We start from the raw sequence: 55,616 nt of genomic DNA, 5'->3' as shown, positions 1-55,616 counted from the left end.
CACCCGGCGATGCCGGTCGCCGACCACATGAGGAGGACCATGCCGACCACGAAGGCCAGGGCGCCCACGAGCAGGGCGTCCGGGACGCCGCGCTCGCGGCCGGGCTGTTCCTGGCGGCGGTCCCGGTTGCCGTCCCGTGCCATGTCACGCCACCGTCGACCGGGAGGATCCCGCGGGGCCCTCGCCCATCTGCTGTTCCATGTACGCCGCCCTTTCCTCCGCCTCCCGTTCGGCCGCCGCGAGGACGTCGTCGGTCGCGAGCAGGTCGCTCGCGGACTCCGTCATGGCGCGGTCGGTGAAGACCAGGGGGCGCTCCGTCTCCGTGATCAGGTGTTTGACCACCTGGACATTGCCGTTGACGTCCCAGACCGCGATGCCGGGCGTCAGGGTGGGGATGATCTCAACCGCCCACCGGGGCAGGCCGATGACGCGGCCCGTGGCGCGTGCCTCGTCCGCCTTCTGGGCGTAGACCGTGCGCGTGGACGCCATCTTCAGGATGGCGGCGGCCTCCTTCGCGGCCGCGCCGTCGACGACGTCCGAGAGGTGGTGGACGACCGCGACGAAGGACAGGCCGAGGCGGCGGCCGAACTTCAGCAGGCGCTGGAACAGCTGGGCCACGAAGGGCGAGTTGATGATGTGCCAGGCCTCCTCGACGAGGAAGATGCGCTTCTTCCGGTCGGGGCGGATCCAGGTGTGCTCCAGCCACACGCCGACGATCGCCATGAGGATGGGCATGGCGATGGAGTTGCGGTCGATGTGGGAGAGGTCGAAGACGATGAGCGGCGCGTCGAGGTCGATGCCGACGGTCGTGGGGCCGTCGAACATGCCGCGCAGGTCGCCGTCCACCAGGCGGTCGAGGACCAGGGCCACGTCCAGGCCCCAGGCCCGGACGTCGTCTATGGCCACGTTCATGGCCTCGGCGGACTCCGGTTCGGGGTGGCGCAGCTGCTCGACGATGTCGGTGAGGACGGGCTGGCGGTCGAGGATGGTCTCGTTGACGTAGGCGTGCGCGACCTTGAGCGCGAAGCCGGAGCGCTCGTCGAGGCCGTGGCCCATGGCCACCTCGATGATGGTCCGCAGCAGCGCGAGCTGGCCGGTCGTGGTGATCGCCGGGTCGAGCGGGTTGAGGCGGATGCCCATGTCGAGGGCGGCCGTCGGGTCGAGCCGGATGGGGGTTATCCCCAGCTCCTGAGCGATGAGGTTCCACTCGCCGACGCCGTCCTCGCCCTGGGCGTCAAGGACGACGACCTGGCGGTCCTTGAACCGCAGCTGGCGCAGGACGTACGTCTTCTCCAGGGCGGACTTGCCGTTGCCGGACTCGCCGAGGACCAGCCAGTGGGGGGCCGGGAGCTGCTGGCCGTACAGCTGGAACGGGTCGTAGATGTAGCCCTTGCCGGAGTACACCTCGCGCCCGATGATCACGCCGGAGTCGCCGAGGCCGGGTGCGGCCGTCGGCAGATAGACCGCCTGGGCCTGGCCCGTCGACGTGCGCACCGGGAGGCGGGTGGTCTCGACCTTCCCGAACAGGAACGACGTGAACGCGTCCGTGAGGACGGTCAGCGGATCCCGCATCGCACCTTCACACCCCTACCGTTGTGGTTCATCGCCGGATGCCGGTCGCGAACGGCAGCGTGTTCACGAAGGCCCGGTGGTGCTCGCGGTCGCACCACTCCAGTTTCAGATACGACTTTCCGGCCGACGCCCTTATCGTCCGCTTGTCGCGGGCGAGGGCTTCGGGGGAGCGCGAGGAGACGGTGATGTAGCCGACGAGGTTGACGCCCGCGGCGCCGCTCGCCAGGTCCTCGCCGCGCTGGTCGAGGCGGGAGTGCGAGGCGATGTCGCGGGGGTCGACGGTGCGGTTCATCTTGGCCTGGCGGCTGGCCTCCGCCTCGTCGTTGGTCTTCTCCGTGAGCATGCGCTCGATGGCGACCTCGGTGGGCTCCAGGTCCATGGTGACGGCGACGGTGCGGATCACGTCCGGGGTGTGGACGAGCAGCGGCGCGAGGAAGTTGACGCCGACGGGCGTCATCGGCCACTCCTTGACCCAGGCCGTGGAGTGGCACCAGGGGGCGCGGGTGGACGACTCGCGGGTCTTGGCCTGGAGGTAGGTGGGCTCCATCGCGTCCAGCTCGGCGGGCCAGGCATTACGTTTCGTCATCGCCTGGATGTGGTCGATGGGGTGGTCCGGGTCGTACATGGAGTGGACGAGCGAGGCGAGGCGGCCCTGGCCGAGCGGCTGGCGCACGCGGATGTCGGCCTCCTGGAGCCGCGAGCAGATGTCGGTGAGCTCGCGGGCCATGACGACGGCGAGACCTGCGTCCCGGTCGAGCTTCCTGCCGCCGTGCGGGCGGGCGGCGCGGGCCATGGCCTGTGCCTCGGCGGCCAGGTCGCGGGAGTAGTGCATGCAGGCGACGAGGTAGGCGCGGTGCTGCTCGCTGCTGGTGGACACCATCGACTGGAGCTCGTCGTAGCTGTGCTGGAGCCAGGGCAGCGCGCGGTCGTCGCCGCGCGCGGCGACGTCCTTGGCGTGCGCGTCGGGGTCGGCGGGCAGCGTGCGGGCCAGCATCTGAAGGCGCGTCACGAAGCCGTCGCCGTTGGCGACGTGCTTGAGCAGCGTGCCGAACCGGTCGACGAGGGCCTCCTGGTCCTCGCTGTCGCGCAGGCCGACGCCGGGGCCCTCGATCTCGATGGCGGCGGTGACGGTGCGCCGGTCGGCGTGCAGCAGGACGGCGATCTCGTCGGGCCCGAAGGGCGCGGCGAGCCAGCTGATGCGGCCGATGCCGGGCGGCGGGCCGATCTCCACCTCGCGCCCGTCGAGCCGGACGCCCGACTCGGCGGCCGAGGACCGGTAGGTGGTGCCGCGCCGCAGCGACCGCTTGAAGCTCCGGTTGATCTCGAACCACTTGTAGAACGTGCGTCCCTTGTACGGGAGGTACACCGCCGCGATGGCGATCAGCGGGAAGCCCATGAGCAGCACGATGCGCAGGGCCAGGAACGGGATGAGGATGCCGCACATCATGCCGAGGAACGCGCCGGCGATGATCAGCGCGATCTCGCCGGTCTCGCGGTTGCGGCCGATGATGGCGTTCGGCCGGGCCCGGCCGATCAGATAGGTGCGGCGGGGCGTGACCGGTGGGGACACATGGGACTGGGTCGTCAACGCCCTTCACCTCCAGTGCTGTTCGTACCGCGGTCGCCCGCGTGCGGGGTGCTCGACGGGCTCGTGCGGGGTGGGGGTGCGGCGGAGGGGACAGTTCCGCCGCCGTTCTGGGCGGGGCCCGCCTGGCGGTGGGCGTGCGAGGACAGGCCGCTGCCGACGGCGTTGGCCGCGGCGGCCTGGGGCGGGGTGTCGCCACCGCCGGCCTGGCCGCCGCCCGCCTTGCCGCCGGGGCGTGCGCTGTGGGTGCGGATGCCCTGGGCGACCCAGGCGGCGGGCGAGTTGAGGGCGGTGGCGGCGCGGTTCTCGGCGCCGCGCATCAGGCGGTTGTTGCGGGTGGCCATGATGTCGTCGCCGAAGCCGGGGATGAACCGGTAGATGGAGGCGCTGGCGAAGATGGCGAGGAGGATCACCGAGAGGCCGGAGACGACGGCGGACAGCGAGTCGGGGCCGTCCTCGCCCTGGAGCGCCCCGGCGACGCCGAGCACGATCACGATGATGGGCTTCACCAGGATGATCGCGACCATCAGACCGGCCCAGCGGCGGATGCGGCCCCAGGTGTTCTTGTCGACGAGGCCCGAGTACACGACGGTGCCGAGCAGCGCGCCGACGTAGAGCATCGCGGCGCGGATCACCAGCTCCAGACAGAGGATGCCGGCGGCCGCGATCGACACGGCGGACACGACGATCAGCATGATCGGGCCGCCGCCGATGTCGGTGCCCTTGTCGAGGGCCTGCGAGAACGTGCCGAAGAACCGGTCGGTGTCGCCGCCCACCGACTTGGCGAGCACCTCGGAGACGCCGTCCGTCGCGGACACGACGGTGGACAGGATCAGCGGTGTGAACGCGGACGCGAGCACCGTCAGCCAGAGGAAGCCGATCGCCTCCGAGAGCGCGGTGAGCAGGGGTACGCCGCGCACGGCCCGCTTGGTGACCGCGAGCAGCCACACGATCAGCGTGAGGATCGTCGAGGCGGCGAACACCACGGCGTACTGCTGGAGGAACTTCTCGTTGGTGAAGTCCACGGCGGCGGTGTCGTTCACGTACTCGGTGAGCTTGTTGACGATCCAGGAGGCGGCGTCGCCGAAGCCGCGCGCCAGCGAGCTGAGCGGGTCGAGCTCGGACAGCGCCCCGTTGTCGGGCGTCTTACGGCCTCCGCCGCCGCCTCCACCGCCTTCGCCCTGTTCGCAGTACTTCTTGGCGGGGCCGTGGATGAGCGCGCACGGGTCGTCGTCGGGTGCGGCGGCGGCGCGCGTCGCGAGGAGGAGCACCGCTGTCTGGATGGCCGCGAGGGCGGCGGTCAGCTTCAGTACGGGGCGACTACCGCGCATACGTGAACCCTCCGTACCCTTCCACGGCGTCTGCGATCTCTTCCGAGCCGGACGCGCGGTCGTCGCCCGGGACCGGGGCGGGACCGTCCTTCTGGGTGTGTGTGGTGATCTTCCAGTCGCCGTCGATCCAGGCCAGCTTCATGGTGATCGTGAACCAGCTGTTGGTGACCGGCTTGGTGGACCGCTCGCCCGCGAGGCCGAGGAGGCCGCCGCACCAGGCGGCCACGGTGGCCCTGCCGTCGGCGAAGTCCGTGACCTTCGTGCCGATGGGGCTCGTGCGGGAGACGAACTGGTAGCCGCTCGGTGTGGACCCGTTGGCGTTGAGCCCCACGTTCTTGAAGAAGTCCGCACTGTAGGCCTTGTCCAGATCGGCCTTGAACTTGGCCACGCTGGACGGGGCCATGATGGCCTTGAGGATGCCGTCCCGCTTCGACTTGTCGAACATCTCGGCGGAGCCGAGCGCCACCGCGTAGTTCGCGGCCGCGCTCTGCGCGCCCTGCTCCGTCTTGGCGTACCCCGCTGGGATGCCCCCGTTCTTGCCGCTCACCGGCTTTTCGCCGGTGGGGGCCGTGGGGGAGGTCTGCGCGCCCTTGTCGTGGGCGCCGTCGCCGTCGCCGTCGGACGACGAGTCGTCGCGGTTCGCGAAGGCGATGGCGGCGATGAGGAGGACGACCACGCCGATGACGGTGACGAGGCTGCGGGAGGAGGAGCGGCCGCCGGGGCGGCCGGATCTGCGGGCGCCGCCGTAGCCGTCCTCGCGCTCCGGGAGCCGCGTGCGCGTCTCGCCGGTACCGCCGAAGAGGTCATCGTCATCGCTCATGCCGCGTACGCCCCCTCAACCTCATCCTTGACCACCACGTCCGCCTGGTGCACCGGATATGACGGTAGCCGTGCTGGTTCCCGCGCGGGCGCGGTGTGGTGACTCGACATCAGGGAGTTGCAACCTCAGCCGGTGGGCACGACGGACGGGGGAGAGAAGGGGGACGGGGGAGAAGGTGTGCGGGGCGGGGGTCAGACCGCCATGCCGTACACGATGGTGAAAAGGGTGCCGAGCGAGCCGATGATGAAGACACCGGTCAGGCCCGCGATGATCAGGCCCTTTCCCTGCTCCGCGCTGAACGTGTCGCGCAGTGCCGTCGCTCCGATGCGCTGCTTCGCCGCGCCCCAGATCGCGATGCCGAGGCACAGCAGGATCGCCACGGCCATCACGACCTCGATCATCACGCGTGCTTCGTTGCCCAAGCTCCCGAAGGGACCCCAGTCGGGGGCGATCCCACCGATGATGGTGGTGATGTCGCCCTTCTCGGCTGCCATAAGCATGTGTAACTCACCGCCCCTAGTGGGTTGTTCCTGCGCCTCTGCCCACCTCTGCCTACCGGAGTGCAGAGGACGGAGCTCATTCTCGCCGACAATCCGCCCGGCGTGTGCAGCCTTGGCGTCATTCGTTGAGCGACTTCAAACGTATGGTCACTCTATGTATCACGAGGGGTGACGCCGGGCAACGAAGGTCCGGCGTGGCCACTGACGTCACCTCAGAACGACGTCCGGCCACGCCCTCAGACCCTCCGTCAGGCGAGGTGCCGGAGAAGGCGGTGCGGGGGTCACGTCCGGGGGGAGAGGCCCCCGATGCCGCCGAGGCCGCCGCTGACGACGTAGGTGCAGTCGGTGTAGCGGTAGCCGCCCTGGACCGTGGTGCCGTCGCTGTGGTCGCGGACCAGGCCGGTGCCGCCGGTGCCGCGCTTGTAGAGGAAGTGGTACTCGCCGGGCGGCAGGCGCAGGGTCTTCTGCGGATAGCTCCGGCTCGCCTTGCAGGCCTTGCTCTTGCCCTCGGCCCTGCTGGCGTACGGGGTGCAGCCCGCACAGGCGCCGAGCTTGACGGTGCCGGTGGCCGGGCCGGTGAAGAGGACCTCGACGGCGCTCGCCCCGTCGTTCTTGACGACGAACTCCTGGCCCGAGCCGGGGCCGCGCTGGGCGGGCAGCTTGCGGCCGGCCTGCGGGCGCTCGGCGGCGACTTCGGCGGCGATGGCGATGGTGCGGGCGCGCTCGCGCTTGCCGCTGTTCTTGTACGTGTCGGCGTAGTCGCGCATGCGCTTGGCGGCCTCGGTGAACTGGCCGTCCTCGAACTCGTCCACGCCGCAGGCGTACTCGCCGGACTGGACGGCGCGCTCGGCCCGGGTGGCCAGGGAGCCGCCCTTGCCGCCGGGCAGGGAGGCGGCGACGGCGCGGACGCGGGTCAGCTTCTCGGTGGCGGAGCAGGGGTCGGGGCCCTTGAGGTCGGCGGTGCGGTCGTCGATGGCCGCGCCGAGGGCGGGGACGACCTTCCCGGCGGCTTCGGAGTCGGGGAAGGTCGTCAGGAGCTCCTGGAGGTGGGTGCCGTCGCCCCGGTCGACGGCCGCGGACCCGCACTCGTACAGCGAGGTCGCGAGCCGGTCGTCGGGCCAGGTGGCGAGGCGGCCCAGGCGGTTCTCGCCGATGCGGTCGGGCAGGGTGCGCAGATAGGTGAGGGGCGCGATGGCCTGGCAGTACCGGCCGTCGGCGTAGGGCCGGGCGACGGCCTTGTAGTACGCGTCGAGGCGGTCGGGCACGCGGTCGGCGGCGCGGGAGTCGCCGTGGTCGCGGACGAGGTCGCGGTAGGTGCCCAGGGCGGAGCGGTAGGCGCGCTCGGAGCCGGCGAAGTCCTGTCCGTCCTGGTCCGCGACGAGCCGGTCGGCGTCGGCGAGCCGCTCCAGGAGCATGTCCTCGACGGCCTCGTCCCGGGCGGCCTCGTAGGCGAAGGCGCTCGCGGCGGGGACGGCGAGCAGGACGACGCCGAGCGCGGCGGCGAGCGGGGCGCGCAGCCGCAGGGCGAGGGCGGTGCGGCGGGCGCGGCGGGCCGCGTCGGCGGCGGCGAGCACGAGGAGGGCGAGGTAGCCGACGAGCAGACCGCCGGGGACGCCGTCCACGTCGGCGGGCAGGGCGATCAGGAGCAGCCCGGCGGTCGCCGCCCAGCACAGGACGGCGGGCAGCCAGGCGCGGATGAGGGCGTAGCCGAGGCCGAGTCCGGTGAGGTTGAGCAGGGCGGCGGCGACGGGGCGCAGGGGCTCGGGCGGCGCGGGCGGGGGAGCGGGCGCGGCGGCCGGGGGTTCCAGGAGCTCCGGCGGGCCGTAGGCGGACGGCGCGGGGCCGCCGGGGGGCGGGCCGTACGCGGGGGCGCCGTAGCCGCCGGGGCCGCCGTACGCGGGTGCCTGGGGCGGTGGGCCGTAGGCGGGCCCGGGTGGTGTGGTGGGCGGGGGCCCGGCGGGCAGGGGCGGACCGAAGCCTTCCGGGGGGTTGCCGCCGGAGGGAGGGGTGCCTGTGGGGCCGGGTCCGGCCTGGGGCGCCCCGGGCGCGTGCGCGGGGCTGGACGCGGGCGGGTGGGGCGCGGGTCTCCCGTCGGGCGCCGGTCCGTCTGCGGGCGTGGGCCTGCCTCCGGGCACGGGCGGGCCCTGAGCGGCCGGTCCGTACGCGGGCGCGGGTCCCTGGGGCGCGGGCTCCCGGCCAGGCACCGGCTTGTCCTCGGGCGTGGCGTTGCCCTCAGGCGTGGCCCTGTCCGTGGGCGCGGGCCCGCCATGCCCCGCCGATCCGCCCTCGGACGCGGCCCCGGCTTCAGGCCTCGGCCCGTCTCCGGGGCGGTCCTCGGGCGCGGGCCCGGGTGCTCCGGCTCCGGGCCCGGGCGTGGCCCCAGTCCCCTCAGGCGCGGCCCCGGACGCTCCGGCCTTGGGCGCGGCCCCGGGCGCTCCGGCTCCGGGCGCGGCCCCGGGCGCTCCGGCCTCAGGCGTGGCCCCGGGCCCGGGCGCGGCCCCAGTCCCCTCAGGCGCGGCCCCGGACGCAGGCGCGGCCCCCTCAGGCGTGGCCCCAGCGCCTGCGGGCGCGGGTCCCGCCCCAGCACGGTCCTCGGGCGTGGGTCCGCTCCCCGTCGGCGGCCTGTCCTGCGGGACGGGCCTGTCTCTGGGGTCGTTGGGTTCCATCGTCGGCTCCCCCCAGCCGTAGAACGCGGTGCGCAGCGCGCCGGGCGCCTCCCCCGCGCCCAACCCCCCTACAGTCCGCCAAAGTTGGCGCTCCGTCAATCGTCCGTCACGGTCAGCGTTCGCAGGAAGCAGACCCGGTCGAGGCCGGGGCCGTCGTAGTCCTTGTGCACGGGGACGCCGCCAGGGCCCACGTCGTCGCCGTCCAGGAGGCGGAAGCCGAGGGCGCGGTGGAAGGCGATGGAGCGCGTGTTCGTCGGGGACGTCACCGACCGCACCCGGGTGCGCCCCGCGGCGGCGGCGCCCCGGAAGAAGGTCTCGTACAGCTCGCGGCCCACGCCCTGGCCGCGCAGCTCCGGATCGACGCCCACGAAGTGGATGTACGCCTCGCCCGGGTGGTCGGCCGGGTGGAAGCCGATCAGGAAGGCCCGCACGCCGTCGGCGTCCTCCCGGACGAGGCTCGTACGGGCGAAGAACTGGAGGAACAACTTCGGAAGCAGCAGGGACAGTTCCCGCATCTCGGCGGGGCTGCGGTCGGTCCACCAGGTGCGGACGGCCGCGACGACGGCCGCGTGGTCGCCGGGCTCGGCCGGGCGCAGCCGCGCCGGTGAGGAGCCGCGCTGGCGTGCTGTCATGTCAGTGCCCTTCCACGAAGTGGTCGAATTCGCCCGCGCGCACGCCCAGGACGAAGGCCTCCCACTTCGCGCGGGTCGTCGTGACGACCTGGTCCGGGGCGCCCGTCTCGCGCAGGTACACCGCGTCGTCGGGGCCGAAGGCGTACTCGATCCAGGGGCCGGGTCCCCGGTCGCCCTCCGGGGCGGCGCGGATCCACTCCAGGTCGGCGGGCAGGTCCGGGCGGGTGTCGGTCACGGGGCGCGGCCTCCTTCGGGTCGGGCGTGCGGATCCGAGTATCCGCCGTCGAACGGAAGATGATCCACCCCGGGCGGGGGTCCCGCATCTACACTGACCCCGGCGGACTCCCGGTGGGCGAGGGGTGGTTGACGGTGCGTAAGACATGGCTGCTCGCGTCCGTCGCGTTCAGCGGCTCGGTGGGGTTCATCGGGCTGCTCGTCGTCGGGACCTTCGTCGCCGCGGGCTCGGTCGCCGGGGGCGGCGGGGCGCGGGGCAGCGTCGGCCTCGCCAAGGGCGCGGTGCCCACCACGTACCAGCCGCTCGTGCAGAAGTGGGGCAATCTGTGCAAGGCCATCAACCCGGCCCTGCTCGCCGCCCAGCTGTACCAGGAGAGCGGGTTCAACCCGAGCGCGAAGAGCCCGGCCAGGGCGCAGGGCATAGCGCAGTTCATCCCGGGGACCTGGGCCACGCACGGGATCGACGGCGACGGCGACGGGGACCGGGACGTGTGGGACCCGAAGGACGCCATCCCGTCGGCCGCGTCGTACGACTGCAAGCTCGCCAAGTACGTGAAGGACGCGCCGGGCGACCCGACGAAGAACATGCTCGCCGCGTACAACGCGGGCGCGTACGCCGTGATCAAGTACGGGGGCGTGCCGCCGTACCGCGAGACGCAGAACTACGTCAAGATCATCACGACTCTGGAGCAGAGTTTCGCCAGGCCCGTGGGGCGCGTGAATCCGTCGCGGCAGGCGGCCGGGGCCATCTACTACGCGCAGAAGAAGCTCGGCACCCTGTACCTCTGGGGCGGCAACGGAACGGCCGACCAGGGCGGCCGGTTCGACTGCTCGGGGCTCACGCTCGCCGCGTACCGCAGCGTCGGCATCCCCCTGCCGCGCGTGGCCAACGACCAGTACAACGCGGGGCCGCACCCCAAGCGGGACGAGCTGCTCCCCGGGGACCTGGTGTTCTTCTCCGACGACCTGAGCAACTCGCGGGCCATCCGGCACGTCGGTATCTATGTGGGCGGCGGCTACATGATCGACGCGCCGCGGCCCGGCGCGAAGATCCGCTTCGATCCCGTGGACACTCCTGACTACTTCGGAGCCACCCGAGTGACCGAAGATGGCGCAAAAGCAGTGCCCAGTGAGTCGCCCGAGGAGCGGGAAGAGAAGCCCGACAAGGACCGGGAACCGGCCGGTGAGCCGAGTTCCCCGCCCACCCGCAGGCCCTCCGAAGAGCCCTCGGAAGAGAGTTCAACGGCGCCCTCCGTGCCGTCGGACGCACCGCAGCCGGAGGGCACGGACGTCTGACCGGCGGCCGGAGCGGAGGCGTACGCCCGGCGCACGCGCCGCCCGAGCTGGCTGGAACGCTCCGCTAAAACACCCCCCTGAGCTGCGGCGATGAGTCTCTCTTCGATAACGTCTGAGTGATCATTCGGTGGAGAGTGGAACGTAGATAAGGGGACTGTGCGTTCCCTTGACTGGTACAGCACGCACTGGCCACGGGGGTTGATGGAGGGCGCGTCAGGCGACGCGCCCGCGAGCGATGAGGACAAGGGGCCGCGGCATCATGGCTGGACTCGATACATCCGGGTCGAACCCCGACGTCAGCCTGCTCTACGACATCAACGGCCTGGCGAAGGACTCCCCGGGCTTCGTCGCCCGCGCCATGGAGTTCATCGGCGAGTACGGGCTGCTCGTCGCCCTGGTGCTGCTCGTCCTCTGGTGCTGGTGGGGCGCCCGCAAGCGCGGCGCGCTCGACGACGCGGCCGGCTCCGTCGCCGCCGTCGTCTGGGCCCCGCTCGCCGCCGCCATCGCCGTCCTCGTGAACGTGCCGATACGGAACTTCGTGGAGCGCCCGCGCCCCTTCAAGGACCACCAGGGCCTGGAAGTCCTGGTCGACGGCAAGAACGACTACTCGTTCGTGAGCGACCACGCGACGCTCGCCATGGCCATCGGCGTCGGCCTCTTCGTCGCCCACCGCAAGTTCGGCATCGCCGGGATCGCCCTCGCCGCCCTGGAGGGCTTCTGCCGCGTCTTCATGGGCGTGCACTACCCCACCGACGTGATCGGCGGCTTCGCCCTCGGCACGGCCGTGACGCTGCTGCTCTCGCCCCTCGCGATGGCGCTGCTCACGCCCGTCACCAAGGCGATCGGGCGCTCCGGGAGGGCCGCCCGTCTGGTGTGGGCCCCGCACCGCGGCGCCCGGCCGGTCGCCACCCTGCCGGAGCAGGAGGCCGCGGGATCCGACGAGAAGGGCCTCGCCGCGTAGAGGCGCCCGGCGCCAGGGGCCGGGCGCGCCCCGCCCGTCCCCCGCGGCGGCGCAGCAGCCACACGCCGGTGCCGCCCGAGAGCGCGCCCGCCACGGCCATGCGTATCCGGGTACGTGTCATGCCCCCAGGCCAGCGGTCCCGCGTCGGCCGGGCCACCCGGGGGCGGCCCGGAAGGGGCCGAACGGGTGCGGGGCGCCCGCCGTCGGAGTGGCCCCGGGCGGGGCCCGGAAGGGGCTACAGGGCCTGCGGGAAGCTGAAGAAGCGCGTCGGGTCGTAGGCCTTCTTGACCTTCTTCAGACGGGGCGCCGCCTGGCCGTAGTACGCCTCGCGCCAGTTGGTGAGGGTCGCGTCCGTGTAGTTCTGGTACGCCGCGCCCGACGCGTGGCGCCGCATCGCGCCGTGGGCCCCCTTGAGCCAGCCCTGGGCGCCCGTGCCGGAGGTGCCCGCGCGCCAGGAGGCGATGTACTGGGCGAGCATCCGGGAGCGGCGGTGCACGAACGCCGTGGCCGTCGGGTCGACGCGGTTGATGGCGCCGCCGAGCGCGGTCAGGGCGATGCTGCCCGCGGTGCCGCGCTCGCCGCGCACGTGCTCGATCTCGCCGAGCAGCGCGCGGATCCCGGCGGCGGAGAGCGAGCGGTCGAAGAAGTCCGAGCGGGCCGCGTACGTCTCCCGGCCGAGCGCGCCCGTCGGGGTGCGGCCCGGAGTGCTGCCCGGCAGATGGCACTGGGCGTCCGTCGCGAACGACGAGCAGCCCGCGTACACCTCCATGGCCTCCTCGTAGCCGCGGCGCTTCAGGGAGACGCTGCGGGCCGGGGCGCCCACCTTGTCGGCGAGGCGGTCGACGGCGTTCTGCAGCCCGCCGTACGTGCCGAGCGAGAAGGCCGCGACGGAGACGGTGGGGGTGCCGCCGGGCACGGCCGCGAGGTGCAGCGACGACCAGATCTCGTCCGGCTGCGAAGGCCCCCACTCCTGCCAGGCCTTCACCACCGCGGCGGCCTTCGCCCACGGCCAGGTGAGGTACGCGGAGACCGCCTGCGGGGCCGGGTGGGTGCGGAACGTCAGCTCGGTGACGACGCCGAACTGGCCGTTGCCCGCGCCGCGCAGCGCCCAGAACAGGTCCTTGTGCTCGGACTTGTCGGCCCTGATCAGCTTCCCGGCGGCCGTGACGAGCGTCGCGGAGGTGAGGCTGTCGCAGGTCAGGCCGTAGGCGCGGGAGACGACGCCGTGGCCGCCGCCGAGGGTCAGTCCGCTGATGCCGACCGTCGGGCAGGAGCCCGCGGGGATGGTGACGCCCTTCGCGGCGAGGGCGCGGTAGACGTCGATGAGCTTCGCGCCGCCGCCGATGGTGGCGGTGGAGCCGGAGACGCGGGTGCGGTTGAGGCGCGACACGTCGAGGATCAGCCGGCCGGTGCCGGAGGACCAGCCCGCGTACGAATGGCCGCCGTTGCGGACCGCCACGGGGACGTCGTGGGCGCGGGCGTAGGCCAGGGTGGTGCGGATGTCGTCGGGGTGCGCGACGTACGCGACGGCCGTCGGCTTCAGGTTGTCGAAGCGGGTGTTGTACAGCTGGCGGGCCGTGGCCCAGTGCGCCTCGTTCGGACGGACCAGGGAGCCGTCCAGGTCACGGGCGAGCGCGGTGAGGTTGGCGGCCGCGGACGCGGCGGCCGTCCTGATCGGCGTGGTGGCCGTGGAAGCCGTCGCGGACCCCGCCGTGCCGCTCGCCGACGCGCTGCCGCTCGCCCTGCCCGTGCCGCCGCTCCCACCGGTGCAGGCGGCCGTACCGGCCGCCGCGACGGCGGCGGCCGCCGTCCCTATGAACGTACGCCGTGCCAGCCGTTCCATGAACCCTCCCGTTGCCTTCCCGCACAACGAGACGACAGCGGGAGCCGCGGGGTTCCGGCGAAACGGTGGTACTGGAGCGGGCGTTCAGAGCGTTTCGCTGTGGGCGGCGGCGTCGGCACGGGCCTTGCTGCGGGCGCGGCGCGCGGGGCCCCGCCAGCCACAGCTGCATCGGGCGGCACAGAAGCGTCCGTTCTCGACCGTGGTCGTACGGTGCGGCGGTTCGGGGGAAGACGACTCGGGCACGGCCCCCACGGTACGCCGGAAGAGTGAACGCGCTCGCGCGTGACAACACCCCGTACCGGTCGTTATGGGGAACACAGGGGGCTCGACCCGGTGGCCGTCGCACGGCGTCCGCCGACGCGTGGAAAGGCTTGGGGGTCGGCAGGGCGATGGGACAGCGGCACAGGCACACGGGCACGGCGGCCGTCACGGCCGCGGTGGGTCTCATGACGCTCGCCACGGGCTGTTCGGGCGGCGGTGCCGCGGCCAGCGACGACCCCGCCAAGGAGGTGCGCGACGCCGCCGACGCGCTGGTGCGCGCGGGCAGCTCCCGGGCGCGTACGTCCATGGAGATGGCCAGCGGCGGGACCCGGGTGACCGTCCGGGGCCACGGGACGTACGACTTCCGGCGGCGGCAGGGGCGGTTCGAGGTCGTGCTGCCGCAGGACCCGGCGGACCGCGGCCGGCGCAGGCCGCCGGTCACGGAGCTGATGACGGGCGGGGACCTCTACATGAAGAACCGCGGCTCTGGGGTGCCCGCCGACAAGTGGGTGCGCGTCGACACGGCCTCCCTGTCCGACGGCAACCTCGTCACGGGCGGCGCCACCGATCCGCTCGTCGCCGCCGAACTGCTGCGCGGGGCCCGCCAGGTGACGTACGTGCGCGAGACGCGCGTCGACGACGTCACGGTGCGGCACTACCGGGGCGTGGCCGAGCTGGCGGGCGCGGTGGCCGGGGCGTCCGCGCCGTACCGGGACGCGCTGCGGGCGGCGGTGGCGAAAGGGTTCAGCAAGGGCGGTGTTCCGTTCGACGCCTACCTCGACGAGCGGGGGCGGCTGCGCAAGCTGCGCCACCGCTTCCAGGTGGCCAACGCGGAGGTCGCCTCGACGACGTCGCTGTACGGGTTCGGGGCGCCGGTGCGGGTGCGGCTGCCGCCGGAGAAGGACATCTACACCGGGAAGATCGCCGAGCGGTAGCGGCCGGGTGCGGGCCCTGGCCCGGGCCCCGGCGGGGTGCCGGGCGGTGGCCGCATATCGATGGCTGATAGTCGCAATATGGTCCGTCCGTGCCATGCGCGGTACGTAGGCCGCTCCCTACTCTAGGAAGCCGGTACCCGGCACAACCGTGGTCAGGAAGAGGTGGTGAACGTGGCTCTGGTGCGCGGCACGGCGGTTCAGGACCACGTTGCCCTCGCCGAGATCGAGCTGTGCGGCGAACTGATCATCGCGGCGTCGGCCGCACATGGTGAGCGGCTCAGTGCGGACCGGATCGACGAGGTGCTTCGAGTCTCCGACGCCCAGCAGGACGACGGCCGGCCCCCGGGCCCGGGGGCGTAGCTCCCCCGCCCGCTCGCGCGGGGGCGCCCCCTCTCCGTTGCCCCGGCGGGCAGCAGGGCCCTGGACGCCCCGCCCCGGGGGAGCCTGGCCCCGGCCGGGGTGCTTGGGCCGGGGCTGCGGTTCGGCGCGCTGCACGGCGTCAGGTGCGGAGCATGCGCGCGATCGCCTTCGTGGCCTCCTCGACCTTCGCGTCGATCTCGTCGCCGCCCTTGACGGCCGCGTCCGCGACGCAGTGCCGCAGGTGCTCCTCCAGGAGCTGCAGGGCGAAGGACTGGAGGGCCTTCGTGCCGGCGGAGACCTGGGTGAGTATGTCGATGCAGTAGACGTCCTCCTCGACCATGCGCTGCAGGCCGCGGATCTGCCCCTCGATGCGGCGCAGCCGCTTGAGGTGCTCGTCCTTCTGCTTGTGGTACCCGTGCGTCTGGTGCCCCGCGTGGTCCGCCGTCTGGGCGGAGCCGGAGGGCGCGTCGGTGGTCGTGGCCGCCGCGGCCGCCTCTGTGGTCGTCATCGCGTCCTCCTGTGCATACCCCTACTGGGTATAGGGTACTTGATTTCTCGGGTGGTGTGCTGATCACTGTGCCTGATGGGCGACACTGGGGTATGGCCGGTTAGCCGTGGCCAGATGATGCGCCTAGCATCAGCCTGACCGCATCCAAAGCACCCCGAGGACCCCACGTGCGATTTCGTCTGACCCCCAGGGAGACGAGCTTCTACGACATGTTCGCCGCATCCGCGGACAACATCGTCACGGGCTCGAAGCTCCTGATGGAACTGCTCGGGGCCGACGCCTCGGCCCGAGCCGAGATCGCAGAGCGTATGCGGGCCGCGGAACACGCGGGGGACGACGCGACGCATGCGATCTTCCACCAGCTGAACTCCTCGTTCATCACGCCGTTCGACCGCGAGGACATCTACTCCCTCGCGTCCTCGCTCGACGACATCATGGACTTCATGGAGGAGGCCGTCGACCTGGTCGTCCTGTACCAGGTCGAGGAGCTCCCCAAGGGCGTCGAGCAGCAGATCGAGGTCCTCGCCCGGGCCGCCGAGCTGACGGCCGAGGCCATGCCGCATCTGCGCACCATGGACAACCTCACCGAATACTGGATCGAGGTCAACCGCCTGGAGAACCAGGCCGACCAGATCCACCGCAAGCTGCTCGCCCACCTCTTCAACGGCAAGTACGACGCCATCGAGGTCCTGAAGCTCAAGCAGATCGTGGACGTCCTCGAAGAGGCCGCCGACGCGTTCGAGCACGTGGCGAACACCGTGGAGACCATCGCGGTCAAGGAGTCCTGAGTACCTTCATGGACACCTTCGCTCTGATCGTGACCATCGGCGTCGCGCTCGGCTTCACGTACACGAACGGCTTTCACGACTCCGCGAACGCCATCGCCACCTCCGTCTCCACCCGTGCCCTGACGCCCCGCGCGGCGCTCGCCATGGCCGCGGTGATGAACCTGGCCGGTGCCTTCCTGGGCAGCGGGATCGCCAAGACGGTCAGTGAGGGGCTCATCGAGACGCCGCACGGCACCAAGGGGATGTGGATCCTCTTCGCCGGTCTGGTCGGCGCGATCGTGTGGAACCTCGTCACCTGGTACTTCGGCCTCCCCTCGTCCTCCTCGCACGCGCTCTTCGGCGGTCTCGTGGGTGCCGCGCTCGCCGGTGGCATCGGGGTCATCTGGTCCGGCGTCGTCGAGAAGATCGTCATCCCGATGTTCCTGTCGCCGCTCGTCGGGCTCGTGGCGGGCTACCTCGTGATGTGCGCGATCATGTGGATGTTCCGCAAGGCCAATCCGCACAAGGCCAAGCGGGGCTTCCGGATCGCCCAGACCGTGTCGGCCGCCGGCATGGCGCTCGGGCACGGTCTTCAGGACGCGCAGAAGACGATGGGCATCGTGGTGATGGCCCTCGTCATCGCCGACGTCGAGAACCCGGGCGACCCGATTCCGGTCTGGGTGAAGATCTCCTGCGCGGTGATGCTGTCGCTCGGCACGTACGCCGGTGGCTGGCGGATCATGCGGACGCTCGGGCGGAAGATCATCGAGCTGGACCCGCCGCAGGGGTTCGCCGCGGAGACCACGGGCGCGGGGATCATGTTCACCACCGCCTTCATGTTCCACGCGCCGATCTCCACGACGCATGTGATCACCTCGGCGATCATGGGTGTGGGCGCCACGAAGCGCGTCAACGCCGTGCGCTGGGGTGTCGCCAAGAACATCATTCTCGGCTGGTTCATCACGATGCCCGCCGCCGCGATCGTCGCCGCGGTCAGCTTCTGGATCGTGAACCTGGCGTTCCTGTAGCCCCCTCCGTACGTCGTCGCCGTGCCGTGCGAGCACGCGGGCCCGCCCCCGGGAGCCAGGGGCGGGCCCTTTTGCGTCCCCCGCGGTGGCACCGCCATGCAGCACCGCGGGGAGTCGGGGCGGCCTAGCCGAAGCGGCCGGAAATGTAGTCCTCGGTGGCCTGGACGGACGGGTTGGAGAAGATCCGCTCGGTGTCGTCGATCTCGACGAGCTTGCCGGGCTGGCCGACCGCCGCGAGGTTGAAGAACGCCGTACGGTCCGAGACGCGGGCCGCCTGCTGCATGTTGTGCGTCACGATGACGATCGTGAAGCGCTCCTTCAGCTCGCCGATCAGGTCCTCGATGGCGAGGGTGGAGATCGGGTCGAGGGCCGAGCAGGGCTCGTCCATGAGCAGGACCTGCGGCTCCACCGCGATCGCCCGCGCGATGCACAGGCGCTGCTGCTGGCCGCCGGAGAGGCCGGAGCCGGGCTTGTTCAGGCGGTCCTTGACCTCGTTCCAGAGGTTGGCGCCCTTGAGGGACTTCTCGACGACGTCGTTCAGCTCGGACTTCTTGTACGAGCCGTTGAGCTTCAGGCCCGCCGCCACGTTGTCGTAGATCGACATCGTGGGGAACGGGTTGGGGCGCTGGAAGACCATGCCGATGGTGCGGCGGACGTTCACGGGGTCGACGCCCGAGCCGTACAGGTCGTCGCCGTCGAGGAGGACCTTGCCCTCCACGCGGCCGCCGGGCGTGACCTCGTGCATGCGGTTCAGGGTGCGCAGGAACGTGGACTTGCCGCAGCCGGAGGGGCCGATGAAGGCCGTCACCGAGCGGGGCTCGACGGTCATGGAGATGTCTTCGATCGCCTTGTGCGAGCCGTAGAAGGCGTTGAGGCCCGAGACGTCGATTCGCTTGGCCATGGGGATCACTGCTTTCGAGAGGGGCACTGCTGGTGGTCGCTTGAGGCCGCGTCAGCGACCGGTCTTCGGGGCCTTCCAGCGGGCGATGCCGCGGGCCACGAGATTGAGGATCATGATGAAGGCGATCAGGGTGAGGGCCGCTGCCCAGGCGCGGTCGTATCCGGCGTTCGTGCCGGACGCGTACTGCTGGTAGATGTACAGCGGCAGGGAGCCCTGGGGGCCGTCGAACGGGTTCGTGTTGATGAAGGGGTTCGTCCACACGAGCAGCAGCACGGGGGCGGTCTCACCCGCGATGCGGGCCACCGCCAGCATGACGCCGGTCGTGATGCCGCCGATCGCGGTGGGCAGGACCACCTTCAGGATGGTGCGCCACTTCGGTACGCCGAGGGCGAGCGAGGCCTCGCGCAGCTCGTTCGGGACGAGCTTCAGCATCTCCTCGGTGGAGCGCACGACCACCGGCATCATCAGGATCGACAGCGCCATGGCGCCGGCCCAGCCGGAGAAGTCGAAGCCCAGGATCAGGATCCAGAAGCTGAGGACGAACAGACCCGCGACGATGGACGGGATGCCCGTCATCACGTCGACGAAGAAGGTGACGGCCTTGGCGAGCTTGCCCCGCCCGTACTCGACGAGGTAGATCGCGGTGAGCAGACCGATCGGCACGGCGATCAGGCAGGCGAGCCCGACCTGCTCCAGGGTGCCGATGATGGCGTGGTAGATGCCGCCGCCGGCCTCGTCGTCGGCGACGACGCCCATGGAGTGGCTGAGGAAGTAGCCGTCGAGGACCTTCGCACCGCGCTTGACGGTCTCGTAGATCAGCGACGCGAGCGGGACCACGGCCAGCAGGAACATCACCCACACCACCGAGGTGGCGAGGCGGTCCTTGGCCTGGCGGGTGCCCTCCACGCGGGCCGCGAGGGCGTAGGAGACGCCGACGAAGAGCAGGGCCGCGATCAGGCCCCACTGCAGGCGGGAGCTCAGGTCCGCCGCGAGGCCGAGGCCGCAGGCGACGGCGAGGGAGCCGGCCGCGACGACGTAGGGCGTCCAGCGGGGCAGGCGCGCGGCCTTCAGACCGGCGGGCGCGGGCTTGACGGTGGTGGTGCTCATGCGTTGGCCCCCGAGTACTCCTTGCGGCGGGCGATGATCAGCCGGGCCGCGCCGTTGACAAGGAGGGTGAGAACGAAGAGGACGAGACCGGAGGCGATGAGGGCGTCCCGGCCGTACTCGCTGGCCTCACTGAACTTGCTGGCGATGTTCTGCGCGAACGTGCCGCCGCCGTAGTCGAGCACGGACGCCTGGATCACGAAGGTCGGGGAGAGCACGGTGGCCACGGCGATCGTCTCGCCGAGCGCGCGGCCGAGGCCCAGCATCGAGGCGGAGATGATGCCCGAGCGGCCGAAGGGGAGCACCGACATGCGGATGACCTCCCAGCGCGTGGCGCCGAGCGCGAGCGCGGCCTCCTCGTGCATCTTCGGGACCTGGAGGAAGACCTCGCGGCTCACGTTGGTGATGATCGGCAGGATCATGATCGCGAGCAGGATGCCGACGGTCATCAGCGAGCGCGGGGCGCCGCCCTCGTACTCGAAGACGCCGGTCCAGCCGAAGTAGTCGTCGAGCCAGCTGTAGAGGCCGGTGAGCTTCGGGGCGACCACGAGGGCGCCCCACAGGCCGTACACGATCGAGGGCACGGCGGCCAGCAGGTCGATCACGAAGGCGATGGGGGCGGCCAGCTTGCGCGGCGCGTAGTGCGAGATGAAGAGCGCGATGCCGATGGCCACGGGCACGGCGATGGCGAGCGCGATGATCGAGCTCACGATGGTGCCGAAGACCAGGACGGCGATGCCGAAGTAGGGCTTGCCGTCGTGCAGGGCGCCCGCGGGGTCCCACTCGAAGGTGGTGAGGAAGCTGCCCTCGTTGTCCGCGAGCGCGATGGACGCGCGGTAGGCGAGGAAGGCCGCGACGGCGGCCATGATCAGCAGCAGCGTGATGCCGGAGCCCCGCGAGAGCGTGAGGAAGATCCGGTCACCGGGGCGGGTGGCGCCGCGCGCGGTGCGCTTCTGCTCGGCGGTCGTGGGCTTGGCGTCCTCGACGTGCGAGGGCGGGGGAGGAGTGTCGGTGGGTATGTCCATGGGGTTCTCCGGTCTGCGGAACCGGCCGTGCGACGGGCGCGGGCGGCTCCAGGCGGCGGTGCACCGGACGGCGCGGCCCGCCGGGGAGGCGGGCCGCGCTCAGGTTCAGCTCAGGCCCTTGACGGTCTCGCGGACCTTGGTGATGATCTCGGCCGGCATCGGGGCGTAGGACTCGTCCTTGAGCACGGACTGGCCGTCCTCGCTGGCGATGTAGTTCAGGAAGGACTTCGTGGTGGCGAGGGTGTCCTTGTTGTTGTTCTTCTCGCAGACGATCTCGTACGTGACCAGGATGATCGGGTACGCGCCCTCGGCCGTGGGCTTGTAGTTCAGCTCCATGGCCATGTCCTTGCCCTTGCCGACGACCTTGGCCTCGGAGATGGCCTTGGAGGCGTTGTCGACGGTGGCCTTGACCGGCTCCTTGGCGTCCGTCTTGATGTCGACGGTCTTGATGCCTTCCTTGGCGTACGACAGCTCCATGTAGGAGATGGCGCCCTCGGTCTGCTTCACCTGCTGGGCGACGCCGGAGGAGCCGCTCGCGGACTGGCCGCCCTTGGCCGCCCAGATCTTGGCCGGCTCGTGCGGCCAGGCGGAGGGCGCGGCGCCCTTCAGGTACTTGGTGAAGTTGTCCGTGGTGCCGGACTCGTCGGAGCGGTGGAAGGCCTGGATCTTGGTGCTGGGGAGCTTGGCGTCCGGGTTGAGCTTCGCGATCGCCTTGTCGTCCCAGGTCTTGATCTTGTCGTTGAAGATGTCGGCGACGGTCTTGGCGTCCAGGGTGAGGCTGTCGACGCCCGGGACGTTGTAACCGATCGCGATCGGGCCGCCGACCATCGGCAGGTCGATGGCCTGGCTGTCCTTGCAGACCTTCTTCGACTTCTCGATCTCCTCCGGCTTCAGGGCCGAGTCGGAGCCCGCGAAGGCGGTCTGGCCCTGGAGGAAGGAGGTGATGCCGGCGCCGGAGCCGTCCGGCTTGTACTGCAGCTGCACGTCCTTGCAGGCCGCGCGGTACTGCTTGACCCAGGCGTCGATCGCGCCCTTCTGCGCGGACGAGCCGGAGGCCATGAGCTGGCCCTTGGCGCCCTCGCAGTCGATGTTGCTGTTGGCGGTGGTCTTCTTGCCGCCGTTGCTGCTGCCGTCGTCGTCCGAGCCGCACGCCGTGAGGGCCAGGGCGCCGGAGACGGCGAGAGCACCGAGGGTGAGGGCCCGCCGGTTCATGCGCTGAAGCTTCACTTTCGGGAGTTCCTTCCGGGAGCCGCCGGCCGTGTGGCTGGCCTGTCGTGGCGGCGTGCGAAGTGGTTCGGGTGGCCATGGTGGCCGGTGGTTCGAGCACGCGGGGCGGAGGCGGTCTGGCGATCTCGCCGCGCTTCGCGTAAGGCCGAAATTAGGCAGAACAGGTGAAGCCGCCGATGGGCGTAAGTGAACGAGCGGTGAACCTACGCGGACGTTGTGGTTAGGTCACGGCCTGATTACAGCGACAGGCGCGTGAAAGATCTGCCGGGCGCGCATTTGTCGGCGCACGCTGGGTAGTGCGCGCCCCTGCTGGGGGCGGGGCCGCAGGTGGCGGTGGGGTCAGCGCGCCCCGGGGGTGTGCGGGGCCGCAAGGAAGGCGTCGAGGAGCTCGCGGTCGCGGAGCTGGGTGAGGCGGGCGCGGGCCTCGTGCGGCGTGAGCCAGCGGATGCGGTCGACCTCGCGACCGGGCCGGAAGCAGCCGTCAGCGGCCTCGGCGGACCAGTAGTCGACGCACTTGGGGCGGCCGCCCACGGTGTAGTGGGCCGAGGGCAGCGGCGGTCCGGGCACGCAGCGGTGGCCCGTCTCCTCCTCGACCTCGCGCAGGGCGCAGGCGAGCGGGGTCTCGCCGGGCTTGAGCTTGCCCTTCGGATGGGACCAGTCGTCGTACTTGGGCCGGTGGACCAGGCAGATCTCCAGGCCCTCCGGGACGGTGCGGCGGCGCCACAGGACGCAGCCCGCCGCCCTGATCGGCTCCGGCGTCGGCAGTGCTGTCACGGGGCGCCCTCCCTCAGGCCGTCACGGTGCCGTGACCGCCTCCCGCAGCCACGCCTGCTGGAACGCGAACCTCGCCGCCTCCACCTCGTGGCGCTGGTCGGCGTGCAGGACGCCGAGCGCGTACGCCGTGGCCGGGGCGATGCGGGGGGTGCGCGCCGCCGAGGCCGCCGCCGCGGCGGCCTCGGCCGCCTCGCGGTGGCGGTTCAGGGCCGTGCCCGCCGCCGTGAGCCGGGCGTCCGGCGGGGCGTCGCCGAGGAGGACCTCCTGGGCGTAGCGGTGCAGCCGCAGCAGGGAGCGGACCTTCAGCCACGGGGCGTCCTGGGCCTCCGGGGCCGTGTCCGCGGCCAGGCCGTGGACGAGGGCCTCGGCGTTGTACGGGTGGCCCGCGCGGAGCAGGGGCAGCGCGGCCACCGCCTCCGTGAGGTGGGCCTCGGCCAGGGCTGCCAGCGGCTTCAGATCCGTGTCCGGGGCCGGGCGCAGGGGCACGTCACTGGCCATGACGGCGACGCTGTCGGCGACGGCGTGGAAGCGGGACGAGCCGAAGGCCTGGAGCGCGGCGGAGTGGGCCCGGGTGCGGGCCAGGGTCAGCTGCCGCTCCAGGAGGGCCGCGGCCTTGGCCGCGCCCACGGCCAGCTGGCCCGCGGGCTTCCTGGTGCCCTGTCTGGCCCGCGCCTCGCCGGTGCGGGGTGCCGGGGGCTGCGCCCAGCTCTCCCGTACGGAGGCGCGGCTGGGCGCGGCCGGTGTGGCGGGCACGGCCGGGGCCGGGGTCGACAGGCGGTGGAGCGCGCCCAGGAGCCGGTCCAGACGGGCCGCGTAGGCGTGCTCGCGCGCCAGCGTGCCCGAGAGCCAGGCCAGCTCCGGCCGGAGCCCCTCCGTCCACTCCTGGTCCAGGAGGGGCCGGAACGTGTGCAGCGTGGCGCCCACGCGGCGCGCCGCGCCCCGCAGCGAGCGGGCCGCGGCGAGCGACTCCTCGGCTCCCTGTGCGTCCGTGGAGGACTCGCGGTGCAGCCGCAGCGAGCGGAGGAATTCGGTCGCCTGGTCCTGCAGGTAGACCGACAGGGCCTCGCCCGCCGTCATCTCATGGTGTTGCTGTGCCACGCCGGCGCCTCCGGGCGTCTATGAGCATCTCCTGTACGTTCCGCAGGGGCTGGCCTTCCGGGTCCGTGGCGTGCCGCGTCCAGTTGCCGTCCGCCCCCAGGTGCCACGAGGCCGTGGTGTCCGACATGCCGGTCTCGAGGAGTCGGTTGAGGGTGGCCCGGTGGGCCGGGGCCATGACCCTCACCATCGCCTCGATGCGGCGGTCGAGATTGCGGTGCATCATGTCGGCGCTGCCGAACCACACCTCCGGTTCGCCGCCGTTGCCGAAGGCGAAGACCCGGGAGTGCTCCAGGAAGCGGCCGAGCACGGAGCGCACGCGTATGTTCTCGGAAAGCCCCGCGACGCCCGGCCGCACCGCGCAGATGCCGCGCACCCACACGTCGACGGTGACGCCCGCCTGCGAGGCGCGGTACAGCGCGTCGATGACGGCCTCGTCGACGATCGAGTTGACCTTGATGCGGACGTAGGCGGGGCGGCCCGCGCGGTGGTGCTGGACCTCCCGGTTGATGCGGGTGATCAGGCCGTCGCGCAGCGAGCGCGGGGCCACGAGCAGCCGCCGGTAGGTCTCGCGGCGCGAGTAGCCCGAGAGCCGGTTGAACAGGTCCGAGAGGTCCGCGCCGACTTCCTGGTTGGCCGTGAGCAGGCCCAGGTCCTCGTACAGGCGGGCGGTCTTGGGGTGGTAGTTGCCGGTGCCCACGTGCGAGTAGCGCACCAGCTGGTCGCCCTCCTGGCGGACGACGAGCGACAGCTTGCAGTGGGTCTTCAGGCCGACCAGGCCGTAGACGACGTGGCAGCCCGCCTCCTCCAGCTTGCGGGCCCACTTGATGTTGGCCTGCTCGTCGAAGCGGGCCTTGATCTCGACCAGGACGAGGACCTGCTTGCCGGACTCGGCGGCGTCGATGAGCGCGTCCACTATCGGCGAGTCGCCGGAGGTGCGGTACAGCGTCTGCTTGATGGCGAGCACGTTCTCGTCGGCGGCGGCCTGCTCCAGGAAGGCCTGCACGGACGTGGAGAACGAGTCGTAGGGGTGGTGCAGGAGCACGTCGTGGCCGCCGCGCAGCGCGGCGAAGATGTCGGGCGCGGACGCCGACTCGACCTCGGCGAGGTCCCGGTGGGTGCCCGCGACGAACTTGGGGTACTTCAGCTCGGGCCGGTCCAGGCCCGCGATGGCGAACAGACCGGTGAGGTCGAGCGGGCCCGGCAGCGGGTACACCTCGGCCTCGCTGATCTTCAGCTCGCGGACCAGCAGGTCGAGGACGTCCTTGTCGATGGACTCCTCGACCTCCAGGCGCACCGGCGGCCCGAAGCGGCGCCGCATGAGCTCCTTCTCCAGGGCCTGGAGCAGGTTCTCCGCGTCGTCCTCCTCCACCTCCAGGTCCTCGTTCCGGGTGAGCCGGAACATGTGGTGCTCCCGGATGTTCATCCCCGGGAACAGCTCCTGGAGGTGCTTGGGCGCGGCGATGACGTCCTCGATGGGGACGTACCGCTGCGGCGAGGCCTCCAGGAAGCGGGACAGGAGCGGCGGGACCTTGACGCGGGCGAAGTGCTCGTGGCCGCTGACCGGGTTCTCGATCACCACGGCGAGGTTCAGGGACAGGCCCGAGATGTACGGGAAGGGGTGCGCGGGGTCCACGGCCAGGGGGGTGAGCACCGGGAAGATGCGCTGCATGAACAGCGTGTAGAGCCGGGACTGCTCCTTGTCGGTGAGCTCGTGCCAGCGCACCACGTGGATGCCCTCGTCGGCGAGGGCGGGAGCGACCTCTTCCTGGTAGCAGGCGGCGTGCCGGGCCATGAGCTCGCGGGAGCGGTTCCAGATGAGCTCCAGGACCTCGCGGGGCTGGAGGCCGGAGGCCGAACGGGTGGCGACGCCGGTCGCGATGCGGCGCTTGAGGCCGGCGACCCGCACCATGAAGAACTCGTCCAGGTTCGAGGCGAAGATCGCCAGGAAGTTCGCCCGCTCCAGGAGCGGCGTTGTGGGGTCCTCGGCGAGCTCCAGGACGCGTTCGTTGAAGGCGAGCCAGCTGCGCTCCCGGTCCAGGAAGCGGCCCTGCGGCAGCGCGGCGCCGCCGTGGCCCGCCTGGGCGTCCTCGTCGTACGCGTCGAGGTCGGCGTCGAGGTCCGGATCGAGGTCGGAGACGGCGGCCGCGACCGTGTGATGCCGGTGCGCGGCGAGGGCGCCGACGGAGGGCTGGGCGTGCCGGACGCCGTCGGCGTCGGGGCTCGTGGCTTCGGTCTGCGCGGTGGGCTCGCTCATGGTCTTATTCTTCCGCGCGACACCCCCGGTGGGCGCGCCGGAGAGCGCGGGCGCGGGACGGACCCGGCCGTTGTGGCGCGCGCGGTCCTGCGCCGGTTCGGGCGCGGTGGGGGGCTGCATTGCCTGAGCGTCGCAAGCCTGTCTGAATCATTGGTTACGCCGACATGACGCCTGGGAGTGCGCATGGGGACTCCCAGGCGTCCGCGCGGCGCCCGCGGTCAGGGCGTTCGCCGCCGGGCGGCCGCCAAGTGACGCCCACCGCAGGGGCTTTGCGAGCACGGCCGGGGCTATGACTCCGTGCGGTACATCAGGTCCGTCTCGTGGGTGCTGAAGCCGAGGCGCTCGTAGACGTTCACCGCCGCCTTGTTGTCGGCGTCCACGTACAGCATCGCCGTGGGCAGGCCCGCCGCTGCCAGGTGGCGCAGGCCGATGGTGGTGAGGGCCTTGCCGAGGCCGCCGCCCTGGGCGGCAGGGCGCACGCCGAGGACGTAGACCTCGCCGAGCCGCTCCGCCGCGTGGGTCTTCGTCCAGTGGAAGCCGATCAGTTCGGCACCGGCGTCGGTGACGCGCTCGGCGAGGAAGAACCCGGACGGGTCGAACCACGACTCCGCCTTGCGGTCGTCGAGGTCCCGCTGCGTCAGGGCGCCCTGCTCCGGGTGGTGCGCGAAGGCCTCCGCGTTCACCGCGAGCCACGCCGCGTCGTCCGTACCGGGGACGAAGGCCCGTACGCGCACGCCCTCGGGCAGCTCCGGCTCGGCGAGGTCCAGGCCGTCGAGGGGCCGCCGCATCTGGCGCAGCTCGCGGAACAGGGTCAGGCCGAGCACCTGCGCGAGGTGCCGCGCGGCGGAGTGCCCGCCGTGCGCCCACACCCGCAGCCGCCTGCCGGACTCCGCGAGCAGCGCGGTGCCCAGCGCCCGCCCGTGCCCGTGGCCGCGCCGCGCCGGGTGCACCACCAGCTCGGCGGCCGGGGCCTCCACCGGGTCGTTGTCCTCCAGCTGCGCGTAGCCCACGAGTTCGCCGTCGACCGTCAGGAGCAGGTGCCGCACGCCTTCGCGGGCCCCTCCCCGCAGTTGGAGCCGCCCCTGCTCGGACACGGCCTGCTGTCCGTCGGTGCGCGCGGCGTCCGCGAGGAGCGCGAGCACGGCAGTGGCCTGATCGTCCGTGAGCACGTCGTACGCGTCGATCTCGCGGAGGGTGGCGGGGGTCCTGGCGGGCGTCTCGTCTGTCATGGATCCGAGGGTAAGTCGAAGGGTGGCGGCGGCACGACAGCGCCTGGGCGACGGTGAATGGCTATCAGGCTGTAACCACCGGGACTCTGTTGCGCTACGCGCGTTGACCATAGGCTTCCGCACGGCCCCAGTCGTCCACACCACCCCAGGGGAACACGTGTCAGCCACATCCCAGCCACGCAGGCAAAGGCGCAGAGCCGCCCGGGTGCTCGCCCTCACGGCGGGCCTCGCCACCGTCGGCGCGCTCGCCGCCGCGCTGCCCGCCGCCGCGGGCCAGGAGCAGGGTCAGGACCGGATGGCGGCCGCGGGGCACCACGGCCAGAAGCGCACGGTCGATGTGCAGCTGCTCTCCTTCAACGACTTCCACGGCAACCTCCAGGCGCCCGCGGGATCCTCGGGCCAGGTCACCGAGAAGCAGCCGGACGGCACGGAGAAGAAGATCGACGCGGGCGGCGCCGAGTATCTGGCGACCTCCCTGCGCGCGGCCCGCAAGGGCCACCCGTACTCGATCACCGCGGCGGCCGGTGACCTCATAGGCGCGAGCCCGCTGCTCTCCGGGCTCTTCCACGACGAGCCCAGCGTCGAGGCCCTGAACAAGATGGACCTCGACGTCTCCAGCGTCGGCAACCACGAGTTCGACGAGGGCGCCGAGGAACTGTCCCGCATCCAGAACGGCGGCTGTCACCCCAAGGACGGCTGCTACGAGAAGGACAAGCACGGCAAGGCCAAGGAGTTCAAGGGCGCCGACTTCCCCTACCTCACGGCGAACGTGACGAAGGAGAAGACCGGCAAGTCCCTCCTCAAGCCCTACTTCGTGTGGAAGCACAAGGGCGTGAAGATCGGCTTCATCGGTCTGACCCTGGAGGGCACCCCCGACATCGTCTCGGCCGACGGCATCAAGGGCCTGAAGTTCCACGACGAGGTCGAGACGATCAACAAGTACGCGAAGGTCCTCGACAAGCAGGGCGTGAAGTCGATCGTCACGCTCATCCACGAGGGCGGCTCCCCGGCCAGCCAGGCCTACAACTACGACTGCGACTCGCCGGGCGCGGGCGACGGCATCTCCGGCCCGATCGCCGCGATCGCCAAGAACGCCTCGCCCAAGGTCGACGCGTTCGTCACCGGCCACACGCACCAGGCGTACGTCTGCACCGTCCCCGACCCGGCGGGCAAGCCGCGCATGGTCACGTCGGCGTCCTCGTACGGGAAGCTCTACACCGACACCACGCTGACGTACGACCGCAAGACCAAGGACATCGTGCGCACCGGCGTGCTGCATTCATCTCCCAGGGCCGCCAACCACGTCGTCAGCCGCACGCAGCCCAAGGCCGCCGACATGACGCGCCTGATCGACCGCTGGAACAAGCTGGCCGCGCCGATCGCCGACAAGCCCGTCGGCTACATCTCCGGCGACATCCCCGGCCGCGGCGCCGGGACGCCCGAGTCGCCGCTCGGTGACCTCATCGCCGACGCCCAGCTCGCGCACGCCAAGTCCCTGGACCCGAAGGCCGCCGTGGCCCTGATGAATCCGGGCGGCATCCGCTCCGACCTCGTCCACAAGGCGAGCGGCGGCGAGGGCGACGGCGTCGTGACGTACGGCGAGGCCTTCACCGTGCAGCCCTTCGCCAACACCGTGAACCTCGTCGACCTCACCGGCGCGCAGCTCCTGACCGCCCTGCGCCAGCAGGTCAGCGGCCCGAACGAGGCCTCCCCGAAGATCCTCCAGATCTCCGAAGGGCTCACGTACACGCTGGACATGACGAAGACGGGGGCGGACCGGATCGTCACCGGCTCGGTGAAGCTGAACGGCGAGCCGCTGGACGCGAACGCCACCTACCGCGTCGCCCTGAACTCCTTCCTCGCGGGCGGCGGCGACGGCTTCGCCGAGCTGGGCAAGGGCACGAAGCCGCTGGTCGGCGCGGACGACCTGAAGGCGCTCAACGACTACTTCGCCGCGAACTCCTCGGCGGCCAAGCCGATCGCGCCGCCGAAGGCGAACCGGATCACGGTTGTGAAGTAGCTCTCCGGAGCAAAGCTTGGGGTGGGGTGTGAACGTATGGTGAGATCGAGCGATGCGTTCCCCCCACCGCATGGTCACAACAACCGATAGCAAAACCCCCCAACCCCCCATATCCGAGGCCGCGTCCCGGCCGAACCCGTACGACGAGCTGGCCGAACTCGCGCCGAACCCGCTGGACGACTTCCTTCGGGAAGACAGCGGATCCGCCGACGACGAGCCCTGGTCGCCCCCCAACCACCGGCGCGGCAGCCGTCGCCGTCGCAACCGGTTCGCCGGGCTCCCGTTCCTCGCGAAGACCCTCGTCGCGCTCGCCGTCGGCACCGCCTTCCTCGTCCTCGCCGACCGCTGGGCGCTCCTCTACGCCGAGCACGAGGCCGCCGACAAGCTGAAGGACCAGCTGAACCTCAGCGCGGCGCCCGAGGTCGACATCGAGGGCTTCCCCTTCCTCACCCAGGTCCTTGACCAGCGCCTCGACAAGGTCGAGGTCACCGTCCCCGACGTCGCCGCCGACCGCGTCTCGCTCGCGAAGGTCTCCGCGACCGCGACGGACGTCACCCTGAAGGGCGACGGGCCCACCTCCCTCACCGGCGCCGTCATCGACGAGATGCACGGCGAGGTGCTGCTCTCCTTCGACGACATGAACCGTGAACTCGGCGCCTCCCAGGTCACGTTCACCGGCCACGGCCGCGACCAGGTCCTCGCGCGCGGCACCCTGCCCGTCGCCGGGCACGACGTGAAGGTGCGGGCCGACGCCCACATCGAGCGCGTCGGCCGGCGCGGCGTGGCCACCGACATCGACCGGATGCGGCTCGACATCGGCGACCTGGCGACGTACCGGCCCGGAGCGCGGCCCTCCGAGGGGCTGCACCTGAGCCGGAAGTCCGCGGGCCGCGTGGCCGAGGAGTCGGGCCGGGCCAAGGCGCTCCTCGCGGTGCCCACGATCGCCCACCGCCTCGGGCTTCCCGACGCGGTGGTGCGCGAGGCGCTGCGCAGCGACGCCAAGCTCAACGACCTCACCGGGTCGCCGCGGTTCGTCGACGACGTGATGCGCCTGAACCTCCTGGACGTGGCCAGGGAGCACCCCGAGCTGCTCCGCCGCCTCGGCCTCGACCCCGCCCTCCTCAAGGGCCTCGACGGCCTCACCCGCCCCGTCCTCGTCGACCGTCTGTCACTCGCCTTCCAGCTGCCGGAACTGCCGGGGCAGGGGGTGGTGGGCCTGCGCGACGTCACGGTGCGCCGGGACGGGATCAGGGCGGCGGTGGAGGGCTACGACATCGGCTTCGGGTAGGTCCCGGCCCGGTCCGGTCGGCTGCCCCCCCCGCCCGGGGCGGTGGCTCAGCCCAGGGCGAGGGTCGGGCCCGGGAAGGCGTCCCGGAGCTTCCTGTCGTGGCTGACCACGACCACCGTGCCCGCGTAGGCCGCGAGTGCCGCCTCCAGTTCCTCCACCAGGGCCGGGGCCAGGTGGTTCGTCGGCTCGTCGAGAAGGAGCAGGTCGTACGGTTCGCTGACCAGGCGGGCCAGTTCGAGCCGCCGCCGCTGCCCGGTGGACAGGTCGCGGACGGGCCGGGTCAGGTCCCGCTCCCGGAAGAGCCCGAGCGCGAGCAGTTCGTCGGCGCGGTCGGCGCCGAACGCGGCGAGCACCGAGCGCGTCTCCCCGAGCCGGGCCGGCGGCTCCTCGACCTGGCGCAGCAGCCCGGCCCGCGCGGGCCTGCGCACCGTGGCGCCCGGCTCGGGTTCCAGCTCTCCCGCGAGCACGCGCAGGAGCGTGGACTTGCCCGCGCCGTTGGGACCGGTGACCAGGAGGCGTCCGCCCGCGGGCACGTGCAGGGAGCCGAGCGCGAGCCGCCCCGGCACGCGCACGTCGGCGAGCTCGACGGCGCGGTCCGCGGCCCCGGCGATGGCCGCGGTGAACCGCAGGGGCTCGGCCGGGCGGGGCGCGGGGTGCGCGGCGAGCCGCGCGAGGCGTTCGCGCGCGTCGCGGATGCGGCTCATCGCGCCGTGCGCCCGCGACCGGGCGCGGAAGGCCCCCGCGCCGCTGAACGCCGCCGGCGCCTTGCGCGGAATCGCGTCGAGCCGCCCGATGTGCGAGTCGGCGAGGCGCGACTGGCGGGCCACCTCGGCGCGCCACTGTTCGTACTCCCGCTCCCGCCGGGCCCGTTCGGCGGCCTTGGCGGTCAGATGGCCCGCGTAGCCGTCGCCGTAGCGGCGTACGGAACGTGTCTCGTGGTCGACCTCCAGGACGGTGTCGGTGACGCGGTCGAGGAACGTCCGGTCGTGGGTGACGGCGACGAGCGTGCCCCGGTGGGCGCGCAGCCGTTCCTCCAGCCAGCCGACGGCCTCGTCGTCGAGGTCGTTGGTGGGCTCGTCGAGCAGCAGCAGCTCGGGCGCGGCGGCGAGCGTGGCGGCCAGGGCGAGTCGGGAGCGCTGCCCGCCGGAGAGCGTGCCGAGCCGCCGTGCGCGGTCCAGGGCGGTGTGCTCGCCCAGGTGCCGCAGGGCGATGTCGACGCGCCGGTCCGCGCCGTGGCCGCCGCGGGCCTCGAACTCCTCGACGAGCGCGGCGTACTCCTCGTACGAGGCCGGTGCGCGCTCGTCGAGCCGGGCTCCGGCGGCCTCGATGCGCCGCTCCAGCGCGCGGAGTTCGGCCAGGGCGAGGTCGACGGCGTCGCCGACGCGGGCCGAGCCCGGCAGGCCGAGGGTCTGCGCGAGGTGCCCGACGCCGCCCGGCGCGACCACGGTCACCGTGCCGTTGTCGGGCCGCTCCACCCCGGCGAGGAGCCGGAGGAGGGTGGACTTGCCGGAGCCGTTGTCCCCGATGACTCCGGCCTTCTCGCCCGGCCGGACGCTGAACGAGACGCGGTCGAGGACCACGTGGTCCGGATAGCGCTTGGTGACGTCGGTGAGCGTGAGCTGCGAGGCGGCGGTGCGGGCGGCGGGTGCTGCGGTTGCACGGAACAAATGAGGCTTCTTTCGTGGACGACAGAATCAGTGGGGCGAGTCGAGCGAATTGCCGAGACGAGACGTACCGTCTCGGCAATGACCTCACCATAACTCCCCTGCGGCGATATGGCAAGACGTCGCGTCTCGTCAGTTGTCCGTGCAGGTCAGGGCGCGGCAGGCGGTGGCGTGGGCGCGCCGGGAAGCGTGACGGTCGCCACCGTGCCTGTGGTGGGCGCCGGGCCGAGTGTCACCTCGCCGCCCGACTGGCGGACCGTGCGGGCCACGATGGACAGGCCGAGGCCGGAGCCGGGCAGGCTGCGGGCCGTGGGGGAGCGCCAGAAGCGGTCGAAGACGTAGGGCAGTTCGTCCGCCGGGATGCCGGGGCCGTGGTCCCGCACGGTAAGGACGCCCTGCTTCAGGGCGACTTCGATGGCCGTGCCCGCGGGGCCGAACTTCACCGCGTTGTCCAGGATGTTCACGATGGCCCGCTCCAGGGCGGGCGGCTCCGCGCGGACGTACCACGGCGTGAGGTCCGCCTCGAAGGCCAGCTCGGGGCCGCGCAGACGGGCCCGCCGCAACGCCGTGTCCACCACCTCGTGCAGGGCGACGACCTGCACCTTGCTCTCGCCCGCCGCGTCCGGGCGCGACAGCTCCTGGAGGTCTCCGATGAGCGAGGCCAGCTCCGTCATCTGCGCCTTGACCGACGCCAGCAGCGCCTTGCGGTCGTCGGGCGGGATGGCGCGGCCGGTCTCCTCGCTGCGGGCCAGGAGCTCGATGTTCGTACGCAGCGACGTGAGCGGCGTGCGCAGCTCGTGCCCCGCGTCGGCGATCAGCTGCTGCTGGAGGTCGCGGGACGAGGCGAGGGCCGACGTCATCGCGTTGAACGACCGGGAGAGCCGGGCGATCTCGTCGTCGCTGGCCCCGTCCGTCGGGAGGCGCAGACTCAGGTCCTCGGTACGGGCCACGTGCTCGACGGCGGCCGTCAGCTCGTCCACCGGGCGCAGGCCGGTCCGCGCGACCCACAGGCCCGCGGCACCCGCGCCGACCACGCCCACGCCCGCCACCAGGGACAGCACGAGGACGAGGTTGCTCAGGGTGTCCTGGACCTCGTTGAGGGGGCGGGCGATGGAGATCGCCAGGGGCTGTCCGGGCATCGGGTAGGTGTAGACCCGGTACTTCATCCCGTCGGACGTGGTGGCGTCGTGGAAGGACTCCTCACGCTCGCGCAGTGCGACCTGGGTGTCCGACTTCTTCAGCTGGAGGGTGATGCTCGGGCGGCCGAGGACGATGCAGGCGTTGCCGTCCTGGTCGACCACTTGGATGATCTGCTGGTACAGGTCCGGAGAGTTGGGCCGTCCCACGGTCGCGCGCCCGCACCGCCCGGTGTTGTTGTCGATCAGGGCGCGCACCGAGTCGTCGAGCGAGGTGCTGCGGCGCTCGCTCAGCGCGTCGTCCAGCGAGCTGACCAGCACGTTGCGCACCACGAACCAGCACGCCACCGCCGCCGCGGCGACCGCGAGCGCCACCGCCGCCGTCACGAGCAGCGCGAGCCGCGAGCGCAGCGGCAGCGCCTTCAGACGGCTCGGCAGGCCCCTCACTCGCGTCCGCCGGTCCCCGCGGCGTCCGCGCGCAGCACGTACCCCACGCCCCGCACCGTGTGCACCAGGCGCGGCTCGCCGCCGCCCTCCGTCTTGCGGCGCAGGTACATGACGTACACGTCGAGGGAGTTGGACGACGGCTCGAAGTCGAAGCCCCACACCGCCTTCAGGATCTGCTCCCGGGTGAGGACCTGGCGCGGGTGCGCGAGGAACATCTCCAGGAGCGTGAACTCCGTGCGGGTCAGCTCCACCGTGCGCGCGCCGCGCGTCACCTCGCGGGTTGCCAGGTCCATCCGCAGATCGGCGAAGGAGAGCACCTCGCTCTCCGTCGCCTGCCCGGCGGCCGCCGCGTACGAGCTGCGCCGCAGCAGGGCGCGGATGCGGGCGAAGAGCTCGTCCAGCTCGAAGGGCTTGACCAGGTAGTCGTCCGCCCCGGCGTCCAGGCCCGAGACGCGGTCGCCGACCGTGTCGCGGGCGGTGAGCATCAGGATCGGCGTCGTGGAGCCGGTGGCACGGAGCCTGCGGGCGGCCGTGAGGCCGTCCATGCGGGGCATCTGGATGTCGAGCACGACGAGGTCGGGGTGGTACGCGGCCGCCTTCTCCAGGGCGTCCGCGCCGTCCACGGCGACCTCGGTGCCGTAGCCCTCGAAGGCGAGGCTGCGCTGGAGCGCCTCGCGTACGGCGGGCTCGTCGTCCACGATCAGGATCCGCTGCGGGTCGCCTTCGGCGGGGCTCATGGGTGTTCGTCTTCCTCGGGGTGTACGGGGCGGTCGGGGCCGGTATCAGCGTCGCACGGCCCTCGCGGGTGGCGCCCCAGACCCGCCCCTTCCCGATTCCTGGGGGCTCCGCCCCCAGACCCCCGCTCCTCAAACGCCGGAGGGGCTGACATGCGGCCGCAACCGGCGACATTCTCAGCCCGTCCGGCGTTTGAGGACGAGGCGCGAAGCGCCGAAGAGCGGGGGCACGGGGGCGCGGCCCCCGGGATCGGGAAGGGGCGGGCCTGGGGCGCCCCGCGAGGGCTCAGCCGTCCGCCCCGGACCTCAGCTTCGCCAGGTCCGCCTTCACCGTGTTGACGGGGATCGCGAAGCCGAGCCCGACGCTGCCGGAGTCGCCGGAGCCACCGGCCCCACCGCTGCCCGAACTCGGCGCGTACATCGCGGAGTTGATCCCGACGATGTTCCCGTTCATGTCGATGAGGGCGCCCCCGGAGTTCCCGGGGTTGAGCGAGGCATCGGTCTGCAGGGCCTTGTACGTCGTCTTCGACGACCCCGTGTCGCCGTTGAACTCCTGGCCGCCGAACTCGAAGGGCCAGCCCCCGCCGGGCCCCTGCTGCTCCTGGCCGCCGCCCTTGCCGGGGTCCGCGGACACGGTCACGTCGCGGTCGAGCGCGGAGATGATGCCGCTGGTGACGGTCCCGGTCAGGCCCTCGGGCGAGCCGATGGCGACGACCTCGTCGCCGACCTGCACCTTGTCGGAGTCACCGAGGCTCGCGGCCTTCAGGCCCGAGGCGCCCTCCAGCTTGATGAGCGCGAGGTCCTTCTTGCTGTCGGTGCCCACGGTCTTGGCCCGGTACGTCTTGCCGTCGCTGGTCCGCACCGTGATGGAGGTGGCGCCGGAGATGACGTGGTTGTTGGTGATGATCTCGCCGTCGGAGGTGATGATCACGCCGGAGCCGGTGGACTTGCCCGCGTTGCCGCTGGCGTTGATCTCGACGGTGCTGGGCGTCACGGCGGCGGCGACGCCGGAGACGGTGCCCTTGCTGCCCGCGGAGACGCTCGTGCCGTTGATGTTCTTCGCGCCGGTTCCGCCGTCGCCGCCGGTGAGGGTCTGGACGGCGTAGGCGGTGCCGCCGCCGACGGCCGCGGCGGCGAGGGCGACCGCGGCGAGCAGGGCGGCGGGCCCCTTGGCCCGGCGCCGGTGCGCGGCCGCGGGCACCCCGGCGGGCTCCGGCTCGTAGGCGGGCGGGGGCGGGTACGCGCCCTGCGTACCGCCGTGGTGCCCAGGGGAGGACTGCTCCTTGTGGTACGCGCCGCTGTGGCGGAAGCTCTCGGTCATGTACCTGAGCATCACGGCCGTAGATGAGAGCCCTCTGAGCACGCCCTGAGAAGCCCGGCAGAACCCCGTTTGCCCGACATAAAGGCCGTGCGGTCGAGGCCCCGCGCCCGCCGGGGGCGCGGGCCGGGCGTCACAGGTCGCGGTTGCGCTCGTCGCTGGCGAAGAAGAAGCCGAAGGCCGCGCTGGCGAGGGCCACCACGGGGGTGAAGACGAGGCTCATCTCGCGGTAGTTGTCGGCCTTGAAGTGCGTCCAGTGGCCGAAGACCAGGGCGAGGCTGGGGACCACCGCCAGGACGCAGACGAGCCAGAAGAGCCCCAGGGCCAGCACGCGCCGGGTCTCGTTCATGTGCCGCTGCTTGCTGATCTTGAGCCAGTGATCGGTGTCGAGGCCGGCGGGGGAGGGCGGCAGGTCCTCGACGAGGGCGGGCGGCGCGGCCTCGGCGGTGCGTCCGGCCCCGGGGTCGCCGGGCTGGACGTGGTCGCGCAGGAAGCCGAGGTCGAGCCCCTCGGGGGAGGGCGGCTCGGTCTCGGTCAGGTCGTCACCGGGTCCGGTCGTCACGGCACCCTCCCGCCCGGGGCGTGCGGGGGGACGGCTCCGGCGGTGCCTCCGGGGCGCGGGGGAGCGGCGGTACCGGCCGCCACGTCGTTGCGTCCGTCAACGGTTGCTCGTCCTCCAGGGTCGGGGGCGGTGCCGCCGCCGGCACCGCCCGCCGTCGCGTTACTCGTGTACGGGGCACCCCTGATCCCCCGCACAGCAGGGTTCCACCGGGAGGGGAGGGCCGATGCGGCAGATCTCGCCGTCCGGCAGGGGCAGTTCATCCTCGCGCAGCAGCACCTCGATCCCGAGGCCGGGGTCTTCGTCGTCCGCCTCTATGAACTCCCCGAAGGGCTCGGGGAGTTCGGGCACCTCGGTGAGCTGCTGCTCGTTGTGCCACTCGCGGTAGGGCGTAAGGTGGCCCACCTTCGTCGCGCAGCAGAGCTGCACGGTCACGTGCCGGGCCTGCCTGCGCGCCCCGCGCGCAGGTGTCGGCTCATTCATCCCGTGCCGCCCCCTCCAGTGATCGCCCTGTGGGCGAGGGGGCCGGGCCGCAGCTCAGGACCCCAAGCTTCACCTGAGCGAGGCTACCACACTGTGTGTGATCTTTTTCAACATTTGAACCACACGCCATGTAGATCTGATGCACACTGGGTATGTATCACAAGCGCATCGAGTACGGATTTGCTTGACACGATGTGCGCGGAAGGGCACCATGGAAGGCACGCGTTCCGACGAGCACGGCTGGGAGGAGCAAGTCATGGGTGCGTTCATCGGTCGTTTATGGGCCCCGTGAGATCCAGCGCGTATACCGGTGGGACCGCCGGTGTCGGCACGCGCTGATCTGGGTTTCTGGCGCACGGAGTGCGTCGGCGCGGACCCGTGAGGGGCAGTGCCCATATCCGCAGCGCCGGGGTCGGCCCCGGATGCTTGCGATCGCTCGGGGAGCGTTCAGGCGATTTCCTGGACAGAGCTGCCCGGCCGCCGTGTGTCCGGAGCTCCCGCGACATCTTTGCTTACTGAGGTTCTGAGGGGAACTGGCATGCCTGCTGACAACACGACCGAGACGCCCACCACGGCGGCAGACACTCAAATCACCCGCCTCAGCGTGAACATCAACGCGGAGACGGCAGCCAAGCTCCGCTGGTACAAGGAACAGAAGGGCATCTCGATCACCGAGACCGTCCGGCGAGCCGTGGCTCTCCTGGATCTCGTGGAGCGAGAGTCGGCAGGCGGCAATGAGGTCCTGCTCAAGTCCCGTGACGGCAAGTCGGTCCGCCAGCTCTGGCTGGTCTGACCCGCGATCCCGGCGCCCGCTCCCCTGAGCGGCCACTCACCCGTGGCCGCGGCCGGGCTCCGGTCAGCCGTCGCAGCCGCAGGAGCGGCGCACCACCAGGCGCGACGGGAAGACCTTCAGCCGCTCCCGCCGCGATCCTGCGACCCGCAGCCCGTCGTCGAGGACCAGGTCGACGGCCGCGCGGGCCATCGCGGGACGGTCGGAGGCGACCGTCGTGAGAGGCGGATCGGTGAGCCCCGCCTCCTTCACGTCGTCGAATCCGGCGACGGCCAGCTCACCCGGTACGTCGATGCGCAGCTCGCGCGCGGCCCGCAGGACGCCGATGGCCTGGTCGTCGGTGGAGCAGAAGATCGCGGTGGGCCGGTCGGGACCGCTCAGGAAGCCGAGCGCCAGCTGGTACGCGTCGTAGCGGTTGTACGGCGCTTCGAAGAGGCGGCCCTCGGTCGGCCGGCCCGCCTCGCGCATCGCCCGTCGCCAGCCCTCCACGTGGTCGGAGACCGGGTCGCCGACGGTGGGCGTCGCCGCAGTGCCGCCGACACACGCCACGTACTCGTGTCCGTGCTCAAGCAGGTGCCGGGTGGCGAGCTGGGCACCGCCCACGTCATCCGTGACCACGGCCACGTCGTCGATGGCCTCCGGCCGCTCGTGCAGCAGGACCACGCGCGCGTCCCACGCGTCGATCTCGGCCGCCGCCTGGTCCGTCAGGCCGTGGCTGACCAGGATGAGACCGGAGACCCGCATGCCGAGGAAGGCCCGCAGATAGTGGGTCTCGCGCTCTTCCACGTAGTCGGAGTTGCCGACCAGGACCATCTTTCCGCGCTCGGACGCCGCCTGTTCCACCGCGTGCGTCATCTCCGCGAAGAACGGCTGCCGCGCGTCCGGCACGATCATGCCTATGAGGTCCGTGCGGCGGGACGCCATGGCCTGGGCGACCCGGTCCGGGCGGTAGCCCAGCTCCTTGATCGCGGCGAGGACACGCTCGCGCGTGGCCGGGGCGACCGGCCGGGGTCCGTTGTTGATGACGTAGCTCACGACCGCGGTCGAAGTACCCGCCAGTCGCGCCACATCGTCCCGCGTCACCTTGGCCACGCGCGCAGTCTACGCGGATGGAGTCAGCCCTGAGCAGGGCGTGCGGCCGCTTCCTCGGGCGTCCGGGGCGCGGACGCGGACGGCCGCCGTGACGAAGCGGACGAAGGGGGCGTCCGGTTGCTGTCGGTCTTCTCGGCCTTCTCCGCCCGCTCCGGCTTCTCCGGGACGACGAAGCGGTAGCCCACGTTGCGCACGGTGCCGATGAGCGACTCGTGCTCGACGCCGAGCTTCGCCCGCAGCCGTCGTACGTGCACGTCGACCGTGCGGGTGCCGCCGAAGTAGTCGTAGCCCCAGACCTCCTGGAGCAACTGGGCGCGGGTGAAGACCCGGCCCGGGTGCTGTGCGAGGTACTTGATCAGCTCGAACTCCTTGAAGGTCAGGTCGAGGACCCGGCCCTTCAGCTTCGCGCTGTACGTCGCCTCGTCCACGGACAGGTCGCCGTTGCGGATCTCCATGGGGGAGTCGTCGGCGGTGATCTCCTTGCGGCCCATGGCCAGGCGCAGGCGCGCCTCGACCTCGGCGGGGCCCGCGGTGTCCAGGAGGACGTCGTCGATGCCCCAGTCCGCGGTGACGGCGGCGAGGCCGCCCTCCGTCACGACGAGGAGCAGCGGACAGCCGGGTCCGGTGGAGCGCAGGAGCTGGCAGAGGCTGCGGACCTGCGGCAGGTCGCGGCGCCCGTCGACGAGGATGACGTCGGCGCCGGGGGTGTCCACGAGGGCCGGGCCCTCGGCGGGGGCCACCCGCACGTTGTGCAGGAGCAGTCCGAGGGCGGGGAGCACCTCCGTCGACGGCTGGAGGGCGTTGGTCAGGAGCAGCAGAGAGCTCATCGCGCCGCCCCCTCCGCCTGGGGGGCCGCCTGCCCGGCCGTCCGGCCGCCGTGCACGTTTCGCTCGCCCATTACGTCGGTTCCTCCTCGGGTCCCGTGCGAGGACGTGGGGGCACTGCTTCGTACGTTGCTACACCTCCCGCGCCCGGGGAGGCGTCCGTGCTCGCCGGTCTTGAGGCTACGTTTACCGACGGCGTTCCGCGCGGCCCGTGCGACCGGCCCGGAAAGCACGAAAGGACCCGGGGGCTGCGTTGCCCGGATCCTCTGCGCAGCAGAATAGCCCACATGAGTTCCGGTCCGGCAGGTCAGACGGCGCGATCTTCTGTGCCCCCGATCACTCGCGTTCAGCGGAGCGCAACGCTGCGTACCACGCTCCGTACGGCGGACGGGGTACGGCTCGACGCCGCGTACGACCCGGGGCCCGGCCCGGTCGGCGGGCCCGCGATCGTGATCGCGCACGGCTTCACGGGGGACCGGCAGCGGCCGCACGTGCGGCGGGCGGCGCGGGCGTTCGCGCAGCGTGCGGCCGTGATCACGTTCTCCTTCCGGGGGCACGGGGCCTCCGCGGGACGATCCACGGTCGGCGACCGCGAGGTGCTCGACGTGGCGGCGGCCGTCGCCTGGGCGCGCTCGCTCGGGCACACGCGCGTGGTGACCGTCGGTTTCTCCATGGGCGGCTCCGTGGTCCTGCGCCACGCGGCGTTGCACGGGGGGCGCACGGAAGCGCGGGTTGACGCCGTCGTCGCGGTCAGTGCTCCGGCCCGCTGGTTCTACCGGGGCACGGCGCCCATGCGGCGGCTGCACTGGCTGGTCACCCGGCCCGCGGGCCGGGCCGTGGGCCGCCTCGGGCTGCGCACCCGCATCCATCCGCGCGAGTGGGACCCGGTGCCCCTGTCGCCGACGGAGGCCGTGCCGCTGCTCGCGCCGACCCCGCTCCTGATCGTCCACGGCGACCGGGACCCGTACTTCCCCGTCGACCATCCGCGGATGCTGGCCGCCGCCGCGTCCGGCGCGGCCGAGCTGTGGCTGGAAGCGGGCATGGGCCACGCGGAGCACGCGGCGGACGACGCGCTCCTGGGGCGGATCGCCGACTGGGCCACGGCATCATGGACGTCGGCAACCGCCGAGTGACGAATGGCAGGAGGGGCACCATGGCAGCCGGAACGATCCGGTACTGGGCCGCGGCGAAGGCGGCCGCGGGCCTTGCCGAGGAGCCGTACGCGGAGGCCACGCTGGCCGACGCGCTGAGCGCGGCCCGCGCGCGACACCCCGGGGAACTGGAGCGCGTCCTGCTCCGCTGCTCGTTCCTCATCGACGGCGACCCCGTGGGTACGCGTGCCCATGAGACGGTACGTCTGGCCGAGGGCGGCACGGTCGAGGTGCTCCCGCCGTTCGCAGGAGGATGACGTTGAGCGACCAGCCGCACCAGGGGTACGACCCGTACCAGGCGCAGCCGGGGCAGCAGGGGTACGACCCCTATGACCCGTATCAGCAGCAGGTGGCGCAGCCGCAGCCGCCGCACGGCGATGCCCAGTACCAGCAGCAGTGGGGGTACCAGGACCCGTACGCGGGGCAGCAGGACTATCAGGACCACACCCAGCAGTGGCAGGGGCAGACCTGGGAGACGCAGATCCAGCCCGCGGCGCCCTCGGTCGACATGAGCGAGACCGCGTACCTGCCGTCGCAGGCGGCCGACCAGTGGGCCCCGGCTCCCGAGGCCGCCTATGCCCAGGCCCAGTACACGGACCAGGGTGCCTCGGCTGTGCCCGCCCACCCCCAAGCTCTCGGCTCCGCTCGAGCAGGGGAGACCCCCCTCGCCCCTTGGGCGGACCAGCCGCCCACAGGGGGTGGGGGCGGATACGAGCCGCCCGCGGAGGAGACCTCTGAACCCGGGCCCTCCTACGGGCCCGCCACCGTGACCGGGAACGCCCGGATCACCGATGCTCAGCGGGCGCGGGCCGAGGGGCGGTCGCCGATCATCGAGCCGGGGATGCAGCCCGCCGCGCTCACGGCGGTGCTCGGCCTGCTCCTTGCCGGGGGCGCCGCGATGGGGCAGTACGCGCTGCTCGTACCGCTGGTGATCCTCCAGGCCGTGACCGCCGCCGGATGGTTCCGGCTCAACGGCATGTGGCCCGCCCGGCAGGGCATCGCGCTGGCGTTCCTCGGCGGGCTCGTCGCCGACGCCGCGCTGCTCGCCACCGGCGAGGGCAACGCCCCGGCGGCGATCCTCGGCACCCTCGGCGTCTGGGTGCTGCTCGTCCTGGTGCTCCAGCTGCGCAGCCACGCCGGTGCCGACGAGCGGATGTACGGCCTGATGGCGACCGTCGCCTCCAGCGCGCTCACGATCATCGCGGCCGGGCACCTGGCCGCCGTGCACGAGGCGGCGACCGTCGGCGGCATCGCGGTCGCGGCGGCCGTGCTCGCCCGCGCGCTGCCGCTGCCGACCCCGGCGTCCGTGGTCGTGGCGCTGCTCGCGGCGGCCGGTGCGGGCATCGCGGTCGGCGGGCCCACCGACTTCGGTTCGAAGGGCGCGCTGCTCGGCCTCGCCGCCGGTGTCTGCGCGCTCGTGGGGCACCGGGTTGCCAGCTACGACTACCCGTCGCGGTTCGTCCACTTCACCGCCGGGGTCGCGCTGCCGCTGGCCGCCGCGGCGCCCGCGGTGTACCTCCTGGGGCGTGCCATCGGCTGACCCGCGGCCCCTCGCGCGTCCGTCTCGTACACGTGCGAGGCGATCGTCACAGCTGTTCGACAGGTCCCCGCCCTGCCGCTCCGGCCGGGGACCCGTCCTTTAGGCTCGCGGCAACTGACTCTGAGGCGGGGGAACGGGAATCCAGGCATGAGCAAGCGCGCGATACGCATACTCCTGATCGTCGTCGTGGTCCTCGGCGGCCTCTTCGTCGCGGCCGACCGCTTCGCGGTCTCGTACGCGGAGAGCGAGGCGGCCGACAAGATCAAGACCCAGGAGGGGCTCAGCAGCACGCCGGACGTGTCGATCAAGGGCTTCCCGTTCCTGACGCAGGTCATCGGCGGCAAGCTCGACGACGTCGAGGTCACGATGAAGGACTACGACGCCAAGTCCGACGGCGACACCATCCGCGTCGCCGACCTCAGTGCCACCATGCACGGCGTCGACTTCTCCAGTGACTACAGCTCCGCCACCGCCGACCGGGCCGCGGGGGTCGCCCGGATCGACTACGACGAGCTCCTCAAGGCCGCCAAGGCCGAGTCGGTCGAGCTGCCGCTGGGCGCGAAGGGCGAGGTCGTCGGCCTCTCCGACGGCGGCGACGGCAAGATCAAGGTCTCGGTCGAGGTCAGCAAGGGCGGCACGAAGCTGCCCGAGCCGGTGGACGTGCTCAGCACGGTCAGCGTCGAGGGCGACACCATCCGCGTGCACGCCGACAAGATCCCGGACAAGCTGAACGTGCTCGGCGTCAGCGTGCCGCTGCCCGAGGGCCTGGTCCGCGACGTCACCGACTTCCAGGAGAAGGTCTCGGACCTGCCGGGCGGCATCCAGCTCGACACGGTGCAGGCCGCGCCGGACGGGGTGGACGTGGCCGTCAAGGGCGAGAACGTGAACCTGGTGTCCTGAACCGCGTCCCGCGGATTCGTCCGGCGCGCCGGTTTTGGCCCCTGTGCTGTCCGTAGTACGAGACGAAGGTGTCCGCCCTTCAGATGGCGGGCGCACGCCCCTCCCGTGGGAGCGGGTCGGCGGGCCCCCGGCGACGGCCGGAAAGCGGCACTCCGATCACATGCTGGACGAAATCGTCTCACCATCCGACATTGCGGTGACACGGCCGTGTCGGCGTCCCTACGATCGGACCCATGCACCGACAGGCGGATCTCACGAAGCGGCGGGCAGTGGACCTGTGCCGCGTCGCCGCCATGCTCTGTCGCGCTCTCTGAGCGGGATGCCCGACTCCCGTATCCCCCCGGCCCGTTGACCGCCGTCAGGGCCATCACGTGCGGTGCGCCCGTGCCTCCCCGCATTCGCGTACCCGCACCTCACCGTTCAGCTTCGCCGCACCTGCTCCGGAGGAGAAACGCATGAGCCGCAGCGACGTCCTGGTAGACGCCGACTGGGTCGAGGCCCACATCGACGACCCGAAGGTCGTCCTCGTCGAGGTGGACGAGGACACCTCGGCGTACGACAAGAACCACATCAAGAACGCGATCCGCATCGACTGGACCAAGGACCTCCAGGACCCGGTCCGCCGCGACTTCATCGACCAGGAGGGCTTCGAGAAGCTCCTCTCCGCCAAGGGCATCGCGAACGACTCCACCGTCGTGCTCTACGGCGGCAACAACAACTGGTTCGCGTCCTACGCCTTCTGGTACTTCAAGCTCTACGGCCACCAGGACGTGCGCCTCCTCGACGGCGGCCGCAAGAAGTGGGAGCTGGACTCCCGCGACCTGGTCGACGGCTCCCAGGTGCCGCAGCGCGCCGAGACGTCGTACAAGGCCAAGGCCCAGGACTCCTCGATCCGCGCCTTCCGCGACGACGTCGTCGCCGCGATCGGCTCGCAGAACCTGGTCGACGTGCGCTCGCCCGACGAGTTCTCCGGCAAGCTGCTCGCCCCGGCCCACCTGCCCCAGGAGCAGTCGCAGCGCCCCGGCCACGTGCCCAGCGCCCGCAACATCCCGTGGTCGAAGAACGCCAACGACGACGGCACCTTCAAGTCCGACGACGAGCTGCGCGCCCTCTACGCCGACGAGCAGGTCGACCTCGCCACGGACACCATCGCCTACTGCCGCATCGGTGAGCGCTCGGCCCTGACCTGGTTCGTGCTGCACGAGCTGCTCGGCGTCGAGAACGTCAAGAACTACGACGGCTCCTGGACCGAGTACGGCTCCCTCGTCGGCGTGCCGATCGAGCTCGGCGCCAACAAGTAGTCCGCCGCCCCTTCCCCCTCATTCCTAGGAGTACGTCATGTGTGGAGCCAAGGCCGGCGGGCCCGACGCCTCGACGGCGAAGGCCGGTGAGACCACCATCCAGGGCCAGGTGACCCGCGACGGCGAGCCGGTGACCGGCTACGTCCGGCTGCTCGACTCGACCGGCGAGTTCACCGCCGAGGTGCCGACCTCGGCGACCGGTCAGTTCCGCTTCTACGCGGCCGAGGGCACGTGGACCGTGCGGGCCCTCGTGCCGGGCGGCAGTGCCGACCGCACCGTGGTCGCGCAGAAGGGCGGGCTCGCCGAGGTGGCCATCGCCGTCTGAGCCCTCTCCTGGCCGGGGGCCGCATCCTGGGGTTGGACGCCACGGGGGTGCGGCCCTTGGCCTGTGCGGGGTTCATCGGCGCTCCGCGCCTCGTCCTCAAGCGCCGGACGGGCTGGAACGTGCCGTTCGTGGCGGCTGCCGGCCCGTCCGCGTCGTGTGCACCCGCCAGGGCCGACGTTTCAGGGTCTGCGCCTGCCGTCGAGCTCGTTCCACCACTCGTCCGACTTGGGGTCCCCGGACGGGTCGTCCCACCAGCGGTCGTCCGGGCCCCGGCGGTTCGCCACCATGGCCGCGAGCGGGGGGATCACCATCGCCACCACGCACATCCCGACCGCGACCGGGACCGACCAGAGCCGCACGACGCCCCAGGCCAGGACGAACAGGGCGAGGCACGTGCCCATCATGGCGAAGTACACCTGACGCCGTCGCGCGTACATACGTCCAGCGTACGGCGGACCTCGCCGAGAAGCGGCCGCGCGTCCCCACTACAGTGGAGCCTGGCTCTGTTACCGCTCACCACAGCTCACCGAGGAGCACCCCGTGCTTGAGGCCTTCTTCTCCGCACTCCTTGTCCTGGTCTGCGTCGGCGTTCTCGCCTTCACCGGTCTGGCAGTGAAGAAGCTGTACCAGGGCCAGCGCTGACCCCCCACCGGGACCCCCACGAGAGACTCCTGAGCAACCCATGATCCAGATTCCGTCCGACCTGCACCCCGACCTCGTCCCCCTCGTCTGGCTCCTCGGCACCTGGGAAGGCGCGGGCGTCACCGACTTCCCCGGCTCCGCCAAGGCGAACTTCGGCCAGGAGGTCACCTTCACGCACGACGGGCGGGACTTCCTCGAGTACCACTCGCACACGTGGGTGCTCGACGCCGAGGGCAAGAAGACCGAGCCGCTGGAGTCCGAGTCCGGCTTCTGGCGCGTCGACAAGGACCGCAAGGTCGAGGTCGTCATGGTCCGCCAGGACGGCGTCGTCGAGGTCTGGTACGGCGAGCTCGCCGACCAGAAGCCGCAGATCGACCTGGCCACCGACGCCGTCGCCCGCACCGCGGCCTCCGGCCCGTACAGCGGCGGCAAGCGCCTGTACGGCTATGTGAAGAGCGACCTGATGTGGGTCGGCGAGAAGCAGACCCCCGAGGTGCCGCTGCGCCCCTACATGTCGGCCCAGCTCAAGAAGGTCGTCTCCCCCGAAGAGGTCGCCGAGATGGCCCGCAACCTGGGCGACCTGCCCGACGACGGCATCGCCTTCTTCAAGTAGTCCCTACACTCGGGGGTGTGGTGACCACGGACCCGGACGCGACGACGGACTGGAAGAGTGACCTGCGGCAGCGCGGATACCGCCTGACGCCGCAGCGCCAGCTCGTCCTGGAAGCCGTCGACGCCCTTGAGCACGCGACCCCCGACGACATCCTCTGCGAGGTCCGCAGGACGGCGTCGGGGATCAACATCTCCACCGTCTACCGCACCCTGGAGCTCCTGGAGGAGCTCGGGCTGGTCTCCCATGCCCACCTCGGGCACGGCGCGCCCACCTACCACCTCGCGGACCGCCACGACCACATCCACCTGGTGTGCCGGGACTGCACGACGGTCATCGAGGCCGACCTGGACGTCGCCGCGGACTTCACCGAGAAGCTGCGCGCGACGTTCGGCTTCGACACGGACCTGAAGCACTTCGCGATCTTCGGCCGGTGCGGTACGTGCGCGGCGGACGGCCCCGCCGAAGCCCCCGAGGACGCCGTCGCGGCCACGGGCGCCATCACGGCGAGGACCGGTGGCGAGGGCCCGGGGGAGAAATAAACACGGGGCTTTGCGAGTCGTAGTCTTTGTGAACATGAAGAGCCCCCTGCTGTCCCTGCCCGGCGCCGTCCCCGCCGAGGGCGTGGACGAAGGCGTCGCCGCCCACTACGGCGACCTGTTCCGTGAGCAGCGCGCCCTCGCCGACGGCACCGGATTCGTCGACCTCTCGCACCGCGGCGTGGTCACCGTGACCGGCACCGACCGGCTGAGCTGGCTGCACCTGCTGCTCACCCAGCACGTCAGCGACCTCCCGGCGGGCCGGGCCACCGAGGCGCTGATCCTCTCCGCCAACGGGCACATCGAGCACGCCCTCTACCTCGTCGACGACGGCGAGACGATGTGGGCGCACGTCGAGCCCGGCACCCAGGACGCGCTCATCGCGTACCTGGAGAGCATGAAGTTCTTCTACCGCGTCGAAGTCGCCGACCGCACCGAGGACTTCGCCGTCGTGCACCTGCCCGCCGGGTCGATCGCCGCCCTGCCCGACGGCGTCGCCGTACGCGAGACCGCGCACGGCCGCGACGCCTTCCTGCCGCGCGCCGACCTGCCCGCCTTCGCCGAGGCGCACGGCCCCGCCGCCGGGCTCCTCGCCCACGAGGCGCTGCGCGTCGAGCACCACCTGCCCCGGCTCGCCTTCGAGACCGACCACCGCACCATCCCGCACGAGCTGGGCTGGATCGGCACCGCCGTGCACCTCCAGAAGGGCTGCTACCGCGGCCAGGAGACCGTCGCCCGCGTGCAGAACCTGGGCAAGCCGCCGCGCCGCCTCGTCTTCCTGCACCTGGACGGCAGCGAGGTGCACCTGCCGGCGCACGGCACGCCCCTCCACCTCGCCGCCGACGGGCCCGACGGCCGCAAGCTCGGGTTCATCACCACGTCCGTACGCCACCACGAGCTGGGCCCGATCGCCCTGGCCCTGGTGAAGCGGAACGTGCCCGTGGACGCGGAGCTGATGGCGGGCACCACCGCCGCGGCCCAGGAAACCGTGGTCGAGCCGTAGCCTTCGGGTTCCTTCCCCGCTGCGGGCTCGCAGGGAGCTACTTGCCCGCACCGGGGCGTCACATCTCCAGCAGTACCGTGAACGGTCCGTCGTTCGTCAGGCCCACGCGCATGGAGGCACCGAAGCGGCCCGTCGCGACGGTCGCGCCCAGCGCGCGGAGCCGGGCGACGACCTCGTCGACCAAGGGCTCGGCCACGTCTCCGGGCGCGGCCGCGTTCCACGTGGGCCTGCGGCCCTTGCGCGCGTCGCCGTACAGGGTGAACTGGCTGATCACCAGGAGCGGCGCGTCGACGTCCGAGCAGGACTTCTCGTCGTGCAGCATCCGTACGGACCACAGCTTGCGGGCCAGCTGCGCGGCCTTCTCCTTGGTGTCGTCGTGCGTGACCCCGACGAGCACGCACAGGCCCTCGCCCGTGATCTCGCCGACCGTCTCGCCGTCCACGACGACGCTCGCGCCGTCCACCCTCTGCACCACCGCACGCATGCCGCCATCATGCCCTGCCCGTGCGCGCCGTCCGTGCGCCGGTCCGGAACCCCCCATCCGGGGCCGATTGGGGGCACTCGGTCACAGAGTGGCCACGCGGGGTGGCACCATGCTCACACGCGGTGTACCGCGCCGGCTGAGGGGACGGTAGAGCCACATGAGCACACCCAGTACGCCCAGCGCACCCAGGGCGAGGCAGGCCAGCGCCACGGGCGGGGGCTTCGGCGGCGCACCCGTGCCGCGCCCGCCCGTGCAGCGCACCGACAGCCCCGTCCTGCCCGAGGCGCCCGCCCACGACCTGGCCGCACTGCGCCTGCCGGAGCTGCGCGAGCTGCGCCGGGCCGCACAGCAGGACGAGGCCGATCTGAGCTACGTACGACGGCTGCTCCAGGGGCGCATCGACATCCTGCGCGCCGAGACCGCGCGCCGCGCGCGGACGCGAGCGGGAGCGACCCAGGACGGTGTCCCGGGCGTTCCCGGCGGCGACGGGACGGCGGCCCTCGTCGTGGACCGGCTCCCGGAGATCCTCACGGACGGCCCGGCCCGCCGCCGCGCCTCGGCCCGGCACGTGACGCTCGGGACCCCGCACAGCGAGGAGTACCGGCGGCTCGCCGCCGACATGCTCGCCGAGGTCGCGCTCTCCGACCTCGCCGCCCGCACGGACGACGAGCTGTACACCGCCATGGGCCGGCTCGTGCGGTACGAGCAGCAGGTGTCCCGGCGGCGCCAGGAGATGCAGCGGACCACGGACGATTGCAGTGCGGAGATCGCGCGCAGGTACCGTGAAGGCGAAGCACAAGTAGACGACCTGCTCGCATGACCCCCTCGGCCCCGGCGGCCCGGAGCGACCGGCGATCCCCCTGATCCCGGCCGTGTCCGCGGCCCCGGGTGCGGCCGGGCGCGGCCGGTCCGTCGCACCACCCGCACCACGGAGCCGAAGATGACGCCGACGTCCGCCGCCACCCCCGTCATACCTCCGGTCCTCGCCGAAGTCGTACGTTCCGGCTTCGTCGAGGGCCGCCATCGGGGCAGCCTCGTGCTGCTCGGGGCGGACGGCGAGGTCGAGCTGGCGCTCGGGGACGTCGCGGCGCCCGTGTTCCCGCGCTCCACGAACAAGCCGATGCAGGCCGCGGCGGTGCTGCGGGCCGGGCTCGACCTGGCGGGGGAGCGGCTCGCCCTCGCGGCCGCCAGCCACTCCGGCGAAACGTTCCATCGGGACCTGGTGCGGAAGATGCTCGCCGAGCACGGGCTGACCGCCGCCGCGCTGCAGTGCCCGCCCGACCTGCCGCTCGACCCCGTCGAGGCCGAGACGTACCTGGCGGCGGGGGCCGTGCGGGACCGGGTCACCATGAACTGTTCCGGCAAGCACACGGCGATGCTCGCGGTGTGCGACCTGAACGGCTGGGACAGGGAGACCTATCTGGACCCCGCGCATCCGCTCCAGCGCCTCACGCACGACGTGATCGAGGAGGCGGCGGGGGAGCGGGTCGCGGCCGTCGGCACGGACGGGTGCGGGGCGCCGCTGATGGCGATCTCCCTGACCGGGCTCGCCCGCGCCTACCGGCACTTCGTCCTGGCCGCGCCCGGTACGGCCGAGCGGCGCGTGGCCGACGCGATGCGGGCGCACCCGGAGTACGTGGCCGGGACGCGGCGGCCGGACACGTGGCTCATGCGGGAGGTGCCCGGGACGCTGTCCAAGATGGGGGCCGAGGCGGTCCAGGCCGTGGCCCTCGCGGACGGGCGGGCGCTGGCCTTCAAGATCGACGACGGCGGTACGAGGGTGTTGGGGCCGGTTCTTGCCCGCGTGCTTGCGCGGGTGGGGGTCGACGCGCCCGTCCTGGCCCGCTTGGCGGAGGCGCCGCTGCATGGCGGCGGCGTGCCCGTGGGCGAGATCAGGGCGGCCTTCTAGGAGCCTCGGCCCGGCCTTGCCCTGCCCCGGCCTGCCGGCGCTGGCACTGCCGGTGCCTGGCCCTGGCCGGGGTCCTGGCCTGCCCGTGCCGGGGCTTGCGTGGGCGGCGCCATGGCCGGGCGGGGCCTGCCTGGGCGGTGCCTTGCCCAGGCAGGGGCCTGGTGTGACGGCTGCGCGGCACCTTGCCGGGGGCGGGGCCTGGTTCAACGGTTGCGCGGCACCTTGCCCGGGGCGGGGCCTGGTTCAACGGTTGCGCGGCACCTCGGCGCTGTGCCCACCCGTCCCGCCCTGCGGGACGATTGCCCACAGCGGGGGGCGGGGGCGCCCCTCCCCGCGTGGCGTCCAACGCCGGGGCGGTCCCACCCACCCGCCCCCGCCCGGCTGCGGCACGCGTCAGCCCCAGGTCAGCCGTCCCGCGGGTGCCCGGTCTCCGGGTAGGCAAGGATCGAGCCGCATGCGCACCGCTGATCACGAGGGCCGTAGTTGACGGGCTTTCGGCATTGGGGGCAGTCCCGTAGCACGGTCGTGGTGGTCATGGCGTCGGGTGCTCCGCTCCCTGTAGGTCGCTTTCCTTCGCCGCTGCGAGGGCGTTGGCCAGAAGCATCGCGCTGTGTGCTCCGCACGATCCCAGTACGACCACGTGCGTGCCCTGGATCTTGTCGATGCGAAGTCCGGGGAGGGCGATTCCCAGTTCTGTTGCGATCGTTCCGATCTTGTCTCTCGCGTCCTCCGCCATGGTTGACACGAAGCTCACCTCTTCCATGATCACCCCCGCGCGGTCGATGACGTTGACATCCATTCAACGCCGATGGGGCGTGGCGAACTTGCACACCGTTTGCACAACACTCGTGCGGGTACTTCGGCAGGCTGGGAGCATGGCGGCAGGGCCGAATTGCGAGGAAGAATGATCATGGATCTTGCGCCTGGCGCGAACCTGGCAGCGCTCCGCAAGGAGCACGGATTGACGCAACGGCAACTCGCCCGGCTGGCGAACATCTCCGAATCCCAGCTCTCCAAAATCGAGGTAGGGGATCGAACGCTCACACCAGCCGTAGCCGCTGCCCTCGGGGGACCCATGGGGCTGACCATGGATCAGGTTCTTGGAAAGACCCCGATGGACAAGCGCGAGGGGCCACGCCTCACGGCGCTCCGCGCAGCCATTCGCGACTACGATCTGCCAGACCATCGCAGCGTGCCGGAGGGGGCAGTGCGGACGGCCCTGGCGGAAGCCGAAAAGTACCGGTCGAAGGTCGATGTAGCTGCCCTCAAAGCGATTCTTCCTTCTCTTCTCCGGGATGCCACGGCATATGCGCACGCCGAGAACACGTCGACGGCGTGGATGGCGTTGGCAGACGTGTACAGCAGCGTCTACTGGCTGGCCGCGCGCCACAGGTGGATGGATATGGCCGAGCTTGCTGTGGCTCGCCAGTGGTGGGCCGTAGAGCAGAAGCCCAACCCGCTGGGTATGGCTGTGGCTTCCAGGGACCGGGCCGGAGCCTATCTGAACTTCGGCGACATTGAGCGGGGTCTGACCCTTGTGGACCGTGCCATCGGAGAAGCGCAGTCCACGTTGTCGGGCGATGAGCGGGATATCGCTGTCGGCATCCTCAACCTGCGTGGAATGACCTTGGCGGGAAGGCTTCGGGATAAGAGGGAGGCCAAGAGGGAAGCCGAGCGGCACATTCAGTCGGCACAGGACGTCTGTCAATGGATGAACCGAGAAATGCGTGTGCACGGGCTCACCATCGGCCCACAGAACACCTTTACGCATGAGCTTGCCACGCGAGTGGATCTCGGGACCCCACGTGACGCACTCGGCCTCACGGACAACCTCGATCGTGCGTTGTCCGGCCTGCCGCCCACCCGCATCGCTCCTACGTACATCAACATCGCGCGAGCGCAGCTCGACACAGGCGACAGGGACTCGGCGCTCGCAAGCCTTACGCGAGCGTGGGAGGTGGCTCCTCAGATGGCACGTATCCACCCCATGGGCCGGGAAGTCTTTCGAGTCGTGTCATCCCTGCACAAGCGAAGCAACCCGCAGCTGCTCAAACTCTCGAAGATTTCGGGGATTCCCCTGTAACGACTGGGGGTGCTCGACCGGGCGCCCCCGCTGGCTGGAACGCCGGGTGCGGGGCCGGGCTCTGTGAGGGGTCGGGCCCGGCGGGGGCCGGGGCGCCGTGGGGGCGGCGGGCCCCATGTGCCGCCGCCCCCGCGGCCAGGGGCACCCCCGCCCCGCTCAACGGCTGACCGAACTCCCGGCTCCCCTCCGGATGAGAGCCCGGTCAGCCCGACCTGGGAGCGGAGCTGGCAGCCAACCCTTCCACGGTTCCGACCATGTTCGCCCGAGTTGGCCACCAACTCCACTGGACTTATCTCCGCCCTGGCGCGTCTTATAACCACCTACCGTACAACTCCCCAAAGATGGCGGGAAGTTGTACGGTTTGGTTGTGAGCACGGACCAAGCCTCCGTCAACGATCGGAAAAGGCCGGGCATGCCGCCGCACCGCTCGCACCGCGACGTGGCGGACGAGCTGCGGTCCCGCATCAGGTCGGGCCTGCTGCGGCCGGGGCAGCGCATGCCCACCCAGGCGGAGCTCGCGTCCGAGTTCGGCGTGGAGCGCGGCGCGGTGCGCCAGGCCCTGCGCATCCTGCAGGGCGAACAACTGCTGGCCAATGTGTCCAAGGGCAGCCCCGCCACGGTCGCGGCCCCGGCCGCGCCGAGCCGTGACGCGGTGCGCCCGCAGCCCACGATGGTCGGGCTCGCGCCGCGCATAGCCGCCGCGTTCCAGGCGCCGCACGTGGAGATCGACGCGCTGTGTCTGACCTCCATCTCGCTGACGATGGCGATCGGCGAACCGCTCCGGCAGATCCACGCCGGACGGCTGAAACCGGCCAAGGTCGACGTCCGCGTCCTGCTGCCGAGCCGCGACATCGACCTCGCCTTCCCGGCCCCGGTGGGGGGCGGGGACTCGGACGGCCCCGTGCACCGCCGCTGGCTCGACCAGCGCAACGCGCAGGGGCAGGTCCTGCGCCACAACCTGCTCACCCTGCGCGGCACGCACGGCATCGACGTACGAGTGGAGTTCCGGGCGCTGCCGTTCACCCCTCCGGTGAAGCTCTATCTGCTCAACGGCTCCGAGGCGCTGTTCGCGTACTACACCCTCACCAAGCGCGGTGAGGAGATCGGCCAGGAGTACCTGGAGATGTGGGACGCGCAGGGCACGCAGTCGATGCTCTTCCCCTTCCTGCAGGGGGACGGGCTGCGGGACACCACCTTCGTGGAACAGTCCCACCTGTGGTTCAACGCCCTGTGGAACACGATCAGCAGGGACCTGAGGCTGAACCCAGGTCCCTAGCCCCGCCTACAGAGCGGGCCCGGTCACCAGCAGGGCGAGCACCAGCGCGCCCAGGGAGCTGCACGTGGTGTTCCTCGCCTTGACGCCCACGGTCAGCAGGAGCAGCCCGACGATGCCGAGGGTTCCGTACTTCCACTGCACGAGCTGCTCGACGACGACGGCGAACACGGCTGCGAGGAGAGCTATGGCGGGCATGGTGGTTCCCCCTTCTGCCATCTCGAAAGAGTTGGCAACCAACTCATTGAAGTTGTCCCCACTTGGCAGGTGCTCATAAACAACTTTGCACCCAACTCCCCAAAGATGGTGGGTAGTTGTATCGTCTGGTCGTGACCAAGGAGAACGGTGCCGTGACCGGCAGGAGCAAGCCCTCGCCCCAGGACATCGCCGACGCCCTGCGTGACCGCATCCGCGCCGGCACCCTCAAACCCGGCGACCGCCTGCCCACCCAGGCCCGGCTCGCCGAGGAGTTCGGCGTGGAACGCGGCACCGTACGCCAGGCCCTGCACGGCCTGCACCGCGATGGTCTGATCAACCACGTCACCAAGGGCAGCCCACCCCGGGTCGCGGCCCCGGCCGAGCCGGCCGTCTCCGCGACGCCGGAGCCGCAGCCGTCCATGGTCGGGCTCGCCCCGCGCCTGGTGGAGGCGTTCAGACAGCCGCACGTGCGCGTGGACGCCGTCTCGTTCACGGCGGAGACCCTGATGAACGCCCTCACCGAGCCGATCCGGCAGATCCACGCAGGCCTGTTGCGCCCTCAGTCCATCGACGTGCGCATCCTGCTGCCGAGCAGCGACATCGAGCTGGCCTTCCCGGTGCCGGTGCAGGCGGAGCGCGAGAGCCGCGAGCGGCTGCACCAGCGCTGGCTGGCCCAGCGCAACGCGCAGGGGCAGGTCCTGCGCCACAACCTGCTCACGCTGCGCAACGAGCCGCACGGCATCGACGTCCGCGTCGCCTTCCGGGCCCTGCCGTTCACCTCGCCGGTGAAGCTCTACGTACTCAACGGGCACGAGGCGCTCCTCGCGTACTACACGCTGGAGCGCGAGCGGGTGGAGCTGGACGTGGACGGCGGCGAGACGGTGGAGATGTGGGACGCGGGCGGCCTCAAGACGCCGCTGTTCTCCTTCACCGACGGCGCCAACCCGCGCGACTCCGGCTTCGTGGGGGAATCTCAGAAGTGGTTCGACGCACTCTGGGAAACGATCACGTCGGACCTAACACTCTCTTAGGTGACTTCTGAAGCGACTGATCCGACCGAGGGCCTGCGGAAGCTGATCGGGCTCGCCCGTTACGTGCTCTTCGACTTCGACGGCCCCATCTGCCGCCTGTTCGCCCGGCACTCGGCGGTCGGGGTGGCCCGCGAGCAGGTCCGCTGGCTGGAGGGGCGAGGGCTGCACGGCCTGCTCACCAACGGGGTGCGCGACGACCCCGATCCGCAGGTCGTGCTGCGCGCCGTCGACCGCCGCAGGCCCGGCAGCGACCTCGTCGTCGAGCTGGAGGAGCGGCTCACGCACGAGGAGCTGACGGCGGTCGGCTCGGCCTGGCCGACGCCGTACGCCGACGCGCTGATCCGCACCTGGTCGGCCGTCGGCGTCCGGCTCGCCATCACCACGAACAACTCGCCCCGGGCTGCGATCCGTTACCTCGGCGGACGCGGTCTGCTCGACTGCTTCGCGCCGCACATATACGGCCGCACCCAGGACCTGCGGCTGCTCAAACCGGACCCGCACTGCGTCCGGCGGGCCCTGAGCGCGATGGGCGCCGACCCGGCGGGCACGCTCATGATCGGCGACACCCCGTCGGACTTCCTCGCCGCCAGGGCCGCGGGGGTGCACTTCCTGGGGTACGCGCGCGACGCCCGCAAGGAGGGGCTCCTGCGCGGGGCCGGTGCCGACCGGATCGTGACCTCGCTGGAGCCGGTGCTCTCGGTGGTGCGGTCGATCGGGGCGGCCGGGTGACCAACTGCGCGGTGCGGGTGGGGCAGTTGGTGTCTCGCACACCCGGCCCCCCGTAGATTTGTTCGCCCCTTTTGCCCCGGTATTCCCGTCCTGTTGACCTGACGCGCGGCCGTTCACCCCGGCGCAGCGCTAAAACGTTTCAACTCTGTGGAGTTGAGGCGCCGGAGGCCGAGACTCAGGGGGTACTTTTGCTCCGCTCCTCTCATTCGTCTCCAACGGACCGGTTTTCCCGTCGGGCAGAACCGGTTTCCCAGGCTGGGAGAACCGTGCCATGCCCTCTGAGTCGACCTCCGCGGCCCGGGCCCGCGCCGCCCGCGCGAGCGGCGGCACGGCCGCGCTCGAAGGGCCGCTCAGGGGCTATCACCACGAGACGTACGTCTTCCCGCTGCCGGACGAGTCCGGGGTGACCTGGCGCTGGAAGTGCCGGGAGCCGCGCCCGGGGCTGCTCTGGTTCGACCGCCGCTGCTTCCGGTCGGAGGAGGAGCTGCTCGTCGCGCTCGCCGGGCGCGTCACGCGCGTTCCGGAGGTCATCCAGAAGGACGAGTTCCGGCTCCAGCGGTTCATCGAGGGGCGCACGCTGGGCTCCTGCGCGCGCTCGGGGGCCGAGTCCGGCGCGGAGTACGAACCAGGAC

Annotated in this window: 57 protein-coding genes (2 of these 57 only partly in view); 26 read left to right on the top strand and 31 right to left on the bottom strand. The window is 71.7% G+C overall.

Annotated features, from left to right (window positions below):
• The 9 genes from MQV74_RS20110 to MQV74_RS20070 all read right to left on the bottom strand — a co-directional run.
• Positions 1-143 carry the 5' portion of a type IV secretory system conjugative DNA transfer family protein gene (locus MQV74_RS20110; RefSeq protein ID WP_242719627.1) on the bottom strand. 1,372 nt of this gene lie to the left of the window's left edge, so the window shows 143 of its 1,515 coding nt (coding positions 1-143); it begins with the start codon at positions 141-143; the stop codon falls past the left edge of the window.
• A 1-nt stretch (position 144) separates the two neighbouring features.
• Positions 145-1,572, bottom strand: a complete 1,428-nt coding sequence (locus MQV74_RS20105) for an ATP-binding protein (protein ID WP_138960498.1) — start codon at positions 1,570-1,572, stop codon at positions 145-147.
• A gap of 28 nt (positions 1,573-1,600) precedes the next feature.
• The gene (locus MQV74_RS20100; RefSeq protein ID WP_242719625.1) at positions 1,601-3,160 is read right to left on the bottom strand and encodes an ECF transporter S component; all 1,560 of its coding nucleotides are present in this window, start codon (positions 3,158-3,160) and stop codon (positions 1,601-1,603) included.
• Positions 3,157-4,488 carry a hypothetical protein gene (locus MQV74_RS20095; protein WP_242719623.1) on the bottom strand — a complete coding sequence of 444 codons (1,332 nt, stop codon included), beginning with the start codon at positions 4,486-4,488 and terminating at the stop codon, positions 3,157-3,159. The genes MQV74_RS20100 and MQV74_RS20095 overlap by 4 nt, the downstream gene beginning before the upstream one ends.
• Entirely contained in the window at positions 4,478-5,308 is an 831-nt protein-coding gene (locus MQV74_RS20090; protein ID WP_242719621.1) for a hypothetical protein, read from the bottom strand. Before MQV74_RS20090 ends, MQV74_RS20095 begins: the two co-directional genes overlap by 11 nt.
• Positions 5,309-5,499: 191 nt before the next feature.
• The gene (locus tag MQV74_RS20085; RefSeq protein ID WP_030689133.1) at positions 5,500-5,808 is read right to left on the bottom strand and encodes a hypothetical protein; all 309 of its coding nucleotides are present in this window, start codon (positions 5,806-5,808) and stop codon (positions 5,500-5,502) included.
• 281 nt (positions 5,809-6,089) lie between these two features.
• A complete protein-coding gene (locus tag MQV74_RS20080; protein WP_242729400.1) occupies positions 6,090-8,012 on the bottom strand; it encodes a proline-rich domain-containing protein in 1,923 nt (640 codons plus the stop codon).
• Between the two features lie 557 nt (positions 8,013-8,569).
• Entirely contained in the window at positions 8,570-9,106 is a 537-nt protein-coding gene (locus MQV74_RS20075; protein ID WP_242719619.1) for a GNAT family N-acetyltransferase, read from the bottom strand.
• Between the two features lies 1 nt (position 9,107).
• The gene (locus MQV74_RS20070) at positions 9,108-9,341 is read right to left on the bottom strand and encodes a DUF397 domain-containing protein (RefSeq protein ID WP_242719617.1); all 234 of its coding nucleotides are present in this window, start codon (positions 9,339-9,341) and stop codon (positions 9,108-9,110) included.
• Between the two features lie 128 nt (positions 9,342-9,469).
• On the opposite strand from MQV74_RS20070, the gene MQV74_RS20065 reads away from it, so the two are divergent.
• Positions 9,470-10,636, top strand: a complete 1,167-nt coding sequence (locus MQV74_RS20065; protein WP_278194185.1) for a C40 family peptidase — start codon at positions 9,470-9,472, stop codon at positions 10,634-10,636.
• Positions 10,637-10,895: 259 nt separating this feature from the next.
• Positions 10,896-11,597 carry a phosphatase PAP2 family protein gene (locus tag MQV74_RS20060; protein ID WP_242719614.1) on the top strand — a complete coding sequence of 234 codons (702 nt, stop codon included), beginning with the start codon at positions 10,896-10,898 and terminating at the stop codon, positions 11,595-11,597.
• Between the two features lie 235 nt (positions 11,598-11,832).
• Here MQV74_RS20060 and MQV74_RS20055 read toward each other — a convergent pair whose 3' ends face one another.
• Entirely contained in the window at positions 11,833-13,431 is a 1,599-nt protein-coding gene (locus tag MQV74_RS20055; protein WP_242728916.1) for an FAD-binding oxidoreductase, read from the bottom strand.
• Between the two features lie 398 nt (positions 13,432-13,829).
• Between MQV74_RS20055 and MQV74_RS20050 the strand changes: the two genes are divergently transcribed.
• Both MQV74_RS20050 and MQV74_RS20045 read left to right on the top strand, forming a co-directional pair.
• Complete coding sequence (locus MQV74_RS20050; RefSeq protein ID WP_374120654.1) at positions 13,830-14,636, top strand: hypothetical protein; 807 nt, start codon at positions 13,830-13,832, stop codon at positions 14,634-14,636.
• Positions 14,637-14,807: 171 nt separating this feature from the next.
• On the top strand, positions 14,808-14,996 hold the full coding sequence (locus tag MQV74_RS20045) for a hypothetical protein (protein ID WP_242728914.1): 189 nt from the start codon (positions 14,808-14,810) through the stop codon (positions 14,994-14,996).
• Between the two features lie 139 nt (positions 14,997-15,135).
• Here MQV74_RS20045 and MQV74_RS20040 read toward each other — a convergent pair whose 3' ends face one another.
• Positions 15,136-15,504 carry a metal-sensitive transcriptional regulator gene (locus tag MQV74_RS20040; protein ID WP_138960491.1) on the bottom strand — a complete coding sequence of 123 codons (369 nt, stop codon included), beginning with the start codon at positions 15,502-15,504 and terminating at the stop codon, positions 15,136-15,138.
• A gap of 167 nt (positions 15,505-15,671) precedes the next feature.
• On the opposite strand from MQV74_RS20040, the gene MQV74_RS20035 reads away from it, so the two are divergent.
• Both MQV74_RS20035 and MQV74_RS20030 read left to right on the top strand, forming a co-directional pair.
• Entirely contained in the window at positions 15,672-16,292 is a 621-nt protein-coding gene (locus MQV74_RS20035; RefSeq protein WP_016644813.1) for a DUF47 domain-containing protein, read from the top strand.
• 8 nt (positions 16,293-16,300) lie between these two features.
• Positions 16,301-17,299 carry an inorganic phosphate transporter gene (locus MQV74_RS20030; protein ID WP_242719610.1) on the top strand — a complete coding sequence of 333 codons (999 nt, stop codon included), beginning with the start codon at positions 16,301-16,303 and terminating at the stop codon, positions 17,297-17,299.
• Between the two features lie 124 nt (positions 17,300-17,423).
• Here MQV74_RS20030 and pstB read toward each other — a convergent pair whose 3' ends face one another.
• From pstB to mshD, 8 genes are all read right to left on the bottom strand, one after another.
• The gene (pstB, locus tag MQV74_RS20025) at positions 17,424-18,200 is read right to left on the bottom strand and encodes a phosphate ABC transporter ATP-binding protein PstB (protein ID WP_138960489.1); all 777 of its coding nucleotides are present in this window, start codon (positions 18,198-18,200) and stop codon (positions 17,424-17,426) included.
• A gap of 51 nt (positions 18,201-18,251) precedes the next feature.
• Entirely contained in the window at positions 18,252-19,307 is a 1,056-nt protein-coding gene (gene pstA, locus MQV74_RS20020) for a phosphate ABC transporter permease PstA (protein WP_242719608.1), read from the bottom strand.
• Positions 19,304-20,329, bottom strand: a complete 1,026-nt coding sequence (gene pstC / locus MQV74_RS20015; RefSeq protein WP_242719606.1) for a phosphate ABC transporter permease subunit PstC — start codon at positions 20,327-20,329, stop codon at positions 19,304-19,306. The genes pstA and pstC overlap by 4 nt, the downstream gene beginning before the upstream one ends.
• 105 nt (positions 20,330-20,434) lie before the next feature.
• Entirely contained in the window at positions 20,435-21,556 is a 1,122-nt protein-coding gene (gene pstS / locus MQV74_RS20010; protein ID WP_242719604.1) for a phosphate ABC transporter substrate-binding protein PstS, read from the bottom strand.
• Between the two features lie 339 nt (positions 21,557-21,895).
• Positions 21,896-22,330, bottom strand: coding sequence for an NUDIX hydrolase (locus MQV74_RS20005; protein WP_374120653.1), 435 nt, complete (start codon positions 22,328-22,330; stop codon positions 21,896-21,898).
• A gap of 21 nt (positions 22,331-22,351) precedes the next feature.
• The gene (locus MQV74_RS20000; RefSeq protein WP_374120652.1) at positions 22,352-23,428 is read right to left on the bottom strand and encodes a CHAD domain-containing protein; all 1,077 of its coding nucleotides are present in this window, start codon (positions 23,426-23,428) and stop codon (positions 22,352-22,354) included.
• Positions 23,409-25,682 carry an RNA degradosome polyphosphate kinase gene (locus MQV74_RS19995; RefSeq protein ID WP_242719603.1) on the bottom strand — a complete coding sequence of 758 codons (2,274 nt, stop codon included), beginning with the start codon at positions 25,680-25,682 and terminating at the stop codon, positions 23,409-23,411. Before MQV74_RS19995 ends, MQV74_RS20000 begins: the two co-directional genes overlap by 20 nt.
• A gap of 287 nt (positions 25,683-25,969) precedes the next feature.
• Complete coding sequence (gene mshD, locus MQV74_RS19990) at positions 25,970-26,911, bottom strand: mycothiol synthase (RefSeq protein ID WP_242719601.1); 942 nt, start codon at positions 26,909-26,911, stop codon at positions 25,970-25,972.
• Between the two features lie 157 nt (positions 26,912-27,068).
• On the opposite strand from mshD, the gene MQV74_RS19985 reads away from it, so the two are divergent.
• Together MQV74_RS19985 and MQV74_RS19980 are read left to right on the top strand one after the other, a co-directional pair.
• Complete coding sequence (locus MQV74_RS19985; RefSeq protein WP_242719599.1) at positions 27,069-28,931, top strand: bifunctional metallophosphatase/5'-nucleotidase; 1,863 nt, start codon at positions 27,069-27,071, stop codon at positions 28,929-28,931.
• Positions 28,932-28,983: 52 nt separating this feature from the next.
• Positions 28,984-30,219: an LmeA family phospholipid-binding protein gene (locus MQV74_RS19980; RefSeq protein ID WP_374120651.1), complete on the top strand. Its 1,236-nt coding sequence runs from the start codon at positions 28,984-28,986 to the stop codon at positions 30,217-30,219.
• Positions 30,220-30,266: 47 nt separating this feature from the next.
• On the opposite strand, the gene abc-f is transcribed toward MQV74_RS19980, so the two are convergent.
• The 6 genes from abc-f to MQV74_RS19950 form a co-directional block, all read right to left on the bottom strand.
• Positions 30,267-31,886, bottom strand: coding sequence for a ribosomal protection-like ABC-F family protein (gene abc-f / locus MQV74_RS19975; RefSeq protein WP_242719595.1), 1,620 nt, complete (start codon positions 31,884-31,886; stop codon positions 30,267-30,269).
• A gap of 146 nt (positions 31,887-32,032) precedes the next feature.
• A complete protein-coding gene (locus tag MQV74_RS19970; RefSeq protein ID WP_242719592.1) occupies positions 32,033-33,466 on the bottom strand; it encodes a HAMP domain-containing sensor histidine kinase in 1,434 nt (477 codons plus the stop codon).
• The gene (locus tag MQV74_RS19965; protein WP_242719591.1) at positions 33,463-34,203 is read right to left on the bottom strand and encodes a response regulator transcription factor; all 741 of its coding nucleotides are present in this window, start codon (positions 34,201-34,203) and stop codon (positions 33,463-33,465) included. Before MQV74_RS19965 ends, MQV74_RS19970 begins: the two co-directional genes overlap by 4 nt.
• 283 nt (positions 34,204-34,486) lie before the next feature.
• Positions 34,487-35,521, bottom strand: coding sequence for a S1C family serine protease (locus tag MQV74_RS19960; RefSeq protein WP_242719589.1), 1,035 nt, complete (start codon positions 35,519-35,521; stop codon positions 34,487-34,489).
• A 130-nt stretch (positions 35,522-35,651) separates the two neighbouring features.
• Positions 35,652-36,080 carry a hypothetical protein gene (locus MQV74_RS19955; RefSeq protein WP_242719587.1) on the bottom strand — a complete coding sequence of 143 codons (429 nt, stop codon included), beginning with the start codon at positions 36,078-36,080 and terminating at the stop codon, positions 35,652-35,654.
• Between the two features lie 159 nt (positions 36,081-36,239).
• The gene (locus tag MQV74_RS19950; RefSeq protein ID WP_242719585.1) at positions 36,240-36,560 is read right to left on the bottom strand and encodes a hypothetical protein; all 321 of its coding nucleotides are present in this window, start codon (positions 36,558-36,560) and stop codon (positions 36,240-36,242) included.
• Positions 36,561-37,098: 538 nt separating this feature from the next.
• Here MQV74_RS19950 and MQV74_RS19945 point away from each other — a divergent pair.
• Positions 37,099-37,353, top strand: a complete 255-nt coding sequence (locus MQV74_RS19945) for a hypothetical protein (protein WP_242719583.1) — start codon at positions 37,099-37,101, stop codon at positions 37,351-37,353.
• Positions 37,354-37,416: 63 nt separating this feature from the next.
• Here the strand turns inward: MQV74_RS19945 and MQV74_RS19940 are convergent, their stop codons facing one another.
• Together MQV74_RS19940 and MQV74_RS19935 are read right to left on the bottom strand one after the other, a co-directional pair.
• Positions 37,417-38,442: a LacI family DNA-binding transcriptional regulator gene (locus MQV74_RS19940; RefSeq protein WP_242719581.1), complete on the bottom strand. Its 1,026-nt coding sequence runs from the start codon at positions 38,440-38,442 to the stop codon at positions 37,417-37,419.
• Between the two features lie 23 nt (positions 38,443-38,465).
• On the bottom strand, positions 38,466-39,269 hold the full coding sequence (locus MQV74_RS19935; RefSeq protein WP_242719579.1) for a response regulator transcription factor: 804 nt from the start codon (positions 39,267-39,269) through the stop codon (positions 38,466-38,468).
• A gap of 284 nt (positions 39,270-39,553) precedes the next feature.
• Here MQV74_RS19935 and MQV74_RS19930 point away from each other — a divergent pair, with 284 nt between their 5' ends.
• From MQV74_RS19930 to MQV74_RS19905, 7 genes are all read left to right on the top strand, one after another.
• The gene (locus tag MQV74_RS19930) at positions 39,554-40,399 is read left to right on the top strand and encodes an alpha/beta hydrolase family protein (RefSeq protein WP_242719577.1); all 846 of its coding nucleotides are present in this window, start codon (positions 39,554-39,556) and stop codon (positions 40,397-40,399) included.
• Between the two features lie 20 nt (positions 40,400-40,419).
• Positions 40,420-40,674 (top strand): MoaD/ThiS family protein, encoded by a 255-nt coding sequence (locus MQV74_RS19925; RefSeq protein ID WP_138960471.1) that lies wholly within the window; start codon positions 40,420-40,422, stop codon positions 40,672-40,674.
• Positions 40,675-40,676: 2 nt separating this feature from the next.
• Entirely contained in the window at positions 40,677-41,957 is a 1,281-nt protein-coding gene (locus tag MQV74_RS19920; RefSeq protein ID WP_242719575.1) for a hypothetical protein, read from the top strand.
• A gap of 147 nt (positions 41,958-42,104) precedes the next feature.
• Complete coding sequence (locus MQV74_RS19915; RefSeq protein ID WP_242719573.1) at positions 42,105-42,857, top strand: LmeA family phospholipid-binding protein; 753 nt, start codon at positions 42,105-42,107, stop codon at positions 42,855-42,857.
• Between the two features lie 233 nt (positions 42,858-43,090).
• Positions 43,091-43,171: a putative leader peptide gene (locus MQV74_RS41390; protein ID WP_361843195.1), complete on the top strand. Its 81-nt coding sequence runs from the start codon at positions 43,091-43,093 to the stop codon at positions 43,169-43,171.
• 141 nt (positions 43,172-43,312) lie between these two features.
• Positions 43,313-44,158, top strand: a complete 846-nt coding sequence (locus tag MQV74_RS19910; RefSeq protein WP_242719571.1) for a sulfurtransferase — start codon at positions 43,313-43,315, stop codon at positions 44,156-44,158.
• Between the two features lie 37 nt (positions 44,159-44,195).
• Positions 44,196-44,483 (top strand): DUF1416 domain-containing protein, encoded by a 288-nt coding sequence (locus MQV74_RS19905; RefSeq protein WP_242719569.1) that lies wholly within the window; start codon positions 44,196-44,198, stop codon positions 44,481-44,483.
• A gap of 179 nt (positions 44,484-44,662) precedes the next feature.
• On the opposite strand, the gene MQV74_RS19900 is transcribed toward MQV74_RS19905, so the two are convergent.
• On the bottom strand, positions 44,663-44,920 hold the full coding sequence (locus MQV74_RS19900; RefSeq protein ID WP_242719567.1) for a DUF3099 domain-containing protein: 258 nt from the start codon (positions 44,918-44,920) through the stop codon (positions 44,663-44,665).
• Between the two features lie 245 nt (positions 44,921-45,165).
• Between MQV74_RS19900 and MQV74_RS19895 the strand changes: the two genes are divergently transcribed.
• From MQV74_RS19895 to ygfZ, 3 genes are read left to right on the top strand one after another with little or no spacing between them, the layout of a single operon-like run.
• Positions 45,166-45,738, top strand: a complete 573-nt coding sequence (locus MQV74_RS19895) for an FABP family protein (protein ID WP_030686685.1) — start codon at positions 45,166-45,168, stop codon at positions 45,736-45,738.
• Between the two features lie 17 nt (positions 45,739-45,755).
• Positions 45,756-46,277, top strand: coding sequence for a Fur family transcriptional regulator (locus MQV74_RS19890; protein ID WP_242719565.1), 522 nt, complete (start codon positions 45,756-45,758; stop codon positions 46,275-46,277).
• Between the two features lie 34 nt (positions 46,278-46,311).
• A complete protein-coding gene (gene ygfZ, locus MQV74_RS19885; protein WP_242719564.1) occupies positions 46,312-47,277 on the top strand; it encodes a CAF17-like 4Fe-4S cluster assembly/insertion protein YgfZ in 966 nt (321 codons plus the stop codon).
• Positions 47,278-47,335: 58 nt separating this feature from the next.
• Here the strand turns inward: ygfZ and dtd are convergent, their stop codons facing one another.
• Positions 47,336-47,761, bottom strand: a complete 426-nt coding sequence (gene dtd / locus MQV74_RS19880) for a D-aminoacyl-tRNA deacylase (RefSeq protein ID WP_242719562.1) — start codon at positions 47,759-47,761, stop codon at positions 47,336-47,338.
• A gap of 157 nt (positions 47,762-47,918) precedes the next feature.
• On the opposite strand from dtd, the gene MQV74_RS19875 reads away from it, so the two are divergent.
• Together MQV74_RS19875 and MQV74_RS19870 are read left to right on the top strand one after the other, a co-directional pair.
• Positions 47,919-48,581 carry an RsiG family protein gene (locus tag MQV74_RS19875; RefSeq protein ID WP_278194184.1) on the top strand — a complete coding sequence of 221 codons (663 nt, stop codon included), beginning with the start codon at positions 47,919-47,921 and terminating at the stop codon, positions 48,579-48,581.
• Positions 48,582-48,701: 120 nt separating this feature from the next.
• Positions 48,702-49,670, top strand: coding sequence for an asparaginase (locus MQV74_RS19870; protein ID WP_242719560.1), 969 nt, complete (start codon positions 48,702-48,704; stop codon positions 49,668-49,670).
• 532 nt (positions 49,671-50,202) lie between these two features.
• On the opposite strand, the gene MQV74_RS19865 is transcribed toward MQV74_RS19870, so the two are convergent.
• On the bottom strand, positions 50,203-50,469 hold the full coding sequence (locus tag MQV74_RS19865; protein ID WP_242719558.1) for a hypothetical protein: 267 nt from the start codon (positions 50,467-50,469) through the stop codon (positions 50,203-50,205).
• Positions 50,470-50,580: 111 nt separating this feature from the next.
• On the opposite strand from MQV74_RS19865, the gene MQV74_RS19860 reads away from it, so the two are divergent.
• Positions 50,581-51,753 (top strand): helix-turn-helix domain-containing protein, encoded by a 1,173-nt coding sequence (locus MQV74_RS19860; protein WP_242719556.1) that lies wholly within the window; start codon positions 50,581-50,583, stop codon positions 51,751-51,753.
• A gap of 412 nt (positions 51,754-52,165) precedes the next feature.
• Positions 52,166-53,029: a winged helix-turn-helix domain-containing protein gene (locus MQV74_RS19855; protein ID WP_242728901.1), complete on the top strand. Its 864-nt coding sequence runs from the start codon at positions 52,166-52,168 to the stop codon at positions 53,027-53,029.
• 6 nt (positions 53,030-53,035) lie between these two features.
• On the opposite strand, the gene MQV74_RS19850 is transcribed toward MQV74_RS19855, so the two are convergent.
• Positions 53,036-53,224, bottom strand: coding sequence for a hypothetical protein (locus MQV74_RS19850; RefSeq protein ID WP_138960462.1), 189 nt, complete (start codon positions 53,222-53,224; stop codon positions 53,036-53,038).
• 125 nt (positions 53,225-53,349) lie between these two features.
• Between MQV74_RS19850 and MQV74_RS19845 the strand changes: the two genes are divergently transcribed.
• The 3 genes from MQV74_RS19845 to MQV74_RS19835 form a co-directional block, all read left to right on the top strand.
• Entirely contained in the window at positions 53,350-54,255 is a 906-nt protein-coding gene (locus tag MQV74_RS19845) for a winged helix-turn-helix domain-containing protein (RefSeq protein WP_242728894.1), read from the top strand.
• Positions 54,256-54,984, top strand: a complete 729-nt coding sequence (locus MQV74_RS19840; protein ID WP_242719554.1) for an HAD family hydrolase — start codon at positions 54,256-54,258, stop codon at positions 54,982-54,984.
• Positions 54,985-55,255: 271 nt separating this feature from the next.
• Positions 55,256-55,616, top strand: partial view of a phosphotransferase gene (locus MQV74_RS19835; protein ID WP_242719553.1) — the beginning only. It continues 773 nt past the right edge of the window; only the first 361 of its 1,134 coding nucleotides appear in the window; it begins with the start codon at positions 55,256-55,258; its stop codon lies beyond the right edge, outside the window.

Origin of the sequence: Streptomyces sp. AN091965, from assembly GCF_022698285.1 — a bacterium.
In the GTDB taxonomy this organism is placed as follows: Bacteria; Actinomycetota; Actinomycetes; order Streptomycetales; family Streptomycetaceae; genus Streptomyces.
This window is presented reverse-complemented; position numbering and strand designations above follow the sequence as displayed.

Excerpts from the sequence above, each read along its gene's own strand:
- MQV74_RS19950 (WP_242719585.1), bottom strand. The coding sequence starts at position 36,560 with ATGAATGAGCCGACACCTGCGCGCGGGGCGCGCAGGCAGGCCCGGCAC.
- MQV74_RS19995 (WP_242719603.1), bottom strand. The coding sequence starts at position 25,682 with ATGAGCGAGCCCACCGCGCAGACCGAAGCCACGAGCCCCGACGCCGAC.
- MQV74_RS20090 (WP_242719621.1), bottom strand. The coding sequence starts at position 5,308 with ATGAGCGATGACGATGACCTCTTCGGCGGTACCGGCGAGACGCGCACG.
- MQV74_RS19935 (WP_242719579.1), bottom strand. The coding sequence starts at position 39,269 with ATGAGCTCTCTGCTGCTCCTGACCAACGCCCTCCAGCCGTCGACGGAG.
- MQV74_RS20105 (WP_138960498.1), bottom strand. The coding sequence starts at position 1,572 with ATGCGGGATCCGCTGACCGTCCTCACGGACGCGTTCACGTCGTTCCTG.
- MQV74_RS19895 (WP_030686685.1), top strand. The coding sequence starts at position 45,166 with ATGATCCAGATTCCGTCCGACCTGCACCCCGACCTCGTCCCCCTCGTC.
- MQV74_RS19960 (WP_242719589.1), bottom strand. The coding sequence starts at position 35,521 with ATGACCGAGAGCTTCCGCCACAGCGGCGCGTACCACAAGGAGCAGTCC.
- MQV74_RS20095 (WP_242719623.1), bottom strand. The coding sequence starts at position 4,488 with ATGCGCGGTAGTCGCCCCGTACTGAAGCTGACCGCCGCCCTCGCGGCC.
- MQV74_RS41390 (WP_361843195.1), top strand. The coding sequence starts at position 43,091 with ATGCACCGACAGGCGGATCTCACGAAGCGGCGGGCAGTGGACCTGTGC.
- MQV74_RS20030 (WP_242719610.1), top strand. The coding sequence starts at position 16,301 with ATGGACACCTTCGCTCTGATCGTGACCATCGGCGTCGCGCTCGGCTTC.
- MQV74_RS20040 (WP_138960491.1), bottom strand. The coding sequence starts at position 15,504 with ATGACGACCACAGAGGCGGCCGCGGCGGCCACGACCACCGACGCGCCC.
- MQV74_RS19860 (WP_242719556.1), top strand. The coding sequence starts at position 50,581 with ATGGATCTTGCGCCTGGCGCGAACCTGGCAGCGCTCCGCAAGGAGCAC.
- MQV74_RS20075 (WP_242719619.1), bottom strand. The coding sequence starts at position 9,106 with ATGACAGCACGCCAGCGCGGCTCCTCACCGGCGCGGCTGCGCCCGGCC.
- MQV74_RS19945 (WP_242719583.1), top strand. The coding sequence starts at position 37,099 with ATGCCTGCTGACAACACGACCGAGACGCCCACCACGGCGGCAGACACT.
- MQV74_RS19900 (WP_242719567.1), bottom strand. The coding sequence starts at position 44,920 with ATGTACGCGCGACGGCGTCAGGTGTACTTCGCCATGATGGGCACGTGC.
- pstC (WP_242719606.1), bottom strand. The coding sequence starts at position 20,329 with ATGGACATACCCACCGACACTCCTCCCCCGCCCTCGCACGTCGAGGAC.
- pstB (WP_138960489.1), bottom strand. The coding sequence starts at position 18,200 with ATGGCCAAGCGAATCGACGTCTCGGGCCTCAACGCCTTCTACGGCTCG.
- MQV74_RS19855 (WP_242728901.1), top strand. The coding sequence starts at position 52,166 with ATGCCGCCGCACCGCTCGCACCGCGACGTGGCGGACGAGCTGCGGTCC.
- ygfZ (WP_242719564.1), top strand. The coding sequence starts at position 46,312 with ATGAAGAGCCCCCTGCTGTCCCTGCCCGGCGCCGTCCCCGCCGAGGGC.
- MQV74_RS19915 (WP_242719573.1), top strand. The coding sequence starts at position 42,105 with ATGAGCAAGCGCGCGATACGCATACTCCTGATCGTCGTCGTGGTCCTC.
- MQV74_RS19930 (WP_242719577.1), top strand. The coding sequence starts at position 39,554 with ATGAGTTCCGGTCCGGCAGGTCAGACGGCGCGATCTTCTGTGCCCCCG.
- MQV74_RS19850 (WP_138960462.1), bottom strand. The coding sequence starts at position 53,224 with ATGCCCGCCATAGCTCTCCTCGCAGCCGTGTTCGCCGTCGTCGTCGAG.
- dtd (WP_242719562.1), bottom strand. The coding sequence starts at position 47,761 with ATGCGTGCGGTGGTGCAGAGGGTGGACGGCGCGAGCGTCGTCGTGGAC.
- MQV74_RS19905 (WP_242719569.1), top strand. The coding sequence starts at position 44,196 with ATGTGTGGAGCCAAGGCCGGCGGGCCCGACGCCTCGACGGCGAAGGCC.
- MQV74_RS20050 (WP_374120654.1), top strand. The coding sequence starts at position 13,830 with ATGGGACAGCGGCACAGGCACACGGGCACGGCGGCCGTCACGGCCGCG.
- MQV74_RS19875 (WP_278194184.1), top strand. The coding sequence starts at position 47,919 with ATGAGCACACCCAGTACGCCCAGCGCACCCAGGGCGAGGCAGGCCAGC.
- MQV74_RS19965 (WP_242719591.1), bottom strand. The coding sequence starts at position 34,203 with ATGAGCCCCGCCGAAGGCGACCCGCAGCGGATCCTGATCGTGGACGAC.
- MQV74_RS20060 (WP_242719614.1), top strand. The coding sequence starts at position 10,896 with ATGGCTGGACTCGATACATCCGGGTCGAACCCCGACGTCAGCCTGCTC.
- MQV74_RS19910 (WP_242719571.1), top strand. The coding sequence starts at position 43,313 with ATGAGCCGCAGCGACGTCCTGGTAGACGCCGACTGGGTCGAGGCCCAC.
- MQV74_RS19925 (WP_138960471.1), top strand. The coding sequence starts at position 40,420 with ATGGCAGCCGGAACGATCCGGTACTGGGCCGCGGCGAAGGCGGCCGCG.
- MQV74_RS19980 (WP_374120651.1), top strand. The coding sequence starts at position 28,984 with ATGCGTTCCCCCCACCGCATGGTCACAACAACCGATAGCAAAACCCCC.
- MQV74_RS19870 (WP_242719560.1), top strand. The coding sequence starts at position 48,702 with ATGACGCCGACGTCCGCCGCCACCCCCGTCATACCTCCGGTCCTCGCC.
- MQV74_RS19865 (WP_242719558.1), bottom strand. The coding sequence starts at position 50,469 with ATGGATGTCAACGTCATCGACCGCGCGGGGGTGATCATGGAAGAGGTG.
- MQV74_RS20085 (WP_030689133.1), bottom strand. The coding sequence starts at position 5,808 with ATGCTTATGGCAGCCGAGAAGGGCGACATCACCACCATCATCGGTGGG.
- pstA (WP_242719608.1), bottom strand. The coding sequence starts at position 19,307 with ATGAGCACCACCACCGTCAAGCCCGCGCCCGCCGGTCTGAAGGCCGCG.
- mshD (WP_242719601.1), bottom strand. The coding sequence starts at position 26,911 with ATGACAGACGAGACGCCCGCCAGGACCCCCGCCACCCTCCGCGAGATC.